General features: G+C 47.9%; 53 protein-coding genes and 1 riboswitch (1 of these 54 running past the window's edge). Of the genes, 43 read left to right on the top strand and 10 right to left on the bottom strand.

The features are described from left to right. The 19 genes from LRL21_RS07490 to LRL21_RS07405 form a co-directional block, all read left to right on the top strand. Positions 1–208, top strand: the end of a protein-coding gene (locus LRL21_RS07490) for an ABC transporter substrate-binding protein (protein WP_240415142.1). Its footprint begins 1,157 nt before the window's first position; 208 of the gene's 1,365 nt are visible here — the last part of the coding sequence; its start codon lies beyond the left edge, outside the window; its stop codon occupies positions 206–208. 99 nt (positions 209–307) lie between these two features. Next, positions 308–1,174 carry a carbohydrate ABC transporter permease gene (locus tag LRL21_RS07485; RefSeq protein WP_240415141.1) on the top strand — a complete coding sequence of 289 codons (867 nt, stop codon included), beginning with the start codon at positions 308–310 and terminating at the stop codon, positions 1,172–1,174. Beyond that, entirely contained in the window at positions 1,171–2,004 is an 834-nt protein-coding gene (locus tag LRL21_RS07480) for a carbohydrate ABC transporter permease (RefSeq protein ID WP_240415140.1), read from the top strand. Before LRL21_RS07485 ends, LRL21_RS07480 begins: the two co-directional genes overlap by 4 nt. A 100-nt stretch (positions 2,005–2,104) precedes the next feature. Continuing rightward, positions 2,105–2,737 carry an adenylyl-sulfate kinase gene (gene cysC / locus LRL21_RS07475; RefSeq protein ID WP_240415139.1) on the top strand — a complete coding sequence of 211 codons (633 nt, stop codon included), beginning with the start codon at positions 2,105–2,107 and terminating at the stop codon, positions 2,735–2,737. Then, the gene (locus LRL21_RS07470) at positions 2,734–4,161 is read left to right on the top strand and encodes a sulfatase family protein (RefSeq protein ID WP_240415138.1); all 1,428 of its coding nucleotides are present in this window, start codon (positions 2,734–2,736) and stop codon (positions 4,159–4,161) included. Before cysC ends, LRL21_RS07470 begins: the two co-directional genes overlap by 4 nt. A gap of 9 nt (positions 4,162–4,170) precedes the next feature. Continuing rightward, a complete protein-coding gene (locus LRL21_RS07465) occupies positions 4,171–5,355 on the top strand; it encodes a Gfo/Idh/MocA family protein (RefSeq protein ID WP_240415137.1) in 1,185 nt (394 codons plus the stop codon). A gap of 276 nt (positions 5,356–5,631) precedes the next feature. Continuing rightward, complete coding sequence (locus LRL21_RS07460) at positions 5,632–6,438, top strand: sugar phosphate isomerase/epimerase family protein (RefSeq protein ID WP_240415136.1); 807 nt, start codon at positions 5,632–5,634, stop codon at positions 6,436–6,438. 60 nt (positions 6,439–6,498) lie between these two features. Continuing rightward, complete coding sequence (locus LRL21_RS07455) at positions 6,499–7,896, top strand: sulfatase family protein (protein ID WP_240415135.1); 1,398 nt, start codon at positions 6,499–6,501, stop codon at positions 7,894–7,896. A gap of 148 nt (positions 7,897–8,044) precedes the next feature. After that, positions 8,045–9,049 (top strand): Gfo/Idh/MocA family protein, encoded by a 1,005-nt coding sequence (locus tag LRL21_RS07450; protein WP_240415134.1) that lies wholly within the window; start codon positions 8,045–8,047, stop codon positions 9,047–9,049. Between the two features lie 34 nt (positions 9,050–9,083). Continuing rightward, positions 9,084–10,472 carry a sulfatase family protein gene (locus LRL21_RS07445; RefSeq protein WP_240415133.1) on the top strand — a complete coding sequence of 463 codons (1,389 nt, stop codon included), beginning with the start codon at positions 9,084–9,086 and terminating at the stop codon, positions 10,470–10,472. Between the two features lie 74 nt (positions 10,473–10,546). Further along, positions 10,547–11,488, top strand: coding sequence for a carbohydrate ABC transporter permease (locus LRL21_RS07440; protein WP_240415132.1), 942 nt, complete (start codon positions 10,547–10,549; stop codon positions 11,486–11,488). Between the two features lie 12 nt (positions 11,489–11,500). Next, positions 11,501–12,322 (top strand): carbohydrate ABC transporter permease, encoded by an 822-nt coding sequence (locus tag LRL21_RS07435; RefSeq protein ID WP_240415131.1) that lies wholly within the window; start codon positions 11,501–11,503, stop codon positions 12,320–12,322. A gap of 82 nt (positions 12,323–12,404) precedes the next feature. Next, positions 12,405–13,892, top strand: coding sequence for an ABC transporter substrate-binding protein (locus tag LRL21_RS07430; protein ID WP_240415130.1), 1,488 nt, complete (start codon positions 12,405–12,407; stop codon positions 13,890–13,892). A gap of 432 nt (positions 13,893–14,324) precedes the next feature. After that, on the top strand, positions 14,325–14,720 hold the full coding sequence (locus LRL21_RS07425) for a DoxX family protein (protein ID WP_240415129.1): 396 nt from the start codon (positions 14,325–14,327) through the stop codon (positions 14,718–14,720). A gap of 383 nt (positions 14,721–15,103) precedes the next feature. Continuing rightward, the gene (locus LRL21_RS07420; protein ID WP_338044586.1) at positions 15,104–15,427 is read left to right on the top strand and encodes a hypothetical protein; all 324 of its coding nucleotides are present in this window, start codon (positions 15,104–15,106) and stop codon (positions 15,425–15,427) included. 205 nt (positions 15,428–15,632) lie between these two features. Then, positions 15,633–15,935, top strand: coding sequence for a hypothetical protein (locus tag LRL21_RS07415; protein ID WP_240415127.1), 303 nt, complete (start codon positions 15,633–15,635; stop codon positions 15,933–15,935). Continuing rightward, on the top strand, positions 15,925–16,056 hold the full coding sequence (locus LRL21_RS45565) for a hypothetical protein (RefSeq protein WP_275900649.1): 132 nt from the start codon (positions 15,925–15,927) through the stop codon (positions 16,054–16,056). The genes LRL21_RS07415 and LRL21_RS45565 overlap by 11 nt, the downstream gene beginning before the upstream one ends. Positions 16,057–16,197: 141 nt before the next feature. Then, entirely contained in the window at positions 16,198–16,905 is a 708-nt protein-coding gene (locus tag LRL21_RS07410) for a metal-dependent hydrolase (protein ID WP_240415126.1), read from the top strand. 220 nt (positions 16,906–17,125) lie between these two features. Continuing rightward, positions 17,126–17,581, top strand: a complete 456-nt coding sequence (locus LRL21_RS07405; RefSeq protein ID WP_240415125.1) for a hypothetical protein — start codon at positions 17,126–17,128, stop codon at positions 17,579–17,581. A 679-nt stretch (positions 17,582–18,260) separates the two neighbouring features. Here LRL21_RS07405 and LRL21_RS07400 read toward each other — a convergent pair. The 3 genes from LRL21_RS07400 to LRL21_RS07390 all read right to left on the bottom strand — a co-directional run bounded on the left by LRL21_RS07400 (position 18,261) and on the right by LRL21_RS07390 (position 20,109). Then, positions 18,261–18,929 carry a hypothetical protein gene (locus LRL21_RS07400; RefSeq protein WP_240415124.1) on the bottom strand — a complete coding sequence of 223 codons (669 nt, stop codon included), beginning with the start codon at positions 18,927–18,929 and terminating at the stop codon, positions 18,261–18,263. A gap of 111 nt (positions 18,930–19,040) precedes the next feature. Continuing rightward, on the bottom strand, positions 19,041–19,514 hold the full coding sequence (greA, locus tag LRL21_RS07395) for a transcription elongation factor GreA (RefSeq protein ID WP_240415123.1): 474 nt from the start codon (positions 19,512–19,514) through the stop codon (positions 19,041–19,043). Between the two features lie 181 nt (positions 19,515–19,695). Then, positions 19,696–20,109: a DUF4183 domain-containing protein gene (locus LRL21_RS07390; RefSeq protein ID WP_240415122.1), complete on the bottom strand. Its 414-nt coding sequence runs from the start codon at positions 20,107–20,109 to the stop codon at positions 19,696–19,698. Positions 20,110–20,409: 300 nt separating this feature from the next. On the opposite strand from LRL21_RS07390, the gene LRL21_RS07385 reads away from it, so the two are divergent. From LRL21_RS07385 to LRL21_RS07350, 8 genes are all read left to right on the top strand, one after another. Continuing rightward, on the top strand, positions 20,410–22,794 hold the full coding sequence (locus LRL21_RS07385; RefSeq protein WP_240415121.1) for an AraC family transcriptional regulator: 2,385 nt from the start codon (positions 20,410–20,412) through the stop codon (positions 22,792–22,794). A gap of 228 nt (positions 22,795–23,022) precedes the next feature. Continuing rightward, on the top strand, positions 23,023–23,925 hold the full coding sequence (locus LRL21_RS07380; RefSeq protein ID WP_240415120.1) for an ABC transporter permease: 903 nt from the start codon (positions 23,023–23,025) through the stop codon (positions 23,923–23,925). Positions 23,926–23,927: 2 nt separating this feature from the next. Then, positions 23,928–24,782 carry a carbohydrate ABC transporter permease gene (locus LRL21_RS07375; protein ID WP_240415119.1) on the top strand — a complete coding sequence of 285 codons (855 nt, stop codon included), beginning with the start codon at positions 23,928–23,930 and terminating at the stop codon, positions 24,780–24,782. A 32-nt stretch (positions 24,783–24,814) separates the two neighbouring features. Beyond that, complete coding sequence (locus LRL21_RS07370) at positions 24,815–26,299, top strand: sulfatase-like hydrolase/transferase (RefSeq protein WP_240415118.1); 1,485 nt, start codon at positions 24,815–24,817, stop codon at positions 26,297–26,299. 23 nt (positions 26,300–26,322) lie between these two features. Next, entirely contained in the window at positions 26,323–27,933 is a 1,611-nt protein-coding gene (locus LRL21_RS07365) for a type 2 periplasmic-binding domain-containing protein (protein WP_240415117.1), read from the top strand. Beyond that, the gene (locus LRL21_RS07360) at positions 27,930–29,381 is read left to right on the top strand and encodes a sulfatase family protein (RefSeq protein WP_240415116.1); all 1,452 of its coding nucleotides are present in this window, start codon (positions 27,930–27,932) and stop codon (positions 29,379–29,381) included. Before LRL21_RS07365 ends, LRL21_RS07360 begins: the two co-directional genes overlap by 4 nt. A 63-nt stretch (positions 29,382–29,444) precedes the next feature. Continuing rightward, on the top strand, positions 29,445–30,800 hold the full coding sequence (locus LRL21_RS07355) for a sulfatase family protein (RefSeq protein ID WP_240415115.1): 1,356 nt from the start codon (positions 29,445–29,447) through the stop codon (positions 30,798–30,800). A 157-nt stretch (positions 30,801–30,957) separates the two neighbouring features. Beyond that, positions 30,958–31,632, top strand: a complete 675-nt coding sequence (locus LRL21_RS07350; protein ID WP_420832431.1) for an MBL fold metallo-hydrolase — start codon at positions 30,958–30,960, stop codon at positions 31,630–31,632. Positions 31,633–31,819: 187 nt separating this feature from the next. On the opposite strand, the gene LRL21_RS07345 is transcribed toward LRL21_RS07350, so the two are convergent. Further along, entirely contained in the window at positions 31,820–32,359 is a 540-nt protein-coding gene (locus LRL21_RS07345; RefSeq protein ID WP_240415114.1) for a hypothetical protein, read from the bottom strand. Between the two features lie 330 nt (positions 32,360–32,689). Then, positions 32,690–32,879, top strand: a riboswitch (cobalamin riboswitch). Between the two features lie 142 nt (positions 32,880–33,021). On the opposite strand from LRL21_RS07345, the gene LRL21_RS07340 reads away from it, so the two are divergent. From LRL21_RS07340 to LRL21_RS07295, 10 genes are all read left to right on the top strand, one after another. Further along, positions 33,022–33,789, top strand: a complete 768-nt coding sequence (locus LRL21_RS07340) for an energy-coupling factor ABC transporter permease (protein ID WP_240415113.1) — start codon at positions 33,022–33,024, stop codon at positions 33,787–33,789. Beyond that, positions 33,786–34,070 carry an energy-coupling factor ABC transporter substrate-binding protein gene (locus LRL21_RS07335; RefSeq protein WP_076229580.1) on the top strand — a complete coding sequence of 95 codons (285 nt, stop codon included), beginning with the start codon at positions 33,786–33,788 and terminating at the stop codon, positions 34,068–34,070. The genes LRL21_RS07340 and LRL21_RS07335 overlap by 4 nt, the downstream gene beginning before the upstream one ends. Beyond that, positions 34,067–34,867 (top strand): cobalt ECF transporter T component CbiQ, encoded by an 801-nt coding sequence (gene cbiQ / locus LRL21_RS07330; RefSeq protein WP_240415112.1) that lies wholly within the window; start codon positions 34,067–34,069, stop codon positions 34,865–34,867. The genes LRL21_RS07335 and cbiQ overlap by 4 nt, the downstream gene beginning before the upstream one ends. A 5-nt stretch (positions 34,868–34,872) precedes the next feature. Next, positions 34,873–35,712 (top strand): energy-coupling factor ABC transporter ATP-binding protein, encoded by an 840-nt coding sequence (locus LRL21_RS07325; protein ID WP_240415111.1) that lies wholly within the window; start codon positions 34,873–34,875, stop codon positions 35,710–35,712. 359 nt (positions 35,713–36,071) lie between these two features. Beyond that, complete coding sequence (locus tag LRL21_RS07320; protein ID WP_240415110.1) at positions 36,072–36,770, top strand: ABC transporter ATP-binding protein; 699 nt, start codon at positions 36,072–36,074, stop codon at positions 36,768–36,770. Positions 36,771–36,787: 17 nt separating this feature from the next. Then, positions 36,788–38,008 carry an ABC transporter permease gene (locus LRL21_RS07315; RefSeq protein WP_240415109.1) on the top strand — a complete coding sequence of 407 codons (1,221 nt, stop codon included), beginning with the start codon at positions 36,788–36,790 and terminating at the stop codon, positions 38,006–38,008. Between the two features lie 109 nt (positions 38,009–38,117). Next, complete coding sequence (locus tag LRL21_RS07310) at positions 38,118–38,690, top strand: TetR/AcrR family transcriptional regulator (protein WP_240415108.1); 573 nt, start codon at positions 38,118–38,120, stop codon at positions 38,688–38,690. A gap of 210 nt (positions 38,691–38,900) precedes the next feature. Then, a complete protein-coding gene (locus tag LRL21_RS07305) occupies positions 38,901–39,764 on the top strand; it encodes an oxidoreductase (protein ID WP_240415107.1) in 864 nt (287 codons plus the stop codon). A 27-nt stretch (positions 39,765–39,791) separates the two neighbouring features. Beyond that, a complete protein-coding gene (locus LRL21_RS07300; protein WP_240415106.1) occupies positions 39,792–40,514 on the top strand; it encodes a Rossmann-fold NAD(P)-binding domain-containing protein in 723 nt (240 codons plus the stop codon). A 54-nt stretch (positions 40,515–40,568) separates the two neighbouring features. Continuing rightward, entirely contained in the window at positions 40,569–41,528 is a 960-nt protein-coding gene (locus LRL21_RS07295; RefSeq protein ID WP_240415105.1) for a D-2-hydroxyacid dehydrogenase family protein, read from the top strand. A 70-nt stretch (positions 41,529–41,598) separates the two neighbouring features. Here LRL21_RS07295 and LRL21_RS07290 read toward each other — a convergent pair whose 3' ends face one another. Further along, positions 41,599–42,516: an S-layer homology domain-containing protein gene (locus tag LRL21_RS07290; RefSeq protein ID WP_240415104.1), complete on the bottom strand. Its 918-nt coding sequence runs from the start codon at positions 42,514–42,516 to the stop codon at positions 41,599–41,601. 264 nt (positions 42,517–42,780) lie between these two features. On the opposite strand from LRL21_RS07290, the gene LRL21_RS07285 reads away from it, so the two are divergent. The 3 genes from LRL21_RS07285 (at position 42,781) to LRL21_RS07275 (ending at position 46,038) form a co-directional block, all read left to right on the top strand. Next, a complete protein-coding gene (locus LRL21_RS07285) occupies positions 42,781–43,452 on the top strand; it encodes a sulfite oxidase-like oxidoreductase (RefSeq protein WP_240415103.1) in 672 nt (223 codons plus the stop codon). 30 nt (positions 43,453–43,482) lie between these two features. Continuing rightward, a complete protein-coding gene (locus LRL21_RS07280; RefSeq protein WP_240415102.1) occupies positions 43,483–44,694 on the top strand; it encodes an ROK family transcriptional regulator in 1,212 nt (403 codons plus the stop codon). 195 nt (positions 44,695–44,889) lie between these two features. Next, positions 44,890–46,038: a Gfo/Idh/MocA family protein gene (locus tag LRL21_RS07275; protein WP_240415101.1), complete on the top strand. Its 1,149-nt coding sequence runs from the start codon at positions 44,890–44,892 to the stop codon at positions 46,036–46,038. A gap of 117 nt (positions 46,039–46,155) precedes the next feature. On the opposite strand, the gene LRL21_RS07270 is transcribed toward LRL21_RS07275, so the two are convergent. The 4 genes from LRL21_RS07270 to LRL21_RS07255 all read right to left on the bottom strand — a co-directional run bounded on the left by LRL21_RS07270 (position 46,156) and on the right by LRL21_RS07255 (position 52,319). After that, the gene (locus LRL21_RS07270; protein WP_240415100.1) at positions 46,156–49,011 is read right to left on the bottom strand and encodes a stalk domain-containing protein; all 2,856 of its coding nucleotides are present in this window, start codon (positions 49,009–49,011) and stop codon (positions 46,156–46,158) included. A 149-nt stretch (positions 49,012–49,160) separates the two neighbouring features. Further along, positions 49,161–50,072, bottom strand: coding sequence for a ribokinase (gene rbsK / locus LRL21_RS07265; RefSeq protein ID WP_240415099.1), 912 nt, complete (start codon positions 50,070–50,072; stop codon positions 49,161–49,163). Between the two features lie 5 nt (positions 50,073–50,077). Next, on the bottom strand, positions 50,078–51,073 hold the full coding sequence (locus LRL21_RS07260; RefSeq protein ID WP_240415098.1) for a LacI family DNA-binding transcriptional regulator: 996 nt from the start codon (positions 51,071–51,073) through the stop codon (positions 50,078–50,080). Positions 51,074–51,263: 190 nt separating this feature from the next. Next, the gene (locus tag LRL21_RS07255; RefSeq protein WP_240415097.1) at positions 51,264–52,319 is read right to left on the bottom strand and encodes a LacI family DNA-binding transcriptional regulator; all 1,056 of its coding nucleotides are present in this window, start codon (positions 52,317–52,319) and stop codon (positions 51,264–51,266) included. Between the two features lie 168 nt (positions 52,320–52,487). Between LRL21_RS07255 and LRL21_RS07250 the strand changes: the two genes are divergently transcribed. The 3 genes from LRL21_RS07250 (at position 52,488) to LRL21_RS07240 (ending at position 57,497) form a co-directional block, all read left to right on the top strand. Then, complete coding sequence (locus tag LRL21_RS07250) at positions 52,488–53,897, top strand: FAD-dependent oxidoreductase (RefSeq protein WP_240415096.1); 1,410 nt, start codon at positions 52,488–52,490, stop codon at positions 53,895–53,897. 130 nt (positions 53,898–54,027) lie between these two features. Next, positions 54,028–55,644 (top strand): response regulator, encoded by a 1,617-nt coding sequence (locus LRL21_RS07245; protein WP_240415095.1) that lies wholly within the window; start codon positions 54,028–54,030, stop codon positions 55,642–55,644. A gap of 14 nt (positions 55,645–55,658) precedes the next feature. After that, positions 55,659–57,497, top strand: coding sequence for a sensor histidine kinase (locus LRL21_RS07240; RefSeq protein ID WP_240415094.1), 1,839 nt, complete (start codon positions 55,659–55,661; stop codon positions 57,495–57,497). 81 nt (positions 57,498–57,578) lie between these two features. Here the strand turns inward: LRL21_RS07240 and LRL21_RS07235 are convergent. Beyond that, on the bottom strand, positions 57,579–57,671 hold a 93-nt coding region (locus LRL21_RS07235), incomplete at its 5' end, for an IS3 family transposase (protein ID WP_240415445.1).

The following is a 57,671-nucleotide window of genomic DNA, read 5'->3' as shown; positions in this document are numbered from 1 at the left end:
CTTCGACGGCATCAAAGACATGCAGCCATACTTTGATAACGGCAAAACCGCACCGGCCTTGGAGTTTGTATCTCCTGTCAAAGGACCCAATCTGGAAAGCATCCTGATTGAGGTCGGTACAGGCCAAAAGTCACCAGCGGATGGTGCTGCCGATTATGACAAGGACGTCAAAAAGCAAGCCCAGCAGCTTAATCTTCCAGGCTGGTGACAATCGTAAACCAGTTAAGCCGCTGTTGTATACTATTGGAGCAAATGAACCGGCCCTGCAAGAACTTTGCAGGGCTGATTGTGTAAGGGAGCGATCATAATGAAATTGGTGCAGAACCGGATGTATTCGTATTTATTTTTATTGCCTGCGGGCATTATTTATTTTGTATTTTATTTGCTGCCAACGATCATGTCATTTTTTTTCAGCTTGACGAGATGGACGCTGACCAAATGGCAATTTATCGGAATTGATAACTATGTGATGTTCTTTGAGGAATCTTCTTTGAAAATAGGCTTTAAAAACACGCTGATCTTTGCAGTGGTGACCTGCGGATTAAAAGTGGTACTTGCTCTCTTGCTTGCCACACTGCTGACCTCGAAAATCTGGTTCAAGGATTATTTTCGCTCAATGGTGTTTTTTCCGACGCTGCTCAGTACGATTGCGGTGGGGATCGCCTTCAGTACGATGATGCATCCTACGCAGGGTGTCATCAATGCAGGTCTCGCAGCGATAGGGATCAACGGTCCCGATTGGCTTGGAAATACGAAGCTTGCCCTGTTATCGGTTGCTTTTGTGGATGTATGGAAAGGCGTCGGCATCGCCACGGTTATTTATATTGCTGGCATCATGTCAATTCCCCAGCACTATTATGAAGCCTTGAAAATGGATGGGGGCAACGCGATCAGGGGGTTTTGGCATATTACGCTGCCCCTCAGCAGGCCGGCTATGAACTCTGTCATTATTTTGGCCTTCATTGGGGGCTTGCGTACCTTTGACCTGATTTGGGCAATGACCAAAGGCGGGCCCGGATTTTCCACGGATTTAATCGCTTCTATTATTTATAAACAGTATCAGGCTGGATTTTACGGTCTTGCTACAGCAGGGAATGTCATTCTGTTCATCGCCATCATGCTTTTGGCCTTCCCATTGTATATGTTTCTGAATAGAAGAGAGGTAGATTTATGAACAGGATAGCACAAAAAACGACAATCAGTATCGTGATGCTGCTGCTTTCAACGGTGATATTCTGGATTCCGTTTTATTTTGTCATTATCAATTCGTTTAAATCTCCAACAGCAGCGGCTGATATGAATATGTCCTGGCCCACTAGCTTTCATATTATTGACAATTATACAGCCGTATTGACAGCTACCGATCATATGCTGGTTCGTGCTTTCGGTAACAGTACGCTGCTTACGCTGTTGTCGGTTACAGGCTTGGTCTGCGTCAGTTCATTGGCAGGCTTTGTGCTGCAGCGAAGAGAGAAAGGAAAAGCGGCCTCGACCTTCAATTTCCTGGTGCTGGCGGGTTTGATGATTCCACCTGCGGTGGTACCGACGATTTGGGTATTGAATTCCATTGGTTTATTCAAAACCTTGCCAGGGCTTACGCTGGTTGAAATTGCATTGCATTTTCCATTTTGCGCGATTTTGTATAAAGCCTTTACAGCAACGATCCCGCGTGATCTCGACGAAAGTGCGTTCATTGATGGATGCGGCGGCTTCAAGCTGTTTACGCATATTATTTTTCCTTTGCTGAAGCCCGTTTCTTCAACGATTGTAATCATTCAGGCGGTCAGTGTGTTCAATGATTTTGTAAATCCGTTGTATTTCTTGCCCGGGTCAGAGAATGCAACCGTGCAGCTGACGCTTTACAATTTTATGAGTATGTATCTGACCTCATGGAACTTGCTGTTTGCGGATGTCGTGCTGATCTCGCTCCCCCCGCTCATTATGTTTCTTTTCTTTAACAAGCAGATTGTCGCAGGCATGACCGCAGGCTCTGTGAAAGGATAATGACCGATTCGACCACTTGAATGGCTGAATGGACAATGAACTGACGGCGGAACCCCTTTACAATAGAGATAATAAAAGGAATGGAAAAGGGGGAGTGTAGATGGACAGCTCTTGCGGTCCTGTGCTTTGGTTCACGGGCCTATCAGGTTCCGGTAAGACAACAACCGCACAGCATGTTTATGAGCGACTCATTGCAGCGGGGAGAAAGGTTGAGCTGCTGGATGGGGATATGATTCGTTCGAGGATTTGCAAAGGTCTTGGATTCAGCAGGGAGGACCGCTTGGAAAATATTCGCCGGATCGCCTACGTAGCTGATCTGTTAGCTCGACATGGTATTACGGTGCTCGTTTCCGCCATTACACCCTATCGTGAAATGAGGGAGTACCTTCGAGGTCATGTTGCAGGATATGTAGAAATTTATGTAAAATGCTCCCTTGAGGTCTGTGAGCAAAGAGATATCAAGGGGCTGTATGCCAAAGCAAGACGTCAGGAAATCGCCATGTTTACAGGGATTTCTGACAGCTACGAGGAGCCGGAGCAGGCTGACCTTATTATTGACACGCAGCGGCATTCATTAGCTTCCAATGTGATACAAATTATCGAATGGCTGGAGGGTCACTTCTGGGAAACCGAGTCGATGCAGAGCCTCAGCTGTGTTGCAGCGGGTCAAGAGACAGGCGAGCAGCCAGGCTTGGGGGCAACTCATCATCAATCGGAAGGGGATCACGGATGAAGATCATCATGGTCTCGCTGGATACGCTTCGTGCTGACAGGCTGGGCTGCTACGGGTATGGCAAACCGACAAGTCCGCATATCGACCGTATCGCTTCAGAAGGCGTACTCATGGAGCGTGCTTATGCGGCTGATATTCCTACAGAGGTCGCACATTCCGCCATATTTACCGGGAAAATCGGTCTGACGTCAGGAATCATTTCCCACGGCTCCGATCTGGCTTACCTGCCCAAGACAGTAGAGTGGCTGCCTTCGATGCTGAAAGCCTCGGGTTTTGTAACTGGTGCCGTTGATAATCTGTACAACATGAAGGAATGGTTCGCACGCGGCTATCGGTACTATATCAACAGTACGGGCAAGAAACGGTGGATCGACGGCAGAACGATTAATGATTTGGCACTGCCCTGGATTGAGGAGCATAAGGATGAGCATTTTTTCTTATTCCTGCATTACTGGGATGCGCATACACCCTACCTGCCACCGGATAACTACCTTCAAGATTTTTATGGGAAAGAAAGAGACCCCTATCAGAAGGACAACATGAGTATGAACCAGGCGTATGCGCATGCTGCTTATCCTTTTTTCAAGCATCATCACTACAATAAGCTTGGCCCTGTAACGGATGCCGAATATGTAAACGCTCTCTATGACGCAGAAATTCGTTATTTGGATGATCTGCTGGGTGAGCTGGACGAACATTTGCTGAATCTGGGCATCCGTGAGGATACACTGTTGATCCTTTTTGGTGACCATGGAGAGAGTCTTACGGAGCATGACATTTATTGGGATCATTGCGGATTGTATGAGCAAACAGTGCATGTGCCTCTGATACTGAGATGGCCAGGGCATATTCCGGAAGCAAAGCGGGTGAAGGGCTTCGTTCAGCATGCCGATTTGCTGCCTACGATATTGGAAGCCGCAGCGCGGACAGCTCCGCCGGGTATTGATTTATTCGTGCTGCATCCGCCTGATGGATTGGATGGGCACAGTCTGTGGACATCCATTCACAGCGAGGCTGAGGGGACGATGCGTGAGGTGTATTTGAGCGAATGTGCCTGGCAGGCGGCTCGGGCTGTCCGAACCGAGCGTTATAAGTTCATCCGTTATTATGATTCAGGCCCTTTTCAGCGACCTCCAAGAGAGCTGTATGATCTTCAGGAGGATCCCGAGGAACAATGTAATGTGGTTGATCAGCATCCTGAGCTGGCAGCGGCCCTGGAGCAGCAGCTTGATGATTTTGTAGCCCTAAAGCTGCAGGGTAAGCCCGATCCGATGATGCGGCAAATCGAAGAGGCTCAGCTTCCATTTCGGCGGCGGATCGAGACGATCCTGGGAGGGGTCGGATTAACGTGGGAGTCGTGGATCGCGAACCCGCAGCGTGAGCGCTATGATGAGTTGGAGAAGGCCCATGCCGTGAAAAAATAGAATTCTAAAATGAAATTCACTATGAAAGGTGGTGCAGTCCCTGCTTGCCCTCATTACGAGCAGCTTGGGGCAGGTGACGGGATGCGTAAAATGGCTTTGAAAATTGGAATCGTAGGTATGAACGGGATTGGGGTGCGTCATGCCGAATGTTATTCAAGTGACCCTCTAGCGAATGTAATCGCTGTTTGCGACGTGGTTAAGGAACGAGCTGACAAAGCAGCAGACAAATATGGTGTCACCGCCTATTACAGTTTGCAGGACATGCTGCAGCAGGAGCCTGATTTGCAAATTGTCGATATCACGACGGGCGGCATCGATAATGGGAGCTGGCATTTTGAGCCCGCTATGCAGGCAATTGCAGCAGGCAAGCATGTACTGATCGAAAAGCCATTAGCGAACGATATCCATGAAGGCAGAGAGCTGGTTCGGTTCGCTGCCGAGAAAAATGTATATTTGGGAAGCAATCTGAACCACTATTTTACAGCTCCGGCGGAGAAAGCGCGGCAATACATCGATTCGGGAGACATCGGGGAAACCGTATACTGCCTGCACAAAATGGGCTTCAATGGTGGGGAAGCTATGTACAATCCACCTAAATCTCCAAAGGATAAAGGGCAGCCCTATTTTCATATGAAAGCTTTTCTGACCCATCCGTTCAGCGTTATGCGCTATTTTTGTGGTGATATTACGCACATCCAGACGTTTTCCAATCAGGCCGGCTTTCGCAAAAGCGCCAGCGATATTATGGTCTCCATTAACAGCATCCACGTGAAATTTGCAAGCGGTGCTGCGGGTTATCTATTGAGCCAACGTGGTGATGCGACCTATGGCTTGGGTGGCTGGTGGAGCATGGAGGTCGGCGGAACGAAGGGAACCTTCTGCATTGAAAATTGTGTGGAAAAGGTATCCTATTGGAGAGCTCAACCAGGTGTTCCTGTCATTGGCGCGCATCCGGAGCCTGAGGTAACGGAATCAGGTGTTACGGAATTTAATACGACCTTTAACAACAGGCTGCATGCGTTTCTTGAGGATATTAGCAATGGCGTGCCGAGAGAGCATATTCGCGCTTCCGGCAGGGATGCGCTGGCTGTGCTGGAATACACCTTTGCTGTGATTGAATCGTATGAGCAGGGCGGTGCCGTGGTTAGGCCTCACCCGCTGCCGGCGTTTCATGGTGATCCATTGGTGATGTAATTTAAAAAATGGTGAACAGTTCCGCTGCGCGACCGAAGTATTCTTACGGGGTGATGCTTACGAAGCCAGTTTGCTTAAGCAAACTCTTAGCTGTTGTTCCCAGATTTTTCTCATTATATAAAACATTTATTGGTGAAAATCCGGGAACAAAGGCACCGCTTCGCTATCTCCAGAACACCACGGTCGCTCCGCTCAGGGTTCACCGGACTTTTAAATGATGGAGTGATTAGAGTTATTATACGGCAGTAAAAGCCGAAAAAGGGAGAGTGTAGGAATATGATAAAGCTTGGTGTCAATTCGGTATTGTTTAAGGAATTTGATTTTGCGACGGCTGTGCGTCACATTGCGCTTAGTGGATACGATGGGGTGGAGATTTCAGCCATCGAAGGGATGTGCGAACATCTGGAGCTTACGCGCTGGAAGGAGCAGGCAGCTGAGCTGAGAACGATTGTTCAAGAGAACGGTTTAAGTTTTCTTTCGATGGAGTTTGGAAGCGTCAAGGATGAACAGAGACTGTTGAGCGCTTTTGAGGCAGCGGCAGAAATCGGAATTCCGATCATTAATATCGGACCAGGTGGTAAATCTGGTGTAGAGGAGGATGTGCAGCGCTCGATCGATATGCTGCAGCGGATGTCGGAACAGGCTGCTTCCTTTGGAGTGACTTTATGTGTCAAGGCGCATATTGGCAACGCCATCCACGACACGCCGACAACGCTTCGGGCGATGTCCGAGGTATCGTCTGCCGCATTTGGCATTGATATGGACCCCAGTCATATTTTCCGAGCCAACGAAAATCCAGAGGAAGCGCTGCCTGCTGTCATCAGCAGAGTCAAGCATGTTCATATCCGTGATTGTAAAGGCCGTGAGCAGGGCCCGGGACCGATTGAGCTGCAGGCTTGCGGGCGCGGCGACATCAATCTGTTTGCTTACTGCAAAGCGATGGCAGACAGCAGCTATAACGGACCTGTTGTACTTGAGGTTATTGGTGCCAAGCCTGAGCATTCACTTGCTCAAGTGTCCATAGTTGCTGCAGAAACCTACGGGTATTTGAACGCTTGCCTCAGACAGCTAGGCGCACGTTAATTGTATCCGAATGATCATCATATTTAATAAATTTATCATAAGTATAGGAGAGTGAACGGAATGTCCGGTTCTACAAAAAAGCCAAATCTGATTCTGTTCGGAATTGACAGCCTGCGTCGTGATCGAATGAGCTCTTATGGCTACGGCAAGCTGACAACTCCGCATCTGGATAAGCTGGCTGGCGAAGGGGTGCTGTTTGAACAGCATTTTAGCCCCAGTATCCCCACCACCCCTGCTTATGCCAGTATGCTGACTGGCAAGGATTGCTTTGGTACCGATGTAGTCGCACTGCGGCACAAAGGAGCCGTAGGGGCAAAAACGCTGCCGGAGGTGCTTGGCGAACTCGGCTATAACACGACCTGCGTCGGTTTTACAGGGAATCCATCGTCGCGAGGCTTTGATACTTATCTGGATTATGAAGCCTGGTTGCCAGGCGAGTCTGGAAGGTGCCCGAAGGCTGAGAACCTGAACGAGGTGGCCATTCCCGAGCTGAATCGTCTGGCTGAGGATGACAAACCATTTTTCCTGTTTCTTCGCCATATGGACCCGCATTCTCCCTATTTGCCACCGAAGCCCTATGAGCGTATTTTTTATGGGGGTGATGAGATGGACCCGTCCAACCCATCTATGGAGCCGGTCTACAACTTCAAGCCATTCGCCGATTTTCTCAAATCGTGGATTCCGGAGGGTGTGACCGATGAAGCTTATGTGAATGCCCAATACGATGGAGCCGTTGCCTATATGGATGCCTGCATTCAAAATTTGCTCCAAACCGTAGATTCTTTGGGACTCACCGAGGATACGCTGATCGTGGTAACGTCCGACCATGGCGAGACGCTGTATGAGCACGATTGTTTTTTTGATCATCATGGCTTGTATGACTGCACTTTGGTTGTACCTTTAATTATCAAATATCCGGGTAAAGTACCGTCAGGTAAAAGAGTAACAGATGTCACGGTTATCAGTGATATTATGCCAACGATTCTGGAATTGATGGGAATTGATGAGCAGCTGGAGCCGGACGGTCAAAACCTTGTACCCTTCATACATGATGACCCGGGACGCAGAGTTAGTGAATTGTATATTACGGAGTGCACCTGGATGCGCAAGCACGGATGGCGAACGCCGCATTGGAAGCTGATTCGTGCGCTGGAGCCCGATTTCCATTTTAAACCGGAGGTTGAGCTGTACAATCTGATTGAGGACCCGCAGGAAAATAACAATGTGGCCGAGCAGGAGCCGGAAATTGTGGAGCTGCTCACGGCAAGAATGGAAGCTTATATCAGCAAGCGTGAGGAGCAGACAGGGAGAACCAATCCGATGTATACCAATCTAGGCTGGCATGGCAAGGGCGACGCTCCTTTTACATCCTCGCAGCAGGCGTATGATACTTTATACATCGGTGATTCCCGCAATGCCCGGGCTCTTCAGGCCAAAGAGCTCAATAAGAGCAAATAACGAGTGGACCATGCCGCCCGCAATATTGCGGTGCGGCTATTGTTTATGAGCGGCAGTGATCAATTTTAGCAGCACGGTAAGCAGTCGGCTAAAGAGATGACAGCTGTATATTTTCACATTCACGCATGTTCAGGGAGGGTTCATCTATATGATTCGTGTAGCCGTGGTTGGTGTCAATAACATTGGGAATATACACTGCCGTTACTACGCACAGCATCCGGATACGGAGCTTGTTGCTGTTTGTGACTTAATGGAGGATCGAGCCAAAGCGGCTTCTACAGCCTTTGGCGTCAAAGCTTATACAGACCTCAGAAGCTTGCTGGACAACGAGGAGATTGACATGGTTTGCGTAGCGACAGGCGGTGAGGAAAAGGGCAGCCATCATTATGAACCCGTGATGCTGGCTATCGAGGCCGGGAAGGATGTACTGGTCGAGAAGCCGATCTCCAACCGGATTGAAGAAGCCAGGGCCATGGTAAAAGCAGCCGCAGTCAAGGGCGTGCGTTTTGGCTGTAATTTGAACCACCGCTTTACTCCGGCTGCCGAGAAGGGCAAGGCTTGGATGAAACAAAATCTGCTGGGTACCCCGCTATTTATCAATATGAGACTGTCGATTGATAACAAGGCCGATTTTACGGAATGGTTTCATATGCGGGCGCTTCATCCTCATTCTATAGATGTTATGCGTTACTTTTTCGGTGATATTAAGCGGGTGCAGGCATTTATGAATAAAGCTCCGGGCCGAACGACCTGGTCCAACGCAAGCATCAATCTGGAGTTTGCGAGTGGGGCTATCGGTCATCTGACTGGCAGCTATGACATGTCCATGCTCCATCCCATCGAATGGTGCGAGGTGGCTGGAACAGAAGGACGGTTCGTCATCGAAAATGTATACGAAAGCATTACCCTGTATCCACGCCAGAGCAGCGAAACGATTGTGGTGCACAATTCGATCATGAAAGGCATGCAGGGCTTCAACGATACGTTCCGCAACCGGATCGAACGATTTATCGAGCAAATTAAACAGAAAGCTGCTCCTGAACAGATTGAGGGCTCAGGCTTGGAAGCATTGGCAGCCCAGGAGGTCATTGAAGCCGCAATCCTATCCCAACAATCCGGCGGTCATGCGATCGAGGTGCCGAGTAGCCTATAAAGGGACCCTTTGGGAAGGAAGGAGCGGTGACACGATGAAATCCCCAAACATTTTATTTATTATGCTCGATCAGCTGCGTTACGATTGTATCGGTTATAACGGAGCCTATCCGGTCCATACCCCGAATATCGACCGTTTGGCTGCGGAGGGAGTCTGGTTCTCGAATGCTTTTACACCCATACCCATTTGCTGCCCTTCCAGGCAAGCCTTGATTAATGGTCGAAGGCCAGAAACCTTCGGAGCCCTGTGGAATTTCAAAAACGGGCTCCGTATCCCGGCACTTGAGCCCACGGAATATGCCTGGCCCAGAGAGCTTCACAAACGCGAATATACCAACGTATTTCTCGGTAAATGGGATGTACATCCCGAGTTGTCTCCCTTGGAGTACGGTTATGACACCTATATCGGATTTGAGGGTTACAAGGAAATGTTGGCGCAAGCATACCCAAATATCCGCTATGAAGCAGGTTTTTTCGGAGAGCGTGACCCCGTTCCTGTAGAGTGCTCCAAGACGCACTGGCTGGCGGATCGGGCATGTGAATCGATCCGTGAGCTGACATCAGGGGATCATCCCTGGTACATTCAGCTGAATTTTACCGAGCCTCATCTCCCGTGTAGACCGTCAGGCAGCTTTGCAGACATGTACCGTCCTGAGGATATTCCGGTTTGGAGTAGCTTTCACGAAACCTTTGCCAATAAACCGTATATTCAGAAGCAGCAGCTTCACAGCTGGCGGATTGAAGACTTCACATGGGAGGAATGGGCACTTATTGTAGCCCGCTATTATGGTGTCATTAGTCAAGCGGATGATGCGATAGGCAAAGTTCTTCAAGAGCTAAAGCAAACCAACGCCTACGACAATACCCTTGTCATTTTTACTTCTGATCATGGTGATATGTGCGGCTCGCACCGGATGATCGACAAGCATTACGTGCTTTATGACGATGTAGTCAAGGTTCCGCTCATAATCAAATACCCCGGGACAGCGGGGCAGGGACGTGTATGCGACCAGTTTGTTTATAATATGCTCGATTTGCCGCCAACATTGCTGGAAGGGCTGGAATTGCCTGTACCCTCATGGTTCCATGGCAGATCGCTTATTCCATTATTGAAGGATGAGTCTGTTCCCGACTGGAGAAAGGAGATCGTTTCCACCTACAACGGGCAGCAGTTTGGATTGTATACGCAAAGAATGCTCCGCACTGCGAACTGGAAATATATTTGGAACACAACGGATATCGATGAATTATATGATTTGGCGCACGACCCTGACGAATTCATCAATCGTATTTATGACCCTGGCTGCAAGGAGCTGATCCAGACCTTCAGAAGCCTCTTATATGAGCGGCTATGCGCCGAAGGCGATGGTTTGGTGCAGAGTGAATGGATGCGGAATCAACTGCTGGACAATAAGAAGCTGTAGCTGCTCAGGTATTGGGAGCGGTGCGGTGAGTCATTCATTTCAATTCAGGTGTACCTGTGAAAGGAGAAGGCACAATGACAGAGCCCCATTCGGGTACAGCTATCAACCGATCTGCGACTGATTTGGCATTGAAACAGAGGAGGAAGCTGACAAGATACATCATCGCCTACTCCTTCCTGGTGCCCATATTTGTTTCCATGGGTTTGTTCAAGTATTATCCATTTTTTACGGCTATAATCAAGTCGCTTTATCAATGGAACGGGGCCAATTTGAACACGTTTGTTGGCTTGGATAACTTCGTCAAGCTCGTTCGTGATCCTACCTTCTATGCTTCTCTTAAAAATGTCACCTTGCTCACGATCAGCTTTGTCATCATTCAGCTGACTTTACCGTTGTATGCCGCTGTTGGTGTCTTTCATTCCCATAGAAAGCTTCAGCATGCGTATCGCTTCTTATTCCTCGTTCCGATGGTTGTTCCTTACATCATTATCTTTTTGTTGTGGCGATGGATCTATTTAAGTAATGGCGTTCTGAATACACTGTTAAGACAGCTAGGTCTGGACTCCTGGACCCATGCATGGTTGGGTGATAGTACGACAGCTCTGGCGTCCATTGTATTCGTTAATTTTCCCTGGATAGGTGGCATTTACTTTCTCATCTATTTGGCGGGACTCCTTACGATTTCTCCCGAGCTGTATGAGGTGGGAAAGCTGGACGGCATGAACGGCTGGCAGCGCTTTTGGTATATCGAACTGCCTTTACTTAGTAATCAAATCAGGCTTGTTGTCATTCTGGCCTTCATTCATCAATATCAAAGCTTCGAGAATGTGCTGGTACTGACCAACGGAGGTCCTGGGTTTACGACGCTGACTCCTGCCTTGTATTTATATAAAAAAGGCTTTGAGTATAACGAGCTGGGGTACGCATCTGCTATCGGCGTAATGATTTTCCTCATTCTCATACTATTTACCTTTATCGCCAACAAAGCAATGAAACAAACGGAAAAGCTGGATTAAGGGGAAATGAGCATGCGTAAATTAACTTATGGAGCTGCTGCCAACCAACTGATGTTATGGCTGCTGGTCGCATTAACCTTGTTTCCTTTTTATATGCTGCTGATGAGCTCTTTGAAGTTTCAGGATCAGATTATTCACAGCTTTTGGACTCCGGCATTCCCGCTGCACGTTGATAATTATAGCAGTGCCTTCAAACAAACATGGCCGTTTATTATGAATTCGATTCTTATTACATCGGGCATTATCGTCTGTGTGCTGATCAATTCAACACTTGCAGGTTATGCGTTTGCGAGATTCAGCTTCCCAGGCAAAAAAATATTGTATGCACTTATCCTCATGCTGTTGATGGTGCCCGGGTTTTTGCTGCTGATTCCCCAATTTATTTTGTTCAAAAATCTTGGATTACTCAACACGCACTGGGCTCAAATTTTTGGACCGATGGCTGGGGCTTCCGCTCTGGCAACGATGCTGATGAGGACTTTTTTTGAGGGGATCTCCAGAAGCCTATTGGAAGCCGCCGAGCTGGAGGGTGCAGGTGATCTGAGAATTTTCTGGCAAATGGTGCTGCCGCTGTCTCAGCCCATCATTGCGACGGTGGCTATCATGAATGCACTAACCGGCTGGAACAACTACATTTGGCCTCTGGTCGTGACCTCGGGGGATCGGGCGCGACCGATCATTTTGGCGCTGAGCAATATCAAGGGACCGCTCGATCAGGTACAGGGAATGCAATTTGCAGGATACGTTATCGCCTCGGTGCCTATGCTGATCTTGTTTGTGTTCGCTACTCGGTCCTTCATCAGCGGGATCACATCCGGTGCGCTGAAGGGGTAGTGCGGGAATTGAAAAGAAGTGATGGAGCGAAGAAACGAATATAGTAAGGATTACGATGTGGACAAAGGAAGGGTGTTAAACCATGTTTGCAGTAATACGCAAGGAACGAACGTCTTATAAGCTTCTAACGTTTGGATTGGCATTTACGTTTATGGCTGCCGGATGCACCGGGACCTCGCCAGGTGATGCTGGCTCCAGTAATCAAGCAGGGGGTTCCGCGACGGGGACAGGTGCCAAGACCGAGCTTAACGTCATGTTCACGACAGAGGCGAACGGAGATCAGACCGAGCAGCAAATTTGGGAAGAAACTGTGAAGATGTACGCGCAGAAAAACCCGAACGTGAAGATCAATTTACAGCTGCAAAATTTTGGAGGTGTGGAGCAGCATCGGGCATGGGTGACGACACAGCTGATCGGCGGTACCGCACCGGATCTATTTACAACCCGATATATATGGGATCAAGAGGATCTGAAGAAAGGTCTTCTTATGGATCTGACGCCTTTTTACAATAAAAAGAATGATAATCTTGGTGGCAAGTCATGGGACGAAGTATTTCCCAAATCTGTATTGCAGCGTTTGATCGGAGATAATAAAACCTATGCAAGCGTGCCGGCCAGCATCGATTCTGTACGTATTCTTTACAATAAGGATCTGTTTGCCAAAGCCGGTATCCAGAACGTACCTGCAACCTGGAACGAGTTTCTGGACATTCAGGAAAAATTGAAAAAATCAGGGGTAACACCATTCGGTTTTCCAAACACAAAGCCAGGGGATTACAACTACAGCTGGACCACTCGCATCCTGACAGAGGAGCTGATTGCCGGACAATATGAACAGTTGGATGTCAGCCATAACGGCTTTATTGAGGTGAATGAATATACCCGCGCTGTGGATCAGGGAATTGTCGATATAACCCGCTCTCCTTACAAGGATGTGTTCCCTATTATTAAAAATTGGAGTCAATATTGGTCGAAGGGCTATAATGGCATCGATTTTAATACTTCGACGGACATGTTTTTGCGTGGGGAGGTTGCGATGATTATGAGAACCTCCGGACAGAGCAAGGTGCTGTATGAATCCAGCGCGCGCAAGTTTGAGATGGCTGCATTTCCGCTGCCGTATTTGACCAAAGAAAACCATCCTGATGCTATAGGCAAGCTAATGGAAATCGGTGGTGTGCCCGCGGGCAATATGGCCATTCCCAAGTCGATCAAGCCGGAGAAGCTCGATGCAGCCATTGATTTTATGGCTTTTGTAACCTCAGCCCAGATTCAGGGCCTGCATGCGCAGAAGCTTTACCGGACCCCGGCAACCTCGACTGCGGATCTTCCCGATAACCTGAAAGGCTTTGCCTTTGTAGGTGATCCGATGAAGCTGAACATTTATGGCGGCGAGGTCGACAAAAATGTTACGGAGAATAATCAAAAGCTGGGCCAGCTCTATCTCGAAGGCTCCCTTCCATTGGACAAATATTTGAATGATCTGAAAAAGGTAATGCTGGATGGAGTAAAGCAAAAGAAGGAGGAGAACAAATGGAGCGCCGATAATAATTATGGGATTCAGCCATAAATGAGATAGAAATGTAAGCATGTTTATGATAGAAGCGAGATGGCTTGATCTGCAAGGAGCGAAAAAGAGAGCATCCCGGCAAGCGTAGCGCCGAATAGATCAAGCCATCGTTGTTCTCTAATAAACTAAACAACTCGAGAAATAATCAAGGAAACATAGTTAGGCAAGTTTGAAATTGTTGTTGACAAACAACTATAAATCATTTATCTTTAATTAAAGATACTTAATGATGAGATAAAAAAGGAGGTAAGGCTCATGATCATGCATCTGATAAGGGTGGAGAACGTGACACTAAAACAGGCGATCGATATGGATCTCATAACATGCAGAAAAGGTGCTTTTGTTACCAGCTAGCAAGCATATTTATTATTTCTTCGTCATATATCTTTAAATTAAGAATATTAAATTAAAACTAATTGGAGGCTGATTGTTATGGCAGCATGGGGATTGTTATTAATTCGTTTGGTTGTTGGTTTGTTGTTTGTTGGTCATGGAGCTCAAAAATTGTTTGGCTGGTTTGGTGGCTATGGCCCCAAAGGCACGGGTGGGTGGATGGAGTCGGTTGGTATTAAGCCAGGAGTTGCTATGGCGGTTATCGCCGGGTTGATGGAGCTGCTGGGAGGATTGCTGTTCGCTATAGGCTGGCTGACTCCTGTTGCCGCTATTCTGATTGCTGCGACAATGCTTGGAGCCTTCAAGGTTCACGCGAAGAACGGAATTTGGGCTGCAGCCAATGGCTATGAATATCCATTAGTTCTTATTGCTGTTGTAGTCGGAATCGCCTTAACCGGAGCAGGTGCCTATTCATTGGATGCCCTTTTCAAATAATAATAACTAATCATACTACAAATCGCACTCTTCAGACCTCATGTCTGATGGAGTGCGATTATTTTATGCGGACATGTCACATAATATTGTTAAATAGTTCCCATACTACAAGAACGAAATGACACGGGGAGGAACTGAATTGGTGCCATTAGGGTTGTTTAATAGGTTATTGTTTCCGTTATTAAGATTGGGTGGGTGTTTAGAATTGAATACTTCATCCATTTTGAAGCCACCATCCCTAATTGCCCATGAACACTTCGAATAAAATCGAAAGATTATTGTGGAGCATTGCGTTTCCTGGCTTTGGACAAATACTAAATAAAAAATATATGAAAGGCATCATCTTGATTGTGCTGGAGTTTGTTATAAACTCGAAAGCAAATTTGAATCAAATTATAATCTTCAGCTTTAATGGAGAAATCAAGAACTCGATTGAAAGTACAGATTATCATTGGCTGATGTTTTATCCGTGCGTCTATATGTTTGGGATGTGGGATGCCTATAAAGATAGCGGTGAAACGGCAGCTTACGCTTATCTGCCTTATGTTAGCGGCGCATTTCTCGGTACAGTAGGGTTGATGTATTCAGCTCACCTGACCATTTTCGGCATTTTATTAGGTCCTGTATGGATGCCGATGTTATTCGCTTTTCTGGGTATTGGAATCGGGATTGCATTATTTAAGATATTGTATAAAAAGAAGCCCTGACATTATTCAGGATAATGAATATGAATATGATTGTAATCACACTAACTAACATTAATAAACATAATTTAACTCGGATATGGTAGTATTGATTATATTTTCACTTTAATTCACAATGGATGTAAGCGGATTTAGATGGGGGGATGGAAATTGCTGAAGGTCATGATTGTCGCTCTTCAATTGTGTATCCACTCCCATGTGTTGAAGCATGAAGTGGACGACACAGAACAGACCTGTCGCAGTAGATAGGGAAACATTTATTGATTTTATGTACGTGCGTTCATCAAATGAAGTCGAATCGGAAGTCGTTGATTTGTACGATAATGAATATATAATTTTTTATCAAATCCCGGAACGCAGTAGTGAACTCAGCATCTTTGAATATACAGCAGCCATTTGGCGAATCATCTGCAATCCCTTGTCAACTTATGCGCTGGGAGCCGATACTGTGCGAGCTGTTGGGAGGCAAGCCGCGGCTGCTGCCTGTATACGGTTCCAGCATGAAGCTTAATATAACACCTGAGGCGGAGGCGGAGCGGCTTCTGAGGCTTCAGGATAAACCGGGCTGGGGTGTTACCTTCAGCCAGGAATGGCTGGACAAGGCGCAATATCAGATCAGCAGTAAGGAATAAGGAATAAGAGGGATTTCAAAACGGATACGATACACAAAAAAGCAGCGATCTTGCAAATGGCTGCTTTTTTGTGTCACAATTAAGATGGATTGTTGGAAGCATTCTCCCAGTCAAATCGAAATCATGAGGAGTCGAAGTTCGATGCAAATCATTTACCATGGTCATTCTGCCATTCAGATCATCACCAACGGAAAGTCGTTAATTATCGACCCTTTTCTCAGCGGCAATCCACTCGCGACTGCCAAACCTGAGGATATCAAGGTCGATGCCGTTCTTCTGACGCACTCCCACATAGACCATATATTGGATGCGGAGCCGATAGCCAAAGCCAATGATTGTTCCGTTGTGGCGAACGTGGAGCTGGCAGCCTATATGTCCTGGAAGGGTGTAAAAACGATAGGCATGAACATGGGCGGGACCGTCGACCTCGGCTTTGCCAAGGCGAAAATGGTCCAGGCGTTTCATACGTCGGGTATCGTCGATGAAGAAAACAAGCAGATTCTGTATGGAGGTACACCTGGCGGATATTTGATCTATGCGGAAGGTTTAACGATATTGCATACCGGAGATACCGCATTGTTCGGTGATATGAAGCTGATCGGCGACCGCAATCGTATTGATGTCGCTTTGGTTCCTATTGGTGACCATTATACGATGGGACCTGAGGATGCTCTGCAGGCTGCTGAATGGTACAAGGCGAAGCTGGTTGTTCCCGTTCATTACAATTCATTCCCCGCTATCAGGCAGGATGCCGATGCGTTCGTATCGCTGCTGGAAACACGCGGACTGAAGGGCAAGGTTATGGCTCCTGGAGATACGCTTGAGGTTGAGCAGGAACTGAACAAATAGTAGAGCCGCTGCGGTTTGCATTGAAACCATCGGAGCGGAATTGATAAAAGCTGGACGAATGCTCCTTGCACAATGAATTTTTCATGTTAAATTAAGGAAAATTATAGCTGAAAATCAGCTGAATTTCATTTACGATTCAGGTTGGAATTATATTCTTTGATCATAAGGAATAAGCAATTCCTTTCTCGGTTGACACTATATAGACAAGGTGGAGAGAGCCATGAGTAAATGGAAGCAAAGCATGATGGCAGGAACGGTAGCAGCGGCATTAATGGTCGGAGGATTTGGAGGTTCATTCACACAGCAAGTGTTTGCAGATGATGACAGCGAGGATTCATGGATCTCTGCACCAATCGATACGTCGATTCCTGCTGCTATCCGGGCTAACCTAGAGCTGAATCAAATTATTATTGTCGCATCTTCTGTATTGGATGTCGATTATGGTGATTTAAAAGAGGAATTGCAAGATGGGAAGTCGCTGGCTAACGTTGCTGTGCAGCAAACAAACGAATCTGTGAATTTTACGAATAAACTAGTGAGCCTTATGGAAGAGCCGATTAACAAAAGCTACAATGATGGAAAGATCACCTCTGACGAAGCGACCGCTCTCATAAAATCGACAACAGAACAGGTTACTCAAATCATTAATCAAGCGGGCTATCAAGAAAAATCCTAAAATTATGTACAATGGGTTCGATCGTAGTGTTTCACTTCAAGCTGAACAGGGTAATGAAAAGTAGTGGGAAGTGGTAATAATGAATCAAACGTCATACGGAAGAAGCATGAATCTATGTCAATCCGAAAGGTAGTTGATTTACCATGAGCTCTCTAAAAAGGATGAAACGATCGAGATGGTTTCGATTGTTTTCAGGTCAAATTCCCTAGCAGCTGGAAACTTCAATATTCTGCGGCTAACTGAAAATTTATAATGTCTTGATATACTAATTGAACGGACGTTATCGGACGCAATCGCTTCCCACGTTATATAAGGACCCTACGATGCATGCATTGTAGGGTCTTCGCAATGTGATGAACACAATGATTATTGAACCGAGGCTAACTGGCTCCGCCGCTTTTCCAGACCAAAGCTTAGAATAACACCGTCCAGAGCTAGAACGGCAAGGCAGGCTGCCAACCAAGGAACGGAGGATAGTCCCATATAGGTTAGACGAAGGGGCTTGGTTTATTGCTGAACTCACGATGTGTAACTCTTCCTATCCGTAAGTTACTCCGCGTCTACCTTATCTGTTTCTATATTGCAGGCAGTACACAGTAGGTTCTCTTGTAAGAGTATAGCACCTCTGGCTGGATGCGTTAAGATGAGAAATACTGGAAAACCGACCGATACAGTTGGATTAAAGTCCGCTTCCGGATTGCGCTGCATATTGCAAGATGGCTATTGCTGCTCTTTCCCTACGTTCGGAATTGTCGCTATTGAGCGCTTCCTTCAACACATTCATAGCTTGCTCAAGGGTGTCTTTATCAATGATGACTTTGGGTACGTTAGGTATGGGGATATTTGGCTCAGCGCCCGTATGTGTATCGGCTCTCAAATGATTCGGCAGCCACCTGTCCAATCCGGCTGTTTCCATAGCTAGCTCATACGGTGTAATGGCTTCACTATGATTTAGCAAGCTTTGAACCTCTTTATTCAGCTCGCTTCGAGGTATCCGGTTCAACCAGGTAACGCCTCTTCTATGGCACATGCCCTCGTCGTTATTATCGTGCTGTTCAACATAATAATAATCGCCTAGATCCCCGAGGTAGACCTCTTGTCCATGGGCTACAAGCACATAATCGCCATCCTGTACCCTGTGCACAAAGCAGCTAATTTCGTCTGCTGGATCGGTTATATTCGTATCCTGCATATCGTAAGCAAGGACAAGGCGCCGTTTCAGCTCGGGTGTACTGATGTTCTCCAAATCCCCGATGCCCGGCCATCCGATACATACAAAATGATCTTTTAGAAAAAGTGCCATACGATCCATTCCATGAGGGTTTGATTTCATTTGAAACAGCTTCATCTGTTGCTCTGCTCCTTTTCTGCGTAATAATGGAAAAAACCAAACAGACAGCTAATGAATCGCTGCCCTTTTAGTTATTACTATTTTATTGTATAGATACTGGAATGGATTTTAGTTAGCTCTGATTTCAAGCAGCTCGTATGTGATGACGCCCACAGGTGCATTTACACTAATAATATCGCCAACCGATTTACCCACGAGGGAACCTCCGAGCGGACTTTCATAAGAAATTTTATTCTCGGCAACATCAGCTTCTGAAGGGCCTACAATTTTGTACTCAACTTTTTCCGAAAACTCAACATCATTCAGGATAACGATGGAACCTACATGAACGGTTGAGATGTCCGCATTGTCAGCAACTTTGGCTTTTTTTAGCATTCTTTCAATGGTTATTATTCTGGTTTCCATGAACGACTGATCGTTTTTCGCAGAATGATATTCACTGTTTTCCTTGAGATCGCCATAGCTGATTGCTAATTTAATACGTTCGGCTAATTCCTTACGCTTAACCGTTTTTAAATCCTCCAGCTCAAGCTCCAAATTACGAAGTCCCTCTGGTGTTAACAATATTTCATCCTTTGCCATATCTGCATCCCCTAGACTATCCAATTTCAGATCCGATGATCTTCTTACATATTACACTATATTCGGCAATCGTGCGAAGAAAGGGTGATTTTATCGCACATTTAAGCAGGACCTAATTATGGAAGAGGTGGTTTAAACCAAAAAACCTGGCCAGCGGCCAGGTTAAAGGCTGTAATTCCAATTACGTAATGATGGTGATAGTGGGAGCTGAAATGGTTGGCTGAGTAGTGATTGTAGAAGTTACTGTGCCGAAGTTTGCTATCTCCAATAGAATAGGCACCCCTATTGAGATATCAATTGTTGCCAGTACAAGGCTAGCGGTTGTCAGCGTAGATAATGCGCTCTGCTGAAGAACACCATTAATATAAACATTATAGTAGTCATTTGCAGTGACAGCAGGTAAAGCCACAACCGGACCATCAGCATCGTCTACAAAGTTGGCTGCGGGAATGGTAATATCTGTAGCACCTATCATTCCTGCATCAATTGCCGCAAAGAAACGGGAGACAACGGGATTGACAGTTGTATCGATGGCGCCACCGCTCGATATTGGAGCTGTGGAGGTTGCCGTATAGACGGGTTTAATAATTGCCATATTTCTCACCTCCTTTGCTCTGCAGTGAAACCGAATGAAATCTTCAGTTCTATTAACAGTAGATGAAAGTTAAATAGAATATGTAACGGCCAATCTACTGGCATATATATTATGGTTCCAAAACCTATGATTGCTATGAAACAGCCGGTTTGCTGAGATTGATAGATAGCTCGGATTATTGGGAATCTACAATTTGAAGAAAAACATTTGAAAAACACACTATTCAAAGTATAATACTTGGTATACGTAAAATGTTGATTTTCTCAGATTTGACCAAGGCAGTAAGAGGGAGTTGTTCATATGCGCATATCTAAATATATGATCCGTTTAATCGCTTTTACATTTTGTCTTGCTGCGGTTCCACTGCTGATTTTAGGCTATTTATCGTATCGATTATCTGCGGATGAGCTGGAAAGCAAGGCGAAGCAGGCACATACACAACGATTGGAACAGACGAAAAGCGAGATGGACAATATGCTGGCCAAGCTGGATTTTGGTATGATCCAATTTGCAGAATCTCCTGACGTGACCGAGCGCATGCGGCAGCCGTTAACGGAGGAGGATTATAAAGCTTATCAGAACTTGTCCAGTATGTTAAGCAAGCTGGGCTCAACGAATTCGGCAGTTCGTGCATTGTATTTGGTTAATTTGGATTATGATTGGCTGATTGACCAGAATCGTCTGGAGCGCTTTAGCCAAATAGCGGATAAGGAACGGTTTCTGGACTATGCAGCGCTTCCCAATTCCTCAACCTGGCTGACTGTCCCGGAAAAGTCGGGTGAATCGACTTCTACACTGCTGTTCATTCGAAAGCTGCCTCTCACATCTATGCGTCCTGGCGGTTTATTGGTTGCGGAAATCGACTTAAACGGAATCATTCGACAGCTAAGCGGCAATGATGCCTTTCATGCCAGCCAAATTTTTGATGCCAATATGAAGCAGCTTTGGAAGTCATCGGGCACGGGCACGCTGCTGTCGACAGCAGCAGTGGAGCTCATATCGGCTCCCGAGCAGCTGAGGAGCGAGCTGGCTTTGCGAAGCGAGATGCAGGGAGTCTTCCGCACGGGTGGTGTGTCCGCACAAGAGGTCACTTATATGCGTTCGCCCTACACAGGCTGGTATTACGTATGGTCGGTTTTCACCCGTGAGAAGTCGAGCGAAGCTGGTGCCATCGGATGGATGACACTGCTGGTATGCCTGATCCTTTTGAGTGCAACGGCTCTTATAGTCTGGTTTGGTTCGAAAAAAATGTACAATCCGGTCAAAAAGCTATTCGAAACGCTGGAGCAAACGGATCAAGCCATAGTGGATCCGGAGGGTCGGCGTGTACAGGATGAATTCCTGCTTATGGAACGCAGAATTGCACGGCTGCTGAGCGTAGAATCCCAAATACGTACAGAAATGGCTGCAGTTCTTCCGCAGGCCAAGGAGCTTTTTGCCTTAAAGCTATTTACAGGGCAGCTGCGTCCGATGGAAACCGAGGAGAAAAGAAGACTGCTCGATATTTCCTCCCAATGGGAGGGCTTGACGGTTATCGTCCTGCAATTGGACGCATCGGAGCCGCGTGGTTCCGATATTCAGGATCATGATCTGATTATACTTTCGATCAGCCTGCTGGTATCGGGGCTCTTGCCCGGGCAGTTGTTCATCAGTACGGTACCATTGGGGCAATCTCTTGGTATTCTGCTGATGAATCCTTCGTATGGTGAGCAGGAATGGACAGAAGAGCTGAACAGATGGGGCAGGATCATCCAGCAGACCACGATTCAGCGGCTGAATGTAAGCGTCAGCCTGGGTGTCAGCAGACGATTCAATTCGTTGGATGAAACGAGCAGAGCTTATGCGGAAACGCTGGATGTGCTTAGATACCGAATGCCGCTCGGTCCGGGTGGCATTCATCCGTACGAGGAAGCGCAGGTGGATCGTGTACAGCGTGTGGCCGAATATCCACATGATCTGGAACGTCAGCTGCTGGAAGCGGTGCGGTTATCCCAATCGGAATGGGCAGTGGATTGGCTGCGATCGTTCTTTCGATACTTTGCGGATCACAACATCAGCTCTGGACAATACCGGCATATGGTGCTCAGGCTTATGTTCAATACGTTATCGCTTGTAGAAGAGGAGGCCGAATTCCTGCAGCTGCTGTTCAGTGATAAACGTGCGGTGGAAAAGCTTAGCGAGGACGGTCCCATGGAGGAAAAAGAAAGATGGTTTCGCGCCGAGGTACTGCTTCCAGTCATTCAACTGCTCGCTAAACGGATGGAAGAGACACAGCAGAGTCTGGTCAAGGCCGTCATTCATATGATCCACGAGCATGAGGGGACCGATCTGACGCTGGAAGCCTGTGCAGCTCGGCTTCATTTTCATCCCAATTATGTTAGCAGAGTATTCAAGAAGGAATGCGGTCTTTCCTTTAGTGATTATATGGCGCAATACCGGTTGAATCTATCCAAGCAATGGCTCAAGGAAGCGGATATGAAAATCAGTGATATCGCAAGTCGTCTGCATTATAACAGTCCGGCATCATTCATTCGTTACTTCCGCAATATGGAGGGGATGACTCCGGGTGACTATCGCAAAATGTATGTGAGGACAGCGATAAAGCCCAAGGATGAGGGAGCTGCGTCAGTCCCTATTAATTTCATAGCGGATGGCGGTGGCGCATCGGACGGAAGTCCGGCTTAGACTGCTACTGTCATATTGCGGCTTCCGGCAGGAAGCCGTTTCTTTGCGTTCCAGCCAGACGAGATTTTCGACGATGTGTGAAATGGATACTCGGCTGTTTACCTTAGATTAACCCACTGATTCCACTCGGAAAAGTGGTTATATAGTGGATGTTTACGGCGTAACAGTCTGCTCCCTATAATCAGACCTGACAAAGCAAACAACGAGATGGAAAAGCGGAGGATAGGGATGAAAGCTCTCAGGCGATTTAGTAAAAATAAAATATTGTACGCAATGCTGCTGCCGGGATTTATTTATTTTGCGGTGTTCAAGTATGCGCCCATGTGGGGCGTGCTGATGGCTTTTCAGGACTATAAGCCTCACCTTGGCTTCTGGAGAAGTCCATGGGTTGGACTGAAGCATTTTTACCGTTTTTTTGGAGAACCGGAGTTTTGGCAGCTTTTTATCAATACGGTCGTGCTGGGCGTATATAATATCTTGTTCTTCTTCCCGCTGCCGATCCTGTTCGCGCTGCTGTTGAATGAGGTTCGTAAGGCTGCGCTCAAGCGGCTCGTTCAGACACTGCTCTACGTGCCCCATTTTGTTTCCTGGGTTGTGGTTGTCGGTATCTATTATGTGTTGTTTACGACCGAAGGTGGCTTGATCCATGTATTGATTCAGAAGTTGGGAGGCCAGGAAATCCAGTTTCTCATGGAGCCGGGCTGGTTCAGAGGACTTGTGACTTCGCAGGTCATCTGGAAAGAGACCGGTTGGGGCACGATCATATTTCTCGCGGCACTCTCGGGCGTTGATCCGGCGCTGTATGAAGCGTCACGGATGGATGGTGCGAACCGGCTGCGGCAAGCCTGGCATATTACGCTTCCAGCCATACGGAGCACCATCGTTATTTTACTTATCCTCAGGCTTGGTCATTTTCTTGACTCTCATTTCTCGCAAATTTTTCTCATGCTCAACGCGCTAAACCGCGAAGTCGGAGAGGTCTACGATACCTATGTGTATACGGTAGGTTTGCAGCGAGGCCAGTTCAGCTACACAACGGCAGTCAATCTGTTTAAGAATGGAGTCGGTCTTATTCTCGTGGCTGCTGCCAATTATCTGGCCAAAAAATTCGGTGAAGAGGGGGTGTATTGACCATGTTGAAGGAACGCAGCTGGCCAAGCCTGCTGTTTGATAGCGCCAATCTCGTATTTTTGATAGCTGCTGCCTGTGTATCGGTATTTCCATTCCTGTTTGTCCTGGTCCATTCATTTTCCCTACAAGGCAGTCTAGTTCCCTCAAGCTTCTCGTTGGAGGCATACCGCTATTTATTTTCGACGCCTACATTGGTTCGCAGCCTGCTCGTATCCATTGGTGTAACCGTCAGTGGAACGGCCTTCAGCTTGGCGCTCACCTCCTTGACGGCTTATCCACTGTCGAAAAAAAACCTGGATGGCAGACGCGGCATGCTGTTTGCGGTATTATTTACAATCCTGTTCAGCGGGGGAATGATTCCCACTTACTTTGTTGTGAAGGGCCTTGGGATGATCGACAGCTATTCAGCCCTGATATTGCCTGCTGCGGTTAATGCGTTTCACCTGATTGTCATGAAAAACTTTTTCCAGCAGCTGCCTGAAGGGCTGGAGGAGTCCGCGAAGATCGACGGCTGTAACGATTTTCGCTCATTTATGAGCGTGGCGCTGCCGCTCTCGGCACCGTCTCTGGCGACGTTTGCCCTATTTTATGCCGTTCATTATTGGAATGAGTATGTGGATGCGATTTTGTATATCAACAGCACGGATAAATGGCCTGTGCAGGTGCTGCTGCGGAAAATGATCATTATTGCAGGCAGCAGTATCGGCGATTCGTCTGATTTTGCCCAGGAGCTGATTCCGCCCCAGTCGATCCGGATGGCTGTTATTGTGGTGTCGACCATTCCGATCATGCTGGTATACCCTTTTTTACAAAAGCATTTTGCCAAAGGAATGCTGCTGGGCTCGGTGAAAGGCTGAACAAGAAATGCTTACAAAAGGAGGAGAAGCCGATGAAATACGAGTTATCCGCAATCGAAAGACCACATGTCGTCTGGATCAGCTGTGACCAGCTGCGTGCCGATTGGCTTGGTGTGAACGGGCACCCTGTCGTGATGACGCCACAGATTGATGAGCTGGCTTATGAAGGTATCAACTTTCAGGCTGCTTTTAGCGAGTGCCCAACCTGCGTGCCTGCACGAAGGATTATGATGACGGGTCTGAACACCTATGGAATCCAAATGAACAAAAATCGTGAGGCCCAGCCCTTTACAGAGGGACCGAAGCTGGCTGAGCTGATGACGCGCAGCGGCTATCAGACATTTGCGGCAGGAAAGCTTCATACGTCTCCGAAACGCAATCGGATCGGATTCGAGGATGTTCAGCTGAATGAGGAGGGCCGCCGGGATCATGTCACATGGAAGGATGATTATGAGCAGTTTCTGGACGATAACGGCTGGGGGCATATGCGCTACACGCATGGGCTTGGCAATAATGAATATGGCATTCGGATGGAGCCGCTTCCCGAACGGTTTACCTCGACGCATTGGACGGCTCAGAAAGCAATGGAATTCATCGAGCGGCGCGATCCGACCCGACCCTTTTTTCTGCATGTGTCATTCGATAAGCCGCATCCGCCCATATCTCCTTTGCAAAGCTATTACGAGCTGTATCGCGATGCGGTCATGCCGGAGCCGGTGCGGGGAGATTGGGTCAATAACAAGCTGCCGAACCGGGTTCGTTATTTACAGCTGCGTCACAACTACGATCAGTGGCGGCAGCATCCCCTTATGGTGCAGCAAACCTTGAAGGGCTACGCGGCGTCTGTCACGCATATCGATAGCAGTATTGGAGTGCTGCTAGGTACCCTGCGTGAGCATAAGCTGCTCGATAAGACATTGATCGTATTCACAAGCGATCACGGAGATAATTTGTTCGACCATGGCGCATTTGCCAAAGGCGATTTCTTTCGCGGCTCGACAAACATTCCGTACATCATCCGGCCCCCCAAGCATTGGAATAACGAAGCCGGTCTGAGTGTCGTCCGTGGAAAGATGGATAAGGAAATTCCTGTCGCCTTGATGGATGTGATGCCGACTATTCTGGAGGCGTGCGGGATACCTGTTCCTGAGCGGGTGGAGGGGCGAAGCCTCGTACCACACCTGTTGGGTGATCCGGTGCGGCTTCGCGAGTATACGTGCGGTAATTGCGGAACGGTATTCGGACTCACTGACGGTCAAACCAAGTATATCTGGTTTAGTGATGAAGATCTCGAATTGCTGTTTGATGTGCAGGGTGATCCGTCCGAATGCCACGATCTTAGCGATGACCCTGCCTATCGTTCCATACTGGAATTAAGCCGAAGTCGTCTGGCCGGCTGGCTGGAGAAACACGGGGATCCACATGCCAGGAACGGTCAATTGCTGCCTATTCCTTATGATTGGCAGTTGGACAAGGCACATGCGACAACGAGCTGGAACAACCGGGGAAGACATTGAACATGAAGAAGGAGGAATTACAGATGAGTGAGAAGCATACAACCAGAGAACATGCGACTGTAAAGGGGGAAATGAGCGTTATCATGAAAACCGGCTTCCAGAAAATGAATATGCAGAAAACAGGCGTACAGAAAACAACCGCAGCGGTGCTTTCCACTTTGTGCCTGGCAGGAGCTTTGACCGCTTGCAGTCCTACGGCCGACAATAAGACCACGGATGCAGCCAAAGCGGGAACTGCACCTGCAGCGACAGAGCCGCTTAAGCTGTCGGTGCTTGTTAATTTTATCGGGGAAGCTCCACAGCCTGGCAATGAAGTGGTTAAAGCTATTGAGAAGTATACGAACAGTGAAATTGAGGTGCAGTGGCTGACTGATATTAAGGAAAAGCTGCCGGTGATGGTTGCTTCGGGAAGCTTGCCTAAGATCGTTTCCGTAACGAACAGCCAAATGAAGCTGCCGTATATGGTGTCCGCGCTGCGTGGTGACACATTCTGGAATCTAACCACCTATATCAAAAGCTATCCGAATCTATCGCAAATTAATCCGTTGATTTATCAGAATACTTCATTGGACGGTCAGGTATACGGTCTGCCTGCTGTTCGTCCGGTAAGCCGGGCTGCCATAACCTATCGTGCGGATTGGTTCAAGAAGCTGGGGCTTAAGGAGCCAAGAACTCTCGATGAATTTTATGACGTGCTGAAGGCAATCGCTACGAAGGACCCGGACGGTGACGGCAAGGATAATACGTACGGATTTATTGAATACAAGAGCCTTGGAATCGTAGACCGGACAGCCATTTGGCTCGGTGCGCCGAACGAATGGGGGGTACAGAACGGCAAGCTCGTTTATGCGCCTACGACCGATGCTTATTTGCAATCGCTGCAGTTTGTCAAAAAGCTGTACGATGAGAAGCTTATAAATCGGGATTTTGCAGTTATGGAGAAGTCCGCCTGGGAGTCTGCCTTTGCCGAAGGAAAGGCTGGTATGCTGTCCAATATTACAGACACAGCGTTCAAGCTGGAGGAGCAAATGAAAAAGTCCAATCCACAGGTCGAGCTCGGGATGTTCAATAGGCTGCCGGACCTTAAGGGAGGACCGACCAAGGCGGAGAACGGTTCCAACGGGATTTTCTCATTTCCTAAATCAAGCGTAAAATCGGAAGCAGAGCTGAAGCGCATATTGACATTTTTTGATAAGCTGGCGGAGCCGGAAATGGCAACCTTGTTCAAATGGGGCTTAGAGGGCAAACATTATAAGCAGGATAATGGCAAGCCGGTATACATCGATGCGAAAATTTATAATAAAGAGGTATTGCCTTATCAGAAGCTGATGGCAGTAGAAGCAGGCAAAGCGCTCCAAGGCAATGATCCGGCTCTGGTCGTTAAGGGCGAGCAGTTGAACAAGGATAATGAGAAATACGCTGTGCCCAACGCAGCGGAAGCACTTATCTCCGATACCTATTCGGAAAAAGGCGGACAGCTGGATAAGCTGATTGAGGATGCCAAAACCAAATTTGTAATGGGAAAGATCGACGAGGAAGGCTGGAAGCAAGCATTGGAGCAATGGCGTAAAAACGGCGGCGACAAAGTGGCGGCAGAATTTACGTCAGCTTATGAAAAGGTGAACAAGAAATGACCTTACTAAGCGCATCGAAGCGTCCTAATCTGCTGCTCATTATGACTGATCAGCATCGGGCAGATTGGCTTGGCTGCGCCGGTCAGGCTGGTGTGCACACGCCGAACATCGATGCTCTGGCCGCCCGGGGAATTCGCTTCACCCGGGCAGCCTGCAACAGTCCGGTATGTGCACCGAGTCGGGCTTCCATAGCTTCCGGGCAATATCCGCACCGGACCGGGGTGCTGCATAACAAGCACAATTACCCCGCAGGCGCTCCCACGTATTATCAAGCGCTTCGCAAAGAAGGCTACCGAGTAGGTGTAGTCGGTAAAACCGATCTTCATAAGGCGGATCATTATTACGGCCTGGACGGAGACCTGCCATTGCTGTATCACTTTGGTTTTACGGACCCGCACGAAACGGAAGGCAAAGGAAATGCTTCTAAGTCCGGCGAAGCAGATGCTTCCAGATCCGCTGCTCCCAATACTTCCAAGCCGAATGCAGCTGATAAAGGCAAGCTGCGAGAGTTTCGCATAGCGGGTCCTTACCAGTCATATTTGCAGCAGCAGGGCCTGCTGGATATATTTTTGGAAGAGCGCAGGTCACGTTCGGGTCAACCGGTATGGCATACAGAAGCTACAGGACTGCCCCCAGAGCATTTCCATGACAGCTATATCGGCCATCAGGCCTGCAAATTTGTGGAGCAAGTGCCTGATGATGCGCCATGGCATCTGTTCGTCAGCTTCGTCGGTCCGCACAATCCATGGGATGCGCCTGCTGCTTATGTGGATCGATACGCAGACAATCTATATTCGTCTGCTATTGAAGACCAAGCTGAGGGCAAGCCATCTTGGATTGCCGAGCGCGTGCAGCGCCAATCAGGTAATATGACAGAGCACGCGCTGCAAAAGGTCAAGCAGCACTATGCAGGTGCCATCCAGCTAATCGACGATTGGGTCGGGGAGCTGCTGAAGCGGCTTGACCAGCGTGGATTCACGGACAATACGATCGTCGTTTTTTGCGCAGATCACGGAGAAATGCTGGGAGATCATGGCTTGTTCCTCAAGACGGTGTTCTATGAAGGTGCGCTGCGGGTACCGCTTATTATCGCAGACCCACGGTCCTCACGTCAGGGTGAGGTAAGCGATGCTCTGGTAGAATTGGCGGATCTGCATCCGACCTTTCTCGATTGGGCCGAGGTGGATTACAGCAGGAACGCCCTTGATGGCAAATCACTGCTTCCTTTGCTGAACGGGAAGACGGACGAACACAAGTCCTACCAAATCAGTGAGCTGCTGAACGGTCGTATGATTGGCGACAAGAAATATAAGTATATTGAAAATTATAATGATCTGCCGGAGCTGTATGACTTGGAAGCCGATCCAGGCGAACGGCGGAATCTAGCTTCCGAGCTTCCCGAGGTTACCTCCAAATGGTTAAAGAAGCTCAAGCAGGCGTGCAAATAATTACGTTGATATATGTGTGATGAATAAACGAAGCAAATCAGCAGGAGAGGTGGGGAATCATACTTGAAGAAACCCAACGTATTGTGGATATTTGGCGATCAGCTGAGGGCTCAGGCATTGGGCTTGAACAAAGATCCGAATGTACGTACACCAGAGATCGATAAGCTTGCACAGGAGGGTGTTCATTTCAACAGCGCTGTTGCGGGAACGCCTTGGTGCACACCTTTTCGTGGTGCGTTGCTAACCGGCATTTATCCCCACAGATCCGGTATCAGGGGAAATCATGATGGGCTGCCGGAAAATATCCCTACGATTGCACACTCGCTTAAAGCGAACGGGTATCGCACCTGCTGGATTGGCAAATGGCATTTAGCTGGACGAAATCAAGGGAATGCGGAATCCGTGGAGGAACCGCCTAAAGATTCACGTAGAATTATACCTAAATACCGCCGAGGCGGCTTTGAGGATTGGTTTGCCTATGAAAATAATAACAAGCCATTTGATTGCTGGGTGCATACGGATCGTGAGGACAGCACCACGGAATCGTTCCGGGTACCGGGCTACGAAACGGATGGACTGACGGATTTATTGATCGACTGGATCGAGAAACGTACACGCACAGACGATGACAAGCCTTTCTTCGCGGCATTATCCGTCCAGCCCCCGCATTCTCCTTACGAGGCTCCTGCAGTAGACTTGCAAAGGCATCCAGCTAACCGTATCCTGTTTCGTCCAAATGTTCCAGACGTCGGATGGGTGCGGGATCAGGCTGGACGGGAGCTGCCCGGCTACTATGCGGCTGTCGAGAGGCTGGATTGGAACCTGGGTAGAATCCGCGAAGCGCTGGAGCGTTTAGGAATTAAGGAGCATACCTACATCGTGTTTTTCAGCGATCACGGGGACATGCACGGCTCGCATGGACAATTTCGCAAAAGCTGTCCTTGGGAGGAAGCGATTCGTATTCCGTTTATTATAGGAGGGCCGGATAGACTACCGGATGTCGATGCAGTGACAGATGCACTCATCAATCATGTCGATATCGCTCCGACGACACTTGGCTTGTGCGGGATTCCGACACCGGGAGGGATGGAAGGCTACGATTATTCGGGAATCGTAACAGGGTGTGTCGATAGAAAGCAGCAGGAGACTCCTGACAGCGCCTATTTGAGTCTCGTCGTTCCATCCAATGTGCGTGATGGCATGGATCGTCCCTTCCGGGGAATTGTAACACGTGACAGGTGGAAATATGTGGTGCTGGAGCAGCAGCCATGGCTGCTGTTTAACTTGAACGAGGATCCTTATGAGCAGGTTAATTTGGCGCATATTCGTCGCTATTATCACATAAGGGAGCCATTGCATCAGCGTTTACTCCAGTGGGCGGCCCATACGGCGGATGCCTTTCCTTTTCCGACCCTGTAGGGCGATCAGGAGAATGATACACATTTGCCTCCGCATCAGGTCTAGGTTAACATTGAATAATCAGTACTCACGCGGAAACCATGGGAGCAAGGAAGACAACCGATGGTACTCCATTGGAGAAGCTGTTGGAATTAATACGATGATGGAGGTGCAGGTAATGGCAGCAGGCTCAGGAATTAAAGCTGTAGAGTGGTCGATGCAAGCAGGTGAACATACGTTTGTCGTTCATGCTGCATTACTATGGGACGAGACCGATGGCATTCTTGTGGATACAGGAATCCCCGGTCAACTGGAGGTGATTCGGGCTTCACTTGCTCAGGAAGCGGTTCCCTTTGATAAGCTTACAAAAATCATTATTACTCATCAGGATTTGGATCATATCGGCAGTCTGCCTGAGCTGCTCTCGGCTTCTGAGGGACGGATTGAGGTTTTCGCACATGAATTGACCAAGCCTTACCTATTAGGGGAAGTACCCATCATAAAAAGAGGTGTCCTTGTGCCGCCTTCCAAGGTTGATGTGACGCTTCAGGACGGTGATGAGCTTCCATATTGCGGTGGGATTCAAGTGATTTTCACCCCGGGCCATACACCGGATCACATCAGTCTTTATCACAAGCCAAGTAAAACCTTAATATCCGGCGACGCTTTAACCTCACAGAATGGTGTGCTGATGCCGCCTAACAAAGCATTTACACCCGATATGGAGCAGGCACTCCGCTCGGTCGCCAAGCTGCTCGATTATGATATTGAGACCGTCATTACGTATCATGGCGGTGTTTGCACAGAACGGATTCAGGAGCGACTTGCCGCAATTGCAGCGGGTGAGCAATAATAAACTGGTGATCAATAATAAAATAGAAGGATTGTGATCGGCGGATAAACCCGTCGGTCTTTTTGTATTTCCATCACAACCCTGGATGAGATGCTCAGGATTCAGTTGGGGGAAGTGAAATCACAAACATCCCATCCCGCTCATCTGAGCAGGACAGGATGTCTTATTTGCTGGAAAATGGTACTGCTCAGTTTCTCGATTTCTGGATGATCTCTGTGGCAGGCGGTTCCTTAAGGATTCGGGTTACAGTTAAAGCTTTAAGACGCAGTTGCTCTACAGTCTCATTAAAGCGGATAAGCCATGTGAATTGCTCCAATCTGCTAATCAGCCAGAGCGGGATGAGCAAACCTACCAGTGAAGCCAACACAGCTATGGGCAGTGCCCATAGATTGTCAGGATGGGCGAAGTAAGGAATGAACGAAACCGCTAATATGGGAGCTGCATTCCATTTGAACACTTGGATCAACGATATCGTTACAATTGCAGTTGCAAAAAATGAGACGGCTCCGGTATTTAGTGTATAAAAGAAGCTTCCGAGCGATACTGCAATGATAGCTCCGATAATGATGCGTACAACATCTTTGAGCTGGCCTATTCGGTGTATGAACAAGAAGCTGAATGCGCCGAGCGTTGGATAAAATACCATTTTCAATGAAGGAAAATGGATGGATGCCCAATAAGCGGTCATAAGATAGCAGCAAATGATAAGCGAACGCAAAAAAAACATGAATTGCTAACTTCCTTTCTGATGAAACGGATTAAACCGGTCTCCTGACTTGGCATTCTTAATAATACCAGAATTTTTAAGTTTTCAGCGGAGCTGAATATTCTGATATTGCAAGAAAAGCTACATTTAAAACACGGATGTATCTTCACCGAATAGGCTTCGATCGGAAGCTTTTCTTATTTTACAAATGGCTGCACTTGATGTCAATCATTAAATGACCCGACTATAGACGCTTTTGTACGGTCTGATAGTGTTATCTTTTTATAAATTTATGCTACGGAACAGGAAAATCGTTGTCGATATCGAATATAAGGTACTCAACAGCAAAACAAAAGCATACATGAATTAGGTGCCCATTAGACAATAAGGGGTAACAGGGAATCGGGTGCAACTCCCGAGCGGTCCCGCCACTGTATTCGGGGAGTTTTTTTTCATGCAGGTCACTCGGTGATGAATCGGGGAAGACGGAAGAAAACGAAGATCCGAAAGCCAGGAGACCTACCTAATTTAATCACCAGACAGCCTTCGCGGAAAGGAGTGGTGTACAAACGATGAAACGGCGATCCCGCAGGATCCTGTTTTATATTGTGATGTACCCATGACCAATTCTAAAGGATTGGTTTTTTGTCTTGCTTATTTATGGGAAAGAGAGGATTTAGAGAATGAAAGAAAAAAAGATGTTTCGAGCCTTATTGGTGGTTGTGGCCTTTACCTTGTATTTTGTTATTAACGAGCCCCAATCTGCCTATGCGATGCACATTATGGAGGGGTTCCTGCCACTGGGCTGGGCTGTGTTCTGGTGGGTTGTGTTTATTCCCTTTTTCATACTTGGATTACGCGCCTTGGTCAAAATCAACAAGGAAACACCGGAGTTGAAGATTATGCTGGGTCTGGCGGGCGCTTTTACTTTCGTGCTGTCAGCTCTTAAGATCCCTTCGGTAACGGGAAGCAGCTCGCATCCCACGGGGACAGGCTTGGGTGCCGTGATGTTTGGACCTCTGCCGATGAGTGTGCTTGGATCTATCGTACTGTTGTTTCAAGCGCTGCTGCTGGCACACGGCGGTTTGACGACACTTGGAGCGAATGCCTTCTCCATGGCGGTTGCAGGGCCCATGGTAGGATATGTCGTTTATAAATGGCTGATGAACACAACGGGCAAGCAAAAGCTGGCCATATTCTCGGCAGCTGCATGTGCCGATCTGTCCACTTATGTGGTAACCTCGATTCAATTGGCGGTCGCTTTTCCTGCGGAAAATGGCGGCTTCCTGGCTTCGTTCATCAAGTTCGGCGGTGTGTTTGCGATCACCCAAATTCCTCTGGCTATCAGTGAAGGTTTGCTCACGGTATTGATCTGGAACTGGCTGCAGGCCTACAGCTCTGAGGAGCTGTCCATTCTTCAACGCAAAATGAAAGGAGTTAAGCAGTCATGACAAGCCGTACTAAAAATATACTTATGCTGACAGCCGTAGTGCTGTTGGCGGTTCTTCCGCTGATTCTGGTCAATGGTGAATTTGGCGGAGCGGACGATGCTGCCGAGCAGATCATCGCAGAGCTTCACCCTGGCTATAAGCCGTGGTTCTCATCGCTTGTCGAGCCTCCTCCCGAAACGGAAAGCATGCTCTTTGCGCTTCAGGCGGCAATCGGTGCAGGCTTCATCGGCTATGCGATCGGCTGGTTCAAGGGTAAATCGGTTAAGCCGAATAAACAATGATCAAGCTGATCGATACATTATCCTACAAAAATCGGCTGCGGTCCGTATCTCCTGCGTGGAAATGCGGTTTTGCGGCCGTTCTGTTCATAGGCGCATATTTGTCGCACCCCGTTGTACAGCTCTGCCTTGCAGGCTGGATGCTCGTATGGACTGTTTTTTATGCCCGAATCCCTTTTAAATCCTATCTCCTGCTGATCGGGCTTCCTTGTTTATTTTATGTGGCCAGCCTGCCTGCCATTGTCATCGAGATCGGAACGCAGTCTAGAGATTCAGTAGCGGCAGTAAGCACGAATCAAGTGCTTTTTACATTTATGAATTGGACATGTTATATGACGGAAGCAGGCTTGCATCAAGCGGGCTACTTATTTGCAAGAGTCGTTGCTTGTCTTTCCTGTCTTACCTTTGTGATGCTGACAACACCGATGTCCGAGCTGTTTCAGGTGATGAACAAGCTGCGAATGCCCACATTGGTATTGGAAATTATGCTGATTATGTACCGTTTTCTTTTCCTGCTGTCAGAAACGGCGCAGCACATGTATACGGCCCAAAAAGCACGAGGCGGTCAGTTCGGGTTCCGCGGCAGGTTGAACGACACGGCGATTTTAATCGTTCGCTTGTTTGGCAAAACCATGCAGAGGTATAGAGCACTGTCCCATGGGCTGATAGCCCGTGGTTTTACAGATGAGATTCGGATGGCACCTTATGCGGCTAAGCCCGTTGCAACACGATACTGGTTGGAAAGCTGGATCGGGGTATGCCTCTTACTGGGGCTGGAGTGTTGGATTCGATGGAGGTAACAGTAATGCAATCGATCTTAGAAGCAAGAGATGTACGTTACAGGTATCCCGGTACGGATACGGAAGCTCTTCAGGGACTGAATATGAGCATACCCAAGCATAAGAAAACGGCCATTTGCGGCCATAATGGCTCCGGTAAATCGACTTTTTTCCTACAGGCGATAGGAATACACCGTCCTGCGGCTGGAGAAATTAGATGGCATGACACTCCCCTATCGTATCGTCCGGAGGCTCTCAAAAAACTTCGCCAGCAGATCGGTCTTGTGTTTCAGGACCCCGAGCAGCAGTTGATTCTGAGCACGCCTTTTGAAGATATATCCTATGGCTTGCGCAATGCCGGGATGGCTGAGCAGGAGATCGCGCTGCGAACCCGCCGTATGCTGACAGCGATGGGTCTGGAGCATTTGACGGACAAGCCGATTCACCATTTGAGCTTGGGCCAGAAGAAACGGGTAGCGCTGGCCGGAGTACTTGTGCTTGAGCCTGAGCTGCTGATGTTGGATGAACCCACAGCGTATCTGGATCGTTTGTCCGAGCAGCAGCTGGTCGAGGAATTGGATCGGATTCACGAGAACGGCATTACGATCGTGATGGCCACTCATGATATGAATCTGGCCTATTCATGGGCAGATTGGATTCTGGTCATGGATCATGGACAATGTGTGATGCAAGGCACGCCGCATGAGCTGTTTCAGCATGAGGAACGGATTCAGTCGCTCAGTCTCGAACTGCCGCTGCTGCTGGAGCTGTGGCAGGCTTTGCCCGAATTCATCCGTAAGGACGTTATCCCTCCACGTACGATGGCGGAATTCAAGTGCCTGATGGCTGCGTCTTCCCAAGGGTAACGCTGTCCGTGAAGCACACGTGTCGATTGACATTTGGTGATTTCATGAAGACTCTTGTTATGCCGCTATCAAAGGAATTGAGACTATAGCAAGAGTTAGCGAATTCTTGACTCCATTGTCCTAGTTGTTGTTGCTTTGTGCTCCAAACAAATGCTATTCGCCTTAATACCCACGCTCGTATTTTCCATTTTTCGAAGCTACCACTACTCTAACTCAACTTTACGAATCCCAAATATTCAACTTCCTTTGCTTGCCGTGTTCACGATCAGCATAACGCAAAAGATGATTTATTTGGAATTGTGCATTATACTTTGAGAAGATGCAGGAAGGGACAGTGAAAGCAAGTGGTCAAAGAACGATTGGCAGTGTTGAAAGTGCACATTGAGCAAGCCGGCTACGAAGGTCAATCCGACGTGATCAAGCAAATTCAATTTGATGTACGGCAAGGTGAGCTCGTCGGTTTGCTGGGCCCGAACGGTGCAGGCAAAAGTACTACAATCAAGAGTATTCTGGGCTTGCTCAAGGATTTTAAAGGAGAGATCACCTTTATGGGTGAGAAGAAAAGCTATGCGTATATCCCCGAGCATCCGATCCTGTATGACGAGCTGACACTCTGGGAGCATATGGAGTTTGCGGCTGCTGTGTACGAACTGGATCGGGACGTATTTCTGGAAAGAGCGGATGATTTGCTGCGCCGCTTCAGGCTGCTGGATGAAAAGCATCATCTGCCAGGCAAATTCTCCAAGGGCATGCAGCAAAAAATCATGCTAATCCTGGGATTTCTGAACAAGCCGGATGTCTACATTGTGGACGAGCCTTTTATTGGATTGGATCCTAAGGCGATCAAGGACTTTCTCGGTATGCTCGATGATGAACGGCAGCGCGGAGCGGGTATCCTGATGAGTACGCATGTGCTGGATACGGCTGAACGGATTTGTACTTCCTTTGTGCTTTTATCGGGTGGCAGACTGGTAGCAAACGGAACGCTGCATGATATTCAGCAGCAGTCCGGCTTACCGGATGCCCCCTTATTCGATTGCTTTCACTCCTTGCTATGATGGGGGGACGGGGCACATTGACGAGCAGCTGGCGGTTATTTGTTCGAAGAGTAGGTTCTGATTGGAGCTATCAATATAAAGCGCTGCGGCTTGCCGTGGACTGGATTGTAGCTTTGTATGTTGTCATTCCCTTGATGCTTGTGGCAGGTTATCACTATATAACATGGCTCCACACGCCTCCTGCTTGGTTTCATTTGTTTACGTTACCGCTGGTTGCAGCAGTATTGTATGTATTTGCCTGGATGGGGACGATACGTTATTTTGTTGAGGAGGGGGATCAGCTCTTTCTCAGGCAAAATCAAAGCTGGTTCCGCCATTTGATGGTTCTTGGCTATAGATATTCTCTGGTTCTGCAGGGTGTCACAACCTTATTGCTGGTAGCTTTGCTGCTGCCCTTGTTATACCAGAACTTCTCCTTTACAGCTGCAGCGGTGGCCAATTTGTTTATTCTAACCTATTTGTTAAAAGTAACCTTGGGCTTGACCCGTCAGCTGCTTGCTCTCCTTTTGTACGGAATCGTTCTGTGGTTATTGCGAATTGTATTATTTACGGGTGTTTTCTTCTTATATGAGAATATGGTTGCTCACATTATTGAGCAGCCTGTGTTCAGCTGGTGCGGTATGCTGGTGCTATTGGTACTGTTTGTTGTTCTTAGCCGGGTACGCTTGGCTCAGAAGGGCGCATTTTTTGCCGATATTGCCAGAGAGAGCGATTCACGGATGAGGATTGTATCACTGATGCTGATTCGGGTCGTTAAGCGGAGGATCAGACCGACACGCAAGTATCCATTACTGTTCGGAAGATCGCAGCGATTGTTCCGTGGTGCAGGCGCGGCCAGCGGACTGTCTGATTTTTTGGCCAAATCGTATTTCCGCAGCGGGACGCAATGGAGATTTACTGTACAGTTTGCGGTGGTGATGGGAGCGGCCTTGTTTTTTTTACCAGGAACACTCAAGATCGTGATCTGGATCGTGGCTGCGTGTATGTTGGCCTATTGGAGAAAGCGGTTCTGTAAAGAAGAGATGAACGCTTCGTTCTTGAAGCTGTTTGATATTCAGGATGCTGCCAAGCATCAAGCGCTTCAAGCCGTAACCCCCATTCTGGTGCTGCCAGCGCTGCTGCTTATCAGCTTATGTGCAGGTATTTCCATGTTTACCTGGTGGGGACCCCTGCTGATGCTCGGAGCAGCTGTACCGCTAGCCTATGGATCATCATCTGTGTTTACGAGCTGGTACTAAGGGGTTTGAACATGATGTAATAGCTATCAGCCCGAGATTCGGGGTTTCATTCCGATGATCGGGCTTTTTAAGGTTTGACAATAACCGAACGATCGTTTATTATACAAACATGAGACATAAAGATGATAATAAAAGCGAAGCGATCTTCCAGGCGACGATCCAGCTTTTGAATGAAATTGGTTTTTCAGACATTTCGATGTCCAAGATTGCCAAACGGGCAAATGTATCCCCATCCACGATTTATGTATATTTTGAAAATAAGGAGGACATGCTCAAAAAGCTCTATTTGAATGTTAAAGAAAAAATGAGCTTGAAAATGCTTCATGGAATTAACGAAACGACCCCGATTCAAGCAGGCTTTGAATTGATTATGAGTAATTTGAAGGACTTCGTTCTTGATAATAAGGATTATTTTCTGTTTCTGGAACAGTTCACAAACTCACCGCTGATAGCAAGATTGTGTCTGGATGAGAGTATCGGGTTCTTTAGAACGCTTCATGAATTCGTTGAAAAAGGACAGCGGCAGCAGCTATTAAAACAAGTGGATGCCAATTTGCTGCTCATGTATTGTTACTACCCCGTCACACAAATGGCCAAGGAGCATTTTAAAGGGGTAGTAGTGTTCAATCAGGAAAAACTCAAGGAAATAACTCAAATGAGTTGGGACGCCATCCAAGCGTAGTTATTTCTTTTTTTATAATATCAGAATTTATTAATTTTCAGCAGAGCTGAATATTCTGATATTGCAAGAAAAGCAACCTATTGGACACGAATGTATCTTCACCGAATAGGCTTCGATCAGAAGCTTTTTCTTATATTATAAAGAACGAATGATCGTTTAATTTAAAAATACTTAAAACAAAATCCTATAATGGAAGCAGGAATTATTCATATGTCAAAAGTATGGTTGATCACAGGAAGCTCCCGAGGACTTGGACGCAGTATTGCTGAAGCTGTTTTGGCGCATGGAGATCAATTGATAGCAACAGCCCGTAAGACTGAACAGCTAGCCGATCTTGTAGCACAATATGGAGATCAGGTGCGCGCTGTAACACTGGACGTTACAAGCCCCGAGCAAGCCGAAGCCGCTGTACAAGCCGCTGTCGAAGCATTTGGACGGCTTGATGTAGTAGTCAACAATGCCGGATATGGGAATATGTCTTCAATCGAAGAAACCTCCTTCGAGGACTTCCATGCTCAAATCGACACGAACCTGTGGGGCGTTATTAACGTAACGAAAGCGGCATTGCCTGTTCTGCGCAAGCAAAAATCAGGTCATATCGTGCAGATTTCCTCTATAGGCGGCCGCAGTGGCACACCGGGACTGGGTGCTTATCAGACAGCCAAATGGGCAGTCGAGGGCTTTTCCGAGGTGTTGTCCAAGGAAGTGACTCCATTTGGTTTAAAAGTCACAATCATTGAACCAGGCGGCTTCCGCACAGACTGGGCAGGCTCCTCTATGAGTCACGTTGAAGCTGGAGAGGATTATCAAGGAACAGTAGGCAAATTACAGGCATACATTCGCGAGAAGACAGGTACAGAGCCGGGAGATCCGGCAAAAGGGGCACAAGCGATCATTACCGTTGTCAATGAGGAGAATCCGCCACTTAGACTTCTGCTCGGCAGCGACGCTGTATATATGGCCAAGTTGATCGATCAAGGCAAACTCGCCGAAACGGAACGGTGGGAAAAGCTGAGTATTTCCACGGACTATGCTGATTCTTCATTGAATGCAGCACTCAAGGATTTGATTTAAACAAAGCAGCAGAAAGCAGGGAGCCATATGTCATCGAACGTTAACTCGTCACCTAATAACACAAGATACGCGGATACACCGCATCAGAAAATACGGGCGATTATTACGGGGGTTACCGGTATGGTAGGGGAAGGTGTACTCCACGAATGTCTTATGCATCCGGATGTCGAGCAGATATTAGTGATTAATCGGAAGCCGTGTGGCGTCACTCATCCCAAGCTTATTGAAATCCTGCATCATGATTTTTATGACCTGACGCCTATCGCCGCTCAATTAGCGCCATACAACGCCTGCTTTTTTTGCCTGGGTGTTTCCTCGGCCGGGATGAAAGAAGCGGATTACGAGCGAGTGACGTATCAACTTACGATGCATGTGGCTGAGCTGCTATCCCGGCTCAATCCCGATATGACCTTTTGTTATGTAACCGGAACGGGGACTGACAGCTCTGAGCAGGGAAGAAGCATGTGGGCCAGAGTGAAGGGGAAAACGGAAAATCATCTGCTGCAGCTTCCGTTCAAGAGAGCATTTATGTTCAGACCCGGCTATATACATCCAACCAAGGGACTCCGAAATGCACATCGGTTGTATTCCCTGCTGTCCTGGTTATATCCTCCACTTAAACGCCTTTTCCCCAATCATTTGATCACACTGAGGGAACTGGGGATAGCCATGATTCATACCGTGAATACGGACGATGAGCGATCCATTTTGGAGGCTAAGGATATTCTGAGGCTGGCTGAGGGCGGATGATTAGCTTATAATTAACTGTAAGCCGTTTTCTTCATCCACTCTTGGGAGGTAACAATGAAACTACGATGTGCGATTCTTGATGATTATCAGAATGCTGCCCTGCATAGTGCGGATTGGTCGACTATTTCGGAGCAGGTAGAGGTCCAGGTTTTTCAGCAGCACTTTGATCAGGAGGATGAGCTGGTCAGCGCGATCGAGGATTATGACATCATTGTAGCTATGCGTGAACGCACTCCTTTTAAAGCGTCGTTATTTGCGCGGCTGCCGCGCTTGAAGCTGCTCATCACGACGGGCATGCGTAATGCATCCATAGATTTGGCAGCAGCTGCGTCTCATGGTGTTGTCGTTAGCGGCACTTCGGGCAGCGGCGATCCTACTACAGAGCTTACTTGGGCATTGATTCTCGGGCTTGCCCGCCATATTGTACCGGAACATAATGCGATTCAGTCGAATGGTCCGTGGCAGAGCACGCTTGGCATGGATCTTCAAGGGAAAAAGCTCGGCTTGCTGGGGCTTGGCAAGCTTGGCAGTCGGGTCGCACGAATTGGCCAGGCCTTTGGGATGGACGTGACGGCATGGAGCCAGAATTTAACCAAAGCACGTGCCGAAGAAGTAGGGGTGAGTTATTCAGCCTCCAAAGAGGAGCTGCTCGAAAGCAGTGATATTGTATCGATCCATCTCGTACTCTGCGAACGGACGAGAGGTCTGCTTGGCGCGAAGGAGCTCAAGCTAATGCGTCCGACATCGTATCTGATCAACACCTCGCGAGCACCGATTGTGGATCAGGCAGCTCTTGTCGAAGCTCTCCAGAACAAGCGGATTGCGGGGGCGGGGCTGGATGTATTTGAGGTGGAGCCTTTGCCAAAGGATGATGTGTTTCGTCGTCTCCCCAATGTATTAACCACACCGCATCTCGGGTACGTGTCTCAAGGGAATTATCAAACTTTTTACAGGGATGCTGTGGAAAATATAGAAGCGTTTTTGTCGGGCTCGCCAATTAGAATATTATTGTAAGGCTGTAAATAGATTATGTCTACAATAAAGAAGCCAACTTGTTATAGTCTAGAGTTGGCTTCTTTGTCTTTTAATTGGATGGCTGCAATTCGACGGCTATGGGCTTATACTTCGAGGACAGGTAGGTGTCTGCCTTAGCTTCTACAATGACCTGCGGATTCATTATATCCGGCTGAGGCTCGGTCAGGCTGTACTGGATCTGTGCAGTTCCGTCGGTAAGAAAGCGAATGCCCTCAATCTTGATGCCGTAGCCTGGATTGGGTGTGATGCCCCGTGACAGCGTAATTCGGTTCAAATCTGCGTTCACTGGCTCAACCGCTACGGTTACCTCCTCATGCTGCGGATTCGTCAGTTTAACGGAGTGGGCTTCGAGAAACCGGATCGTATTGCTAACCCAGACAGCCGCTTCCCCACGGGTCATTTCCCGTTTAGGGTAAGCCATATGGTTCTCCTCTGTCTTGGCCAGCTTGTGCAGATACAGAAGCTGCATGCTATTCGTGTACGCTTTGTCAATCTGGTCTTCATCAGCAAAGCCGATATACATCAGAATCACAGGAAATGTCCCTTTTTTGTCCAGCGCATGAATGAGCAAATCGGCATACTGTTCACGAGTAATCGTAGCGCCCGGATCTACATCCTTGGGAATGTTAAGTCCGTTCAACTGGGCGATAATAAACGCTTCCGCAAACCAGGCATCGTTAGGTACCTTGGTGAAGTAATCAGAAGCCTCCGGTTTTTTAATAAAACGTATCGTATCGAGATTCAGGTTCAGGCCTTTGACGAGCAAGCTCACACTTTGAGCATAGCTGATCGGACTGCGTGGGGCAAAATGCTCGCTATCCACGCCGGTTACGATCCCTTTATCTTTAAGCATCATAATAGGCTCTTTCTCTGCTGCATCCAAATCCGTAAAGGCAAATACGGAGCCAGCCGACATTGTACATAACAAAAGGGCTGCTGAAACTATCGCCGTTATCTTTTTCATCATGATATTCCACCTTTCCTAATTATAGTTGCTCACTATCCTGCAGTTAATCTTTAAGACGGTCTATTCACTGAAAAGGTTGCTGTGCCCGTTCAAATAAAGTTAACTTGATGAAGTGTTGTTCAAAAAATGCAAGGATATTCCAGGCCGTTGAACAGATTCACGCGGGTTCCGATTGCAGGACGATCTATGATATGATGGGTAAGGATATTAAGGATGAACTGAATGTTAAGAGCTGAATTTATTGCCCGATAGGAGATTGTATACATGAATAAAGTTACGAAGGCTGATCGTATTAAACGGATGCAGGTTCCACAAGTGGACTCACAGCTTGCAGGCAGAGTTCCGGCTGGGCAAGTGGTGACGGAGCGATTCCCTATTTTACACGAGGGTGAAGTGCCTGAATACGATATGTCCAAGTGGACCTTACGTGTATTTGGTGAGGTTGCAGAGGAGCGGGAGTTCAGCTACGAGGATCTGTTGGCATTGCCGCAAACCGAGGTTGTCTGCGATATTCATTGCGTTACCCGCTGGACCAAGCTGGATACGGTATGGGAGGGTGTGCGCTTCCGTGATTTTCTGAGCTCGCTGAACATTGAGCCACAAGGGAAATATGTTATGCTTCATGCGGATAATAACTACGAAACGAATGTTCCGCTAGAGGATTTAATGGGTGATCAAATCCTGCTTGCGATCAAATACGATGGCAAACCGCTAACGAAAAAGCACGGCTGGCCGCTGCGATTACTGGTACCGCATCTTTATTTTTGGAAAAGCGCGAAGTGGGTTCAGGGTATCGAGTTTATGAAGGAAGACCGGGAAGGCTTCTGGGAGCGTAATGGCTTCCACAATACGGCGGATGCTTTTGAGGAGCAGCGCTTTTCAGGTGAGCCGCTGCCGATTCCTGAGGATGAATGGGTACACAAGGATTATGATTGATGAAAGCTGATCAAGTTTGAAAGTGGTGAAATGACGGTGCTACTCCTAACAGCACGTGTTCTCCAACTGATAAGGAGAGCAAGGCAGCCACTGTCCAAGGCGGAAATTGCCAATGAGACTGGGATTTCTTTATCCGCAGTTTCTGTTCATGTCGATCGATTAATGCAGGAAAAGCTGATCACAGTATCCCATGTAGGTGCTTCCAGCGGTGGCAGAAAGCCTAAGCAATACGCGATTCATAAAAGTTATGGTGTTATCGTATCCATTGAGCTGGGTATTTCCTATGTTCAGGTTGCGATTGCGGATTTTGATTGTGAGATTATAGCGGCGACGAACTCGCCAAGTGATATTAATCAAGGACCTGATGTCGTTTTGCCTCAGGTGCAGCAGCTGGTGGACCATTTGTTTCAGGAAAATAATCTCGATAAGGGCCTGATTAGAGGGATCGGAATCGGCGTGCCAGGCCCTGTCGATTTTTCCTTGGGAACTCCTATCGCACCCCCTATCATGCCAGGCTGGGATCAATATCCAATCCGGGAATTCTGGTTTCAGCACTATACGTGTCCCTGTTATGTAGACAATGATGTTAACAATATGGTGCTTGGCGAATATGCCAAGGGCTTGAATTTTGAAGTCGATAATTTAATTCACATCAAGGTCGGTACGGGTATAGGCTCCGGTGTGATTTACGATGGCAAGCTGTATCGTGGCTCCACAGGAAGTGCCGGTGATATCGGGCATTTTGATATTGGCAATGATGTGATGTGCTGGTGCGGGAATCGCGGATGTCTGGAAGCGAACGCAGGAGGCAAGGCAATCGTCGAGAAGGCGAAGCAGCTCGCTTTATCCGGTAAAAGTGAGTATTTGTTAAAGCTGCTGGAGCGCAACGGAAGGCTGACACTAGATGACCTGGGGGAAGGCTTGCTTAAGCTGGACCCGGCCTCTGTGGAGCTAATTCGCGAGAGCGGAGCTGCGATTGGCAAAGTGATTGCTTCTATCGTAAATTTCTCGAATCCGTCATTAATTTCAATTGGCGGCAAGCTGTCCGAATTTGGCGATATATTCCTCGCAGCGATTCGCCAAAGTGTATATCAAAGGTCGATGCCGCTGGCAACCCGAAAATTGATGATAAACAAATCGTTATTAGGCAGCAAGGCTGGACTGATCGGTGGCGCTTATATGACGATAGATCAATTAATCCTTCAGGCAACGAATGATGATCCAGAGCATTTTTTGGATTAGATGCCAATCGTGGATACATGCTAATAAGTTGAAATGGCTGAATGGGGAAGTAACCTGTTCAGTTTTTTGTTGTTGTGCCAAAAGTACTGGCGGATGATCTATACGCATAAGATCTTTTATCTTTATAAAATATACTTTTAATATTGAAAGTTAAAAGTATATCTGCTATAGTCAAAACCAAGGGAGTGGATGTTCATGCGCAGGATCAAAGCGGCTATCATCGGGGCGGGGTTTATTGGAAAAGCCCATTTGGAGGCAGTTCGAAGATTAGGATACGTAGATATTGTAGCGATAGGTCAGAATGGGCAGGACAAGGCGGATGCTTATGCGGAAGCGCTCAAGATCCCCAAAGCTTATGGCAATTATATGGATTTATTGAATGATCCTGAAATCGAAGTGATTCATAACTGTACACCTAACCATCTTCATTTTGAAATTAACAAGCAGGTGCTTTTACATGGCAAGCATCTACTATCAGAAAAGCCGTTGACCTTAACCCGTGCGGAAGCAAAAGAGCTGTATGAGCTGGCCAGTCAAACGTCGCTGGTGACCGGTATCAATTTTAATTATCGGCAGTTTCCGATGGTTCAGCATCTGAAGTCGATGGTCAAGGACAAGGATCTAGGGGAGATTAATATTATTAGAGGCAGCTATTTGCAGGATTGGCTGCTGTATGATACGGATTATAATTGGCGAATGGAGCCTGAGTATGGGGGACAGACAAGAGCTATCAGTGACATCGGGTCGCATTTGTTTGACCTTATTCAGTATGTAACGGATTTAAGAATCGTTGAGGTATTCGCCGATCTGGCGGTTGTGATTCCGAAACGGTATAGGAATGCTGCGCAAGGAGAATCCTTTCAACCGAGCTCGATAGCTGATCGACAGCTGGTAGATATTAAGACTGAGGATTACTGTTCTGTGCTTGTGAAGTTTGATAATGGTGCTCGCGGCGTGTTCACCGTATCACAAGTATCAGCCGGCAAAAAGAATGCCCTTGAAATTAATCTGGACGGTTCGCAGGCTTCCGGCTCCTGGAAACAGGAAGAGCCTTTTCGATTAATGATGGGCTATCGCGACAAACCGGGAGAAACCGTTCTGAGAGACCCGAGTCAGCTCAAGAAGGAAGCGCTCCCTTTCATGCATTATCCAAGCGGACATGAGGAAGGCTGGACCGATAGCTTGAAAAATATGATGCATAACTATTATCAGGCGATCGTGAATCAAGTGCCGATATCCGGTTCCGTAGCGACTTTTAAAGAGGGCTACGAGATCATGGTAATTAATGATGCCATTGTGCGGAGTGCGCGGTCGGGAACATGGGAGGCCGTTAACTGGGATTAGGCAATTGCCCGTACTTATACCGATTGTCAGGTGTATGAGCTGGATATCATACAGAGAGGCTATCCCTTAGTAGAGAAATCTACTCGAAGGATAGCCTCTGATTTGTTTGATCGGATTTTACCTGAGCTCTGTACCGTATAACGCAATAAGCTCGTCATACAGCGCATGGTCCTGCTCGTAATCGCGCTCACCTATAATGATGACTCCATCCGAAAAGGAGACTTTTTTACCAAGTGCTTCGCAAAGTACGCGCAGCGGCAAATAGGTACTGCCATTGATCATTTTTGCCGAAACGGGCAAGTCGACCGTGATTTCGTTCACCTTCATTTGCATAGAGCCAACGGGAATCGTAATCTTGCTGCCACCTGAACCGGTCAAGGTGGCTGTTTGCGTATCTGTATCCCAGGTTACCTGCACGCCCAGATTTTCCGAGACGAACCGAACGGGCAGCAGGGTACTGTCATTGTCGATTAGCGGCTTGGCTTGCAGTATTTTTTTCTCCCCTTGAACGTATGCGCTTGAGCTGTTGACAGCGAGGAGGATCATTGTGTTCATCTTGATCAGGGATGCGTCAGAAAGGACATTGGCCTTATAGCTATCGATGTTATGCTTGTCCAGCACCGTGATGCTGATCGACTGGTCCAATCCATCTGCTGCAATTTTGATCTGTGCATAACCCTTCTTTTTGGCCACAAGTGTGTCGCCCTTTACGTCTATCGTATCCGGCTTGGAGGATTCCCAATTCAGACCCTCGCTCAATGTCTTTTCACTGTAATCGTTGTATACGGCAATGACTTTTTTTGCAACGGCTTCATTTACAAGCATGTACGAATTGGAGGCAGAGGCATTGGGCTTATCCGCAAGACGGAGGCTTTTTAGTTTCAACTGCTGCTGCTTGTCATAAGAAACGATTTTTTTTGACTGGGCTTCCAGCCATTTGTGTGATGGACTGCCTGGTGCGACATCCAGGAAATTGTAGTTCAAATTCAGGTACTTCCATTTCGTGTTCGCTGTCATAAACGGAGATATATCCTTGATCCCGTTTGATGATAAATAAAGATTCGATAGGTTCGGCAAACCGGCAAGTGGTGCTACGTTCTGAATCCGATTATTACTGGCATACAGTGTCTCCAGGCTGGTCAGAGGGGACAGTGGCAATAAATTGCTTACAGCATTGTCCGTAATATCCATCGATTTGAGACGGGTAAGTGTGGACACCCAGGTTAAATCGGATAGGCCTGATGAATTTAACTCCAGCGTTTCCAATTGGCCGAGACGGTTGACACTCGAATAATCGGTAATGGCTTTACTGTGCAAACCGAGCTCTCGCAGCTGTGGTGCCTTATCCAAACTAGAAATATCACGTAATGCATTGCCCCCGACAGACAGACGCTGCAGGTTGGCCATATGGGGAACGAAATTCAAATCGGTAACCGAATCGTTCCAAATGTCGAGCTTTTGCAGTGATTTCATAGGGTCGAGCAGAGCGGTTAGCTGGCTTGTGGCTACATCGCCTTGGAGGTACAAAATTTTCAAATTTGGCAGCTGCTTCAGAGCATCAACACCGTTGATTTTCAAATTCTGATTTCGTACCGTTAAATCGCGAAGCGACCTCAACTCGGACAAAAACGAAATATCGGCATCCTTCATATGGAACATCTGAAGTCTTTCCATGCTCGTGAATTTTCTCAGCAAGCCAGCGTCTTTGGCTATATCTCCGGTGCTGTAATCGATATCCAACGCCGTAATTCTCGATAAATCCCAATCCGTTACCGGTTCCTGGGGTTTCTCCAATATAGTGCGGATCATTTTCTCAAAATCGGCGCTTTGAAAAGCGACCGGATTTAAATTGGCCTTCTGATCACTTGGTTTGGACCATTCGCTTAAGAAGGCGGCTTGATCCGCTTTGTCTGGAATATCAAAAAAGCGTACCGTATATGTAATTGTGGCGGGTGCGCCATTAATAGCTTGAATACCCGTAATTTGGGCTTCATACTCGTCGTTATTCTCGATAGTACCTACTAATGCAGGACGGAAAATGATACAGTTGGCAATCCCGAAGTTTGATGTTTCTACATTAAAATAATTGCGGTTGACAAATGCTTTGGGGTCTGACGGAATACCCCGATCTTTTTGGTCAAAGGTCCATACTTTACCGTCCCCTTTACGCTTAAGCACGACTTTTACCTGATCGGCTGACGGTGTTTTGTATTGTGCCGGATTCAGCGTGATGGACCAAGCATCTCCGCGTTTAAAAGCGTTGGTAGGGAACGCTCCTGGACTAGGCCAAGCGATGTAGGGCATGGAAAATGCTGCTGTACCGCTTTTATCAAATACCTGCATCGGTGAATAGGTTGTGTTGCCGCTGGCTAAGCCAAACCCTGTATACCGCAGCGGTGGATTGAGAATCCAGCGTCGATGTCCAAGACGGTCAATATTGCTCATATCGCTATCACTCATATAACCGATAACGGTTGAGTGTAATTGGATAACCCCGCTGTACAGATTGCTGCTGCTGGTCGATTTGTAGCCAATCTTATAAAAGCTGTCATCCATCGTTGGCGGCTTGTCCGGCGTATGGGATAATCCCTTGTCCCTTACCGTCAGCAGGACGGCACCGTGCTGTGCCTGATCGTTCAGCGCTGGGTCGGCTGTCAGATTGTCCGGCAAGCCTGCCAAATAACGAGCATAATTGGCCATGTTGACACCGTCTTGAATAAATTCGGCATTCAGCCTGCCCGCAGTGTAAGGCGGTACCAGCAGCGGCTGCTCGATAAACGGATTTCCGTTGAATTTAGGACGGTATTGTTCCCATTTAGATATGATTTCTTCAGGATGATGACCCGAAACCAAAGGCGACGTATTGCCCTCCGCGTTCGCATGAACCGCCCAAGTGATACTTGAAAGAAATACGGCCGTGCTGAGTAATGCGCTTTTTTTCCATATTCTTAGACTTCGAATTCTCTCTTGCAAAAATATCTCTCCTCCTTAGTAGTAGCTCCGTTTATATATCGGCGAGAAGTCTCGATTTTATAAATTGGTCTATGATCAATCGCCTTCTGTACCCATGCAAAAAAAGAACGCGTGGGTTGCGTTCCTTTGAGATGTTGAGATTCAATTCACTAGCGACCAAACTGCTGCACCTCTGCCAGAGTAGGCAGTGAGCTTTGGGCTCCGGCGCGGGTCACCGTGATGGCGGCTACAATCTGGGCTTGCCGGATCGCTTCGTCCATATTCGGATTGGACACATAGCTGGCTGCAAAGCCACCTATAAAGCTGTCTCCGGCAGCAGTCGTATCCAGGGCTTTGACCTTATGGGCCGGGAACATTTTGAGCGCTTGATGATCTGCATAACAGCAGCCTTTTTCGCCAAGTGTCACAATGAGTGATTGTACGCCTTTGGCCAGCAGCGCCTGAGTCGCAGCTTGAAGGCTGTGGTCATCGACAAGCTCAATTCCGCAAATATCCGCCAGCTCATGCTCATTAGGAATCAGAATATCGACGTAGGACAAGAGCTCATCATCGAGAGGTTTGGCAGGCGCTGGATTCAATATCGTTGTTTTACCAAGCTGCTTGGCTAATTGAAGGGTGTATTTGACAACCTCCATTGGAACCTCAAGCTGAAGCACCACAAGCTCACATTGCTCAATAGCTTGCCTTTGCAGCTCAATATCTTGCTCTGTGATATCAAAGTTAGCACCTGGAATAACAATGATATGGTTACTGCCACTATGATCCACGGTAACTACAGCAACTCCGGATTTCTCGGTAGAGGTAACGATATGCTCTGTATTGACGTTGGAGGCTGTTAGAGAATTCAAGAGGGAGGTACCGTACGGATCCGCTCCGACTTTCCCGATCATGCTAACCGGTGCTTGCAGCTTGCCGATCGCAACTGCCTGATTGGCGCCTTTTCCTCCAGGGATTTCCGTTAATCCGGTACCAATGAGCGTCTGGCCCTCCTTGGGCATGTGATCGACATTAATGACAATATCCATATTCAAACTTCCTACAACTACGATAGCTGGTTTCATGGTTTTCAATCCTTTCTTGTGGAGGCTCGCGGGATAAGGGTAACATCTAATTCGTGCAGGCTGTTTGCAACAGCTTCACCGTTAATCTTTTGAATCAGCAGCCTTGTTGCTAAAGCCCCAAGCTCATAAATCGGCTGGGCTACCGTTGTAATTTCAGGTTCTGTGGCCTCTGTAAGCTGTATGCCATCAAATCCGCATATCGCCACCTGCTCAGGAACCTGGATTCCCATACGGAGCAAGGATTTCAAAACCCCGACAGCCATCAGATCATTACCAACGAAGACACCGTCTACATCGGGGTGGCGCTCGAGCATTTGTTCAGCAGCCGCTATCCCGCCATCCAAAAGGAAATTTCCAGGTATGAGCAGACTTGGACTGTACCACGGCAACTGCTGCACGATATCCTCGTATCCTCGAAGCCGCTCCTGAGCGGTTCGAATCTCCTGTGGTCCATAAATGTGAGCGATTTTGCTGCAGCCTCTATCCAGCAAATGCTGAACAGCGAGTCTCGCCCCAGCACGATTATTCGAGCGGACAACGCTGCAAATCTCATCGGAGGGTGCGCGATCCAGCACGATATAGGGGATGTGGCTGCTGTTCAGGCGAAGTGCCTCTTCCCTACCAAGCGTGTGTGAGGAGAAAATAATTCCGTCTACATATCTTTGCTTGAAAATCTCGATGTAAGCCTGCTCCTTATCGGCTTGATCATCGGAGCTGCCAAAAAACACGGTATAACCAAATGTTCGTGCGACTTCCTCGACGGCTCTTGCCAGCTCTGGAAAAAAAGGATTCATTATATTGGAAAGAATCAAAGCGATCGTCCGGCTCCGCTTGCTTGCCAGCCCTCTTGCAACTGCACTGGGTTCATACTGCAGCGTCTGGATGGCCTGATTCACCTTGTGCTCGGTTTCCTGATTGACATAACCGCTCTTGTTCAAAACACGGGACACAGTGGAAACAGACACACCTGATAATTGTGCAACATCGCGGATCGTAGCCACTGCTGTTCACTTCCTTCATGAGAGTTGGTGCAGGCTTGTGGTAGCGGTACCATATAGCTGTAAAAAAATATGTGGTACCGCTACCACACTGATAGATTGAATTTTACTTGGAAAATAAATCGATGTCAATACAGACAAGCTGCAAGTCTGCAAGGAATTTCGAAAATCCCCAGTGAAGCCGGTGAAGTAATTAATGTTTCTCTTGTTTATCTACGCGTACAGCCGTAGTTCCAGCGATACATAAATCTCCCTGAATCCGAATGTGCTCATAAGGCAGCGTTGGATTGGCAATTCGCCAAAGCATGCGATCGGCAGCCCGATATCCGGTTTCACGGATCGAGAGCAGCGGTCTGGTGAAGAGCGGCAGCGAATCCGGCTGCTCATTTAAAAAGCCGATAACAGATATATCCTCGGGTATATGAAGGTTAAGCTCCTGACATAGCTCATAAAAAGGGGCGACCTCACCATGGACACCACAAATTACGGCAGTTGGGGCGTGTACAACAAGCTTGTCTCGCAAATCCTTCAGCCATTCAGGTTGAAGGCTGCGCTGACCGATCGAATGCGCTGCAGCATCAACCTCAGCATTGAATTCATTCATCGCATGGATAAAAGCCTGCCAGCGCACAATAAATCCTCTTTGCGAATGCGTGTCGCCAACATACATAATGTTATGATGGCCGATGGACCTTAAATAAGCAACAGCCTGATAAGTGGCTTCGTATATATCCCAGATCACACTGTCCGCCTTGGTACCGAGCGGGGGATAGCTGAGCAGAATCTTCGGCATCGGTATTTGCAGCAGCACAGACTCCCAGGTTTTGGGCAGGATGCTGGGAGCAATGAACAGGCCGTCAGTGAATGCGACTGCTTGTTCCTCCAGCCACTCTGCCATAGCAGCTTCCCGAGTTAAGGCAGGCAGCAAGCAGATTTCAATATGGTGGCCGAAGGAGGCAAAGCGATCATGCAGCCCCTCCAGCAGCAGTCGATTATAACCGACAGATTGCTCGGTTTGTACGAGCAGGAATCTTTTACGTTCTATGGGATAAGAAATAATCCGTTCCGCTCTTAAGCTGCGGATTTGCTCCTTCGTAAAATACCCGAGCTTCTCCGCCGTTTCCACGATAAGCTGTCTTGTGGCCTCTGACATCCCTGACTTTCCCTTTAACGCCTTGTTAACGGTTTGTATAGTAACGCCAAGCTGCTGAGCGATAGTTTTCAGTGTTACCTGCTTGCGTATGGGCATACTTGGGTTCTCCTTGCATTAGAATAGGACTTTATTGGCTATGCTTCGGTATCACTGTGCTTATGTTCTATCCTACCATGCTTTGATTTTAGATGAAACTAAAATGAAACTAGTTCTCCGGCAGCGGCAGCTTATAATGAAGATATCTTACTTAGGGAGGCTGACAATATGAATACGCAAGCGTTAACAACGGTTACAATAACTTCAGAGCTGCAGGTGTCCCATACACCGGATGTTGTCGTTATCGGAGGCGGTGCGACAGGGATTGCTGCCGCCATAGCAGCGGCACGGAATGGTGCGAATACATTATTGATTGAGCAGCGCGGATATCTTGGTGGTATGGGTACGGCAGCTTTGGTGCCTGCCTTTTGCCCCTATACGGATGGAGAAAAGCCGATTATTCGCGGTATCGGACTGGATCTGCTGGAGAAGATGAAGCAGGCGGCCGGTGACAAATTTCTTAACAGCTACAAGGATTTGCTGGATTGGGTACCGATTGACGTGGAAACGCTAAAGCGTGTATACGACAAAGAGGTGCTGGACAGCGGCGCCCAGCTTTTATTTCATACGGTCGCAGACCAGGTGCTGCTCGATGGCGACCGGATCAGCGGAATCGTCATTAGCAACAAGTCTGGACGTTCTGTAGTTCAAGCGAAGCTCTATATTGATGCGTCGGGGGATGCCGATTTGGCGGCGCTGGCCGGTGTTCCGTTTCAAACGGGTGGAGAGCAGGGCGAGCTGCAGCCGGGTACGATGTGTTATGTGGTATCTGGCGTGGATAAAGCGCGCTTCGAGCAGTTTATCGAGCAGTCCGGGCAAGGCAAAAGCCTGGAAAAAACCGTCGTAGAAGCTCAGCTTAACGGTGATCTTCCGGAAGGTCGTAAACGTATTTCAGGTATGGCCTGGATCACAGATTCGGTGGTCGGCTTTAACTTTGGTCATATCTTCGGTATCGACGGAACGAAGGCGGAGGATCTGACTCGTGCCGCGATTGAAGGGCGTGTGCTGATCGATGTGCAAATCCAGTTTTTGCGTAAATATGTACCGGGCTTTGAGGACATTCATTTGGTACATTCCGGCGATCAGATCGGGATTCGGGAAACACGGCGAATTGCCGGTGACTATACGCTGGTTGTTGATGATTTTATCTCGATGCGAACCTTCGAGGATGATATAGCCCGTAATGCTTATTTTATCGATATTCATCTAGCCAATGCAAACAGTACGATGGTCATCAAGCATCTGCCGAAAGGACAATCACATGGAGTGCCTTATCGCTGCATGCTGCCGCAGGGCAAGTCCAATCTGATCGTTGCCGGGCGTTCCGTTTCCTCCGATCGTCCCGTGCAGGGCTCGCTCCGCGTGATGCCGAACTGCTTTGCGATGGGGCAGGCGGCAGGAACAGCAGCAGCCATGGCAAGTGTAACCGGTGGCGGGTTTCGCGAGGTATCGATACCTGAGCTCCAGCGGAAGCTTGTTGAGCAAGGTGCTTGGCTGGGTGAACGTCCGGGCCATGCGGATGCTGTGGCTGTAGGTGCAGGTGCTTCGGGCAAGATTGAATTTGACGATGAGGCTTGACCCAAAGTAATGAACCAGATCAAAGATCGGCCTCCTGTATGATTGCGGCGGGAGCGGCGATCTTTTGTCTTTTTGCGTGTGTCTGTGCGTCATTCAAGTTATACTACATAATAGATGGGAGGGGTAGCACATGTATCGATTGGTTATCGTGGACGACGAGCCTACAGTGCGGCACGGGCTGAGTACTTATTTTGACTGGAGTCAGTATGGAATTGAGGTCGTTGGTGAAGCGGACGATGGGGATGTCGCTCTCGAACTCATTGAACGAATCAAACCCGATATGGTGCTGACCGATGTCCGCATGCCGCAGATGGATGGCATACAGCTGTCCACTGAAATCAAGCTGCGCTTTCCCGGGATCAAAATTGTTTTTGTCAGCGGGCATGATGATGCGGACTATTTGAAGTCTGCGCTTAAGGTCAATGCTGTCGATTATATATTCAAGCCAGTGAATATGCAGGAGCTGGCAGCAGTGGTGGAGCGGGTGGTCAAGGAACTGCAGGATGCGGAGCAGGAACGCACCTATATTGTAGACATGCAGGTGAAGCTGACGCAAAGCATGCCTTTATTGCGGGAGAAATTTCTGATGTCATTAATTTGGGATGGTGTGAAGAACCCGGCACGGATCAAAGACCGGCTGGATTTTCTCGGACTCGATTTGCCGGCCGAAGCTGATTATTGGACACTCGTATTGAAAATCGACGATAGCGCAGAGGTGGTGGCGACCCGAACGGAGCGGGATCAGCAGCTGCTGTCCTATTCCGTTCTCAACATCGTTCAGGAACTGACGGAGCAGATGATGCAGGGGTATGCCTTTGAAACCCGCAACGGCGAATTCGTTGTCATTCTGAGAATGGGCGAGGAAGATAGTCAGGAGGAACGGCTGTTCAGCTTAACCGAGCAAATTCGTGATAATCTGAAGCGTTGGTTGAAAATTAGTGTCACCATCGGTGTAGGCGAGCGAATTTCCGGATTGCAATCGATGCCTGAATCGTATAATCAAGCACGCGAGGCTGCCGATCAAAGATGGTATCTGGGGAAAAATCATATTATCTCGATCGATAATTTACAGCAAAATACGGACAGCCTTTACCGGTTCGATATGGCTCAGGGCGAACGCATCATGTCGGTGCTAAAGGCAACGGATCAGGAAAAGCTGCTAACCGAGCTGGATGGAATTTTTGAGCCCCTGTCGCGAAGCCGCAAGGAAGGCTTGACCAACTGCCGTAACGTCAGTCTGCAGTTGATTTTGATGGCAAGCCGGCTGCTGCTGGAGCTTAATATGATGGGGCCGGAGATGGTCGACAAGGAAGCCGTACTGTGGGAGCAGGTATTCAAGCAGGAAACGATTCTCGATCTGCGTCACAGGGTAGAGACTCATCTGCTGGACGTGTGCGAACGGATTCGCGAAAAACGGAGCGCCAAGCCCAAAAATGCGATTGAGCGGGTTCATGCCTTGATCGATGAGCGGTTTGCCGAAAATCTTCAGGTTGGCGATATCGCCCGGGAAGTGTTTTTATCACCGACCTACTTGTGTCTGCTGTTCAAACAGGAAACGGGAGAAACGATCAATGAATATTTGACCAAGGTAAGAATCGAAAAGGCCAAGGAGCTGCTAAGTGATCCGCGCAATAAGTTTTATGAGGTGTGTTACACCGTCGGCTATTCAGATCCGAGCTATTTTAGCAAGCTGTTCAAAAAGTATACGGGTCTGACACCAAGCGCATTTCGCGACCAATTGCCTTAGAAGGGGGATAAAGCATGAGAAGGCGCTTGAAAAGAAGCTGGAACTATGGCTTGCTGCTCTTGAAAGGAGCCATGGCAGCCAGACGCTGGCTATTGGCTTATGTCATTCTCATTCTGATTCCTGCTGCGCTGCTGCTCTATTCGTATACGCAAAAGTCCTCTCAGATTATTGAAGAGGAAGTGACCCGTACGATGCTGCAGACGATTAAACAAGCAAGCATCAACCTCGACTACCAGTTCGATTCGGTACGCGATACATCGAATATTATTTTTATGAATCCGAAGCTTCACCAATATTTAAGCAGCACGGCTTCTATTGGACAGCAGCTCGACTCACTCAAGGAGCTGAGGTATCTGGTCGATAACGCCGGGACGAATCCGAATGTGATGCGGGTTCGTTTGTTTGTGAACAGCGATCGAATGTTTTCCGGGGAACGGGTCAACTTTTTCACCTTGGATAGCTTGAAGGGCAGGCCTTGGCTCCAGCAGGTGCTGGATGCAGGCGGCACCATAGTGTGGACGGGCGCTTATCAGGAATCGTATCTGGAACCCGGTCCTGTCTATGTGTTCTCCGGTGCCCGTATGCTGAGAGATCCTGAAGTATATGATCAGATTTCAGGCGTACTCCTGATCGATGTGGCCGAGAGGACGATCCAGGATATTTTGACCAAAATCAAGCTGACTCAAGAGGACACGATCTACCTTGCAGCACCGGATGGGACGATGATATCGAACAAAGATAAGACGCTGCTGGGCAGTAAAATGGAATTCTCTGAGGTACTGGCCGCATTCGGACAAAGCGAGGAAGGCATTATCCCCGTAATGAAGGACAATAACTCTCGCTATGTCGTGTATACGACGCTTCGATCAACGGGCTGGAAGCTGGTTGCGGAAATTCCGCAGGCGGAGATTACGTCGCGAGCGACGGCACTGAATCAGTTTTCCGGAATTGCAACGTTATCGAGTGTCACGATTTTGTTCCTGCTGCTTGTATTTATTTTATTAGCCGTAATTGTACGAGGCATGAACCGCAGGATGCAATCCGTGATCATGAGGATCAAACGGGAAGGAATCGAAAGTCTGGATGAACGCTCGGGTATGTCTGAGGGTGATTCCAATCTTTTGGAAAATAGCGTTGATCATTTGATTCACAAGGTTCATGATTTGATGGAAGAGACGTATCGATCCAGGGTTCAGGAGCGGGAAGCGCAGCTACGAGCACTCCAGGCACAGATTAATCCGCATTTTCTGTACAATACCTTGGATACGATTAACTGGATTGCGATCGGACGGGGAGCTCACGATATTAGCTTAATGATTGACGGGTTGGCCAAATATTTTCGGCTTAGCCTCAACAAAGGCAAGGATAGGGTCAGTGTCAGCGATGAACTGAATTTGGCCAAAGTATATCTGGACATTCAGCAAACCCGGTTTCCGAAAAGCTTTGAATTTCATATTGAAGCGGAAGCGGGTCTGGATGTGTATGAAATGCCTAAGCTGACCCTCCAGCCGATTGTCGAAAATGCACTGCTGCATGGGATTCGCAAATCAAAGGGTAAGGCAGGCGCGATTTGGATTCGAGCAGCCATGGAAGGTGACGAGCTGATATTGTCGGTTACGGATGACGGAATCGGCATGCAGCAGGAGCTGGTGGACACACTGCTGACTGAGCCACAGCCTGCCATGCGATCCGATGGATCAGGGAGCTCCTATGGGTTATATAATGTGAACGAGCGTATTAAATTGTTTGCCGGAGAGCAATACGGGCTGACCATCCAATCGAGGCTTGGCGAAGGTACGACGGTTGTTGTTCGTTTCCTCTGCTTGCAGTCAGATCAACACAATGAAGCTTAATGCATCATTATAGAGTCCAAATCATAAACCGCACTCTTCGAAATAGAAGTGAAGTGACCCCAAAAAGTTAGACAATATATATTAGGCTCCCTTATGGGTGTGAATCCGGTATTGTACCGGGCTCATGCCCTTTAGTTTTGCCTTTATGCGTTTGTGGTTGTAATACTGGATATA

Origin of the sequence: Paenibacillus periandrae, assembly GCF_022458865.1 — a bacterium.
In the GTDB taxonomy this organism is placed as follows: Bacteria; Bacillota; Bacilli; order Paenibacillales; family NBRC-103111; genus Paenibacillus_S; species Paenibacillus_S periandrae.
This window is presented reverse-complemented; position numbering and strand designations above follow the sequence as displayed.

Excerpts from the sequence above, each read along its gene's own strand:
- LRL21_RS07340 (WP_240415113.1), top strand. The coding sequence starts at position 33,022 with ATGAAAGAAAAAAAGATGTTTCGAGCCTTATTGGTGGTTGTGGCCTTT.
- LRL21_RS45565 (WP_275900649.1), top strand. The coding sequence starts at position 15,925 with ATGAAGCTTAATATAACACCTGAGGCGGAGGCGGAGCGGCTTCTGAGG.
- LRL21_RS07385 (WP_240415121.1), top strand. The coding sequence starts at position 20,410 with ATGCGCATATCTAAATATATGATCCGTTTAATCGCTTTTACATTTTGT.
- LRL21_RS07450 (WP_240415134.1), top strand. The coding sequence starts at position 8,045 with ATGATTCGTGTAGCCGTGGTTGGTGTCAATAACATTGGGAATATACAC.
- LRL21_RS07345 (WP_240415114.1), bottom strand. The coding sequence starts at position 32,359 with ATGTTTTTTTTGCGTTCGCTTATCATTTGCTGCTATCTTATGACCGCT.
- LRL21_RS07305 (WP_240415107.1), top strand. The coding sequence starts at position 38,901 with ATGTCAAAAGTATGGTTGATCACAGGAAGCTCCCGAGGACTTGGACGC.
- LRL21_RS07255 (WP_240415097.1), bottom strand. The coding sequence starts at position 52,319 with ATGCCCATACGCAAGCAGGTAACACTGAAAACTATCGCTCAGCAGCTT.
- LRL21_RS07285 (WP_240415103.1), top strand. The coding sequence starts at position 42,781 with ATGAATAAAGTTACGAAGGCTGATCGTATTAAACGGATGCAGGTTCCA.
- LRL21_RS07290 (WP_240415104.1), bottom strand. The coding sequence starts at position 42,516 with ATGATGAAAAAGATAACGGCGATAGTTTCAGCAGCCCTTTTGTTATGT.
- LRL21_RS07250 (WP_240415096.1), top strand. The coding sequence starts at position 52,488 with ATGAATACGCAAGCGTTAACAACGGTTACAATAACTTCAGAGCTGCAG.
- cbiQ (WP_240415112.1), top strand. The coding sequence starts at position 34,067 with ATGATCAAGCTGATCGATACATTATCCTACAAAAATCGGCTGCGGTCC.
- LRL21_RS07240 (WP_240415094.1), top strand. The coding sequence starts at position 55,659 with ATGAGAAGGCGCTTGAAAAGAAGCTGGAACTATGGCTTGCTGCTCTTG.
- LRL21_RS07375 (WP_240415119.1), top strand. The coding sequence starts at position 23,928 with ATGTTGAAGGAACGCAGCTGGCCAAGCCTGCTGTTTGATAGCGCCAAT.
- LRL21_RS07325 (WP_240415111.1), top strand. The coding sequence starts at position 34,873 with ATGCAATCGATCTTAGAAGCAAGAGATGTACGTTACAGGTATCCCGGT.
- LRL21_RS07480 (WP_240415140.1), top strand. The coding sequence starts at position 1,171 with ATGAACAGGATAGCACAAAAAACGACAATCAGTATCGTGATGCTGCTG.
- LRL21_RS07280 (WP_240415102.1), top strand. The coding sequence starts at position 43,483 with ATGACGGTGCTACTCCTAACAGCACGTGTTCTCCAACTGATAAGGAGA.
- LRL21_RS07275 (WP_240415101.1), top strand. The coding sequence starts at position 44,890 with ATGCGCAGGATCAAAGCGGCTATCATCGGGGCGGGGTTTATTGGAAAA.
- LRL21_RS07485 (WP_240415141.1), top strand. The coding sequence starts at position 308 with ATGAAATTGGTGCAGAACCGGATGTATTCGTATTTATTTTTATTGCCT.
- LRL21_RS07350 (WP_420832431.1), top strand. The coding sequence starts at position 30,958 with ATGGCAGCAGGCTCAGGAATTAAAGCTGTAGAGTGGTCGATGCAAGCA.
- LRL21_RS07370 (WP_240415118.1), top strand. The coding sequence starts at position 24,815 with ATGAAATACGAGTTATCCGCAATCGAAAGACCACATGTCGTCTGGATC.
- LRL21_RS07470 (WP_240415138.1), top strand. The coding sequence starts at position 2,734 with ATGAAGATCATCATGGTCTCGCTGGATACGCTTCGTGCTGACAGGCTG.
- LRL21_RS07435 (WP_240415131.1), top strand. The coding sequence starts at position 11,501 with ATGCGTAAATTAACTTATGGAGCTGCTGCCAACCAACTGATGTTATGG.
- LRL21_RS07430 (WP_240415130.1), top strand. The coding sequence starts at position 12,405 with ATGTTTGCAGTAATACGCAAGGAACGAACGTCTTATAAGCTTCTAACG.
- LRL21_RS07440 (WP_240415132.1), top strand. The coding sequence starts at position 10,547 with ATGACAGAGCCCCATTCGGGTACAGCTATCAACCGATCTGCGACTGAT.
- rbsK (WP_240415099.1), bottom strand. The coding sequence starts at position 50,072 with ATGAAACCAGCTATCGTAGTTGTAGGAAGTTTGAATATGGATATTGTC.
- LRL21_RS07310 (WP_240415108.1), top strand. The coding sequence starts at position 38,118 with ATGAGACATAAAGATGATAATAAAAGCGAAGCGATCTTCCAGGCGACG.
- LRL21_RS07360 (WP_240415116.1), top strand. The coding sequence starts at position 27,930 with ATGACCTTACTAAGCGCATCGAAGCGTCCTAATCTGCTGCTCATTATG.
- cysC (WP_240415139.1), top strand. The coding sequence starts at position 2,105 with ATGGACAGCTCTTGCGGTCCTGTGCTTTGGTTCACGGGCCTATCAGGT.
- LRL21_RS07410 (WP_240415126.1), top strand. The coding sequence starts at position 16,198 with ATGCAAATCATTTACCATGGTCATTCTGCCATTCAGATCATCACCAAC.
- LRL21_RS07365 (WP_240415117.1), top strand. The coding sequence starts at position 26,323 with ATGAGTGAGAAGCATACAACCAGAGAACATGCGACTGTAAAGGGGGAA.
- LRL21_RS07455 (WP_240415135.1), top strand. The coding sequence starts at position 6,499 with ATGTCCGGTTCTACAAAAAAGCCAAATCTGATTCTGTTCGGAATTGAC.
- LRL21_RS07295 (WP_240415105.1), top strand. The coding sequence starts at position 40,569 with ATGAAACTACGATGTGCGATTCTTGATGATTATCAGAATGCTGCCCTG.
- LRL21_RS07445 (WP_240415133.1), top strand. The coding sequence starts at position 9,084 with ATGAAATCCCCAAACATTTTATTTATTATGCTCGATCAGCTGCGTTAC.
- LRL21_RS07405 (WP_240415125.1), top strand. The coding sequence starts at position 17,126 with ATGAGTAAATGGAAGCAAAGCATGATGGCAGGAACGGTAGCAGCGGCA.
- LRL21_RS07245 (WP_240415095.1), top strand. The coding sequence starts at position 54,028 with ATGTATCGATTGGTTATCGTGGACGACGAGCCTACAGTGCGGCACGGG.
- LRL21_RS07460 (WP_240415136.1), top strand. The coding sequence starts at position 5,632 with ATGATAAAGCTTGGTGTCAATTCGGTATTGTTTAAGGAATTTGATTTT.
- LRL21_RS07300 (WP_240415106.1), top strand. The coding sequence starts at position 39,792 with ATGTCATCGAACGTTAACTCGTCACCTAATAACACAAGATACGCGGAT.
- LRL21_RS07415 (WP_240415127.1), top strand. The coding sequence starts at position 15,633 with ATGAAGTGGACGACACAGAACAGACCTGTCGCAGTAGATAGGGAAACA.
- LRL21_RS07390 (WP_240415122.1), bottom strand. The coding sequence starts at position 20,109 with ATGGCAATTATTAAACCCGTCTATACGGCAACCTCCACAGCTCCAATA.
- LRL21_RS07335 (WP_076229580.1), top strand. The coding sequence starts at position 33,786 with ATGACAAGCCGTACTAAAAATATACTTATGCTGACAGCCGTAGTGCTG.
- greA (WP_240415123.1), bottom strand. The coding sequence starts at position 19,514 with ATGGCAAAGGATGAAATATTGTTAACACCAGAGGGACTTCGTAATTTG.
- LRL21_RS07400 (WP_240415124.1), bottom strand. The coding sequence starts at position 18,929 with ATGAAGCTGTTTCAAATGAAATCAAACCCTCATGGAATGGATCGTATG.
- LRL21_RS07465 (WP_240415137.1), top strand. The coding sequence starts at position 4,171 with ATGAAATTCACTATGAAAGGTGGTGCAGTCCCTGCTTGCCCTCATTAC.
- LRL21_RS07380 (WP_240415120.1), top strand. The coding sequence starts at position 23,023 with ATGAAAGCTCTCAGGCGATTTAGTAAAAATAAAATATTGTACGCAATG.
- LRL21_RS07425 (WP_240415129.1), top strand. The coding sequence starts at position 14,325 with ATGGCAGCATGGGGATTGTTATTAATTCGTTTGGTTGTTGGTTTGTTG.